The organism is Pseudanabaena sp. UWO311 (assembly GCF_006937785.1).
Taxonomy (GTDB): domain Bacteria; phylum Cyanobacteriota; class Cyanobacteriia; order Pseudanabaenales; family Pseudanabaenaceae; genus Pseudanabaena.
In genome coordinates this window covers 1-57671 of record NZ_SJEE01000023.1, presented here as the reverse complement: position 1 = coordinate 57671, position 57671 = coordinate 1, and the positions used below count along the sequence as shown (strand labels likewise).

The window sequence follows — 57671 nt, the reverse complement described above, 5'->3', positions numbered from 1 at the left end:
GTGCCGCGCTTCGCGCGGCACACCTCTTTTGGGTTTTAGGGAATGAGGGCGAAGCTATTAGCAAATTGATCGAATGCTGATGAATTTGGGCTATTGGCAGCATTTTGAGAATCAGGCTGGTAATAGCGAACTGTATAGATAAATTTATCGGCTTCTAAGGTTAATACTTTGACCTTCCAGCTTGTGGATTTATTAGAAGCATCACCATCAGCGATCGCAGTTGTAAATTCCTCTTTCGAGCCAGACTTTGCGCCTTTAACCTTGGGATCGAAAGGAATTTTTACGAGATCTTTTGCCTTTTCAGAATCATCGGAGGCGATCGCCTTGCCATCAATTGGTTGTCGCAACACCACCGTATAAACTTGTCGACTTTGTTGTAGCTTTTTAACTAGATCATTTTTATCTTCGCCCACTGGGATCTCACGACTAGGTGTAAAAATTACCGTACTCGCGCCCGAAGGCTCTAAACCGAGATCGATCGCTTTCCAGTCCGCAGGATAGCGCAGCATATAGCCCGCACCCGTATACTTACCTGTAGTTTCAGGCTTGGCATCCTCAGATCGACAAATCTCGATTTTGCTAGCATCTTGATTAGTTTGTAAGGTATAGCGCATATCTTCAGCAACCAGTGCGATTTCAAACCCTGCTTGCGTCGGAGCCGTCGTTTGACATAAGTCGCGAATATTAGCTAGCTGTGGCTTTTGCGACTCCGCCACGATCACCACAGTTGGCGGTAGCTTGAGCTGCGATCGCAAATAACTAATTGCTTTTTCGGTAGCAAGGTTATTAGCTGGCGCTGTGGCGTTATTTGGTGGAGTCTGCTGACAGCTAACTAATGCGATCGCAGCAATTCCGATATAGGTGTGAAACTTTGGCATAACATAAAACGAGATATAGCAATCATCATAATGCTTAGTAACAAGGGGGACGAATTACGAATTACGAATTATCAACTCGTAATTCGTAATTCGTAATTCATAATTATCCAATCACCAATTACCAGTTACCAAATGGACATCAAAACACTCGTATTTCCTGCGATCGTCACTATCTGCGCATTGCTTGTTTACTTTGGCTTAGGTATCGGTGTGGCTGTAGCTCGTGTTAAGTATAAAGTCATGCCACCACAAATCACTGGCGACGAAAATTTTGAGAGAGTCTTTCGTGCTCATCAAAACACCCTTGAACAAATCGTGATCTTTTTGCCTTGCTTATGGCTGTTCAGTATTTTTGTTAGCCCAAATGTGGGCGCGATCTTAGGCTCAGCCTGGGTTGTGGGGCGCATTGCCTATGCTTGGGGATATTATGTCGAAGCGAGTAAACGCGCCGCAGGTAATGCGATCGCTTCTTTGGCAACTCTTGCTCTTATGTTTGGCACACTTTTTAACTTAGTCCGTGGATTGTTTTTTGCGGGTTAAGCTTGCGATCAAAAAAGCGATATCAAACAAGGAGTGAAAGCCCCTTCCATTGATGGATAGATGGAAAGAGAATATAAATGCCATAATCAATTGCGTATAAATACTCAGAGAAACTAGCTATATCAATATGTCAAAACTTGTCGCGATCGCTGCGAGCTTATATTTTGTTACGCTTGCTTATTTCGGATTTGCTCCTGCCGCTTCTGCTCATTCCCTTAACTATTCACTAAATTCTGCGATCGCAACACCTATGGCACTTTTTTCTTTTTCGGGCACACGCCCCGCTAATATCGGCGTAACCAATGGCAAGCTCCTCGATTGCCCCGATTCTCCTAACTGTGTCTCTAGTCAAAGCAATGACGCTGAGCATAAAATCGCACCTTTGACCTATACAGGCGATCCCGCCAAAGCCTTAGAAGATCTTAAAGCGGTGATTTCTAGTATGCCTCGCACCAAAATCATTACCGCTGAAGGCAACTATCTCTATGCCGAGTTTACCAGCGCTCTAATGGGTTATGTCGATGACGTTGAGTTTTATCTCAATGCGGACAAGGGCCTCATTGAGGTGCGCTCGGCTTCTCGTTTAGGTAAGTCCGATCTCGGCGTTAACCGCGATCGCGTTGAAGCCATCCGCGCTCAACTTGCTTAAATCAAGTATGGCGGCGCAAAGTGCCGCCATAAAACCAAGAAATCCGTTAAAAGTGTTGCTTTGCAAAACTTTTAACGGATTTCTTGATTCGGGTTTGAGTGCAAAGCGCTTTAAAACACTTTGTATTTGTTTATGACACAAATAAACGATGCGTATCAATCAATCGATACCATTGAGATTTATGATTGAGTTTGATAAAAAACCGTTATTTGATTAATTAGCTTAAATTTACAAGCTCAAGGAAATTTTATGGGAATCGCAGTTGGTTTGGTTGAGGTGCTGGGGCATCCTCCTGCACTGTCCGTCGCTGACACAATGGTCAAAGCTGCAAATGTAACTTTTGTGGGCTATGAGAAAGTAAGCGGTGCACGCCTAACCATTATCATCCGTGGACCAGTTGGTGATGTCCAAAAAGCTGTTGCCGCTGGTGTCGAAGCTGCTAAAAAAATTGAAGTCTTGAGTTCTAAGGACAAGGCTCTATTTCTATCGGCAACAGTGATTCCTCGTCCTCATGCCAATCTCGAAGTGATTACTAAGACCATGCAATTTAGTGAAGCCCTTGGACAATTCCGTTAATCAAGGAAAAAGGAAAAAGGAAAAATATAGTTTAAAGAATGAAAATTCTGGTTTTGCATGGGCCAAACCTCAATATGCTTGGCTTACGAGAGCCAGAGGTTTATGGCAGCACTACATTAGCGCAAATTAACGATCGCCTAGCTCAAGATGCAATGGAGTTAGGCGCAGAATTAAGCTTTTTACAATCAAATCATGAGGGTGTATTGATTGATGCGATTCATGCTGCTTTTCAGGTACAGCAAGGAATTTTGATCAATCCCGCCGCTTTTACGCATACCAGTGTGGCGCTGAGAGATGCGATCGCTTCTGTAAATATACCTACTGTAGAAGTACATCTGAGTAATGTGTATAAACGCGAAGAATTTCGTCATCATTCGTTTATTGCACCAATTGCGATCGGGCAAATTAGCGGTTTTGGCGCTGAGAGCTATCGTTTAGGCTTACGTGCATTAGTTAATCATTTACTCCGAACTCAACAGGGAAATTGAGATCAAGTGGCAATTTTTTGGTTAGTCTTGTAAAGATCGCAGATCTTCCAGAGTTAGCCCTGTCATAACGGCGATCGCTTGTTCATCAAAATTACCTAACATTTTTTTTGCAATCTCATAGGCTTTTTGCCGTTGACCTTCTTGTCTTCCTTGTTCTAAGCTTTCCTTAGTCGCTTTTGTAATTGCCCCACGCTGATCTTGAATGAAAATCTCGCTCTTTTCTTGATCTTCTAACTCATCAAGAGTAAGGTTTGCTTGATTGGCGATATAAAAAGCTTTTTTAATTTCAGGTATAGTATCCATCGTTGCAGGAATATTTTGCAGTTTACGAGCGTTGTTTAAGAAAAATAGCCATTTATCGATAATGGTTTTTAGTTCTGGCAAATTCTTTTTGAACTTTGGCAATTCTACAAAGATTAATTCAATGTCATAGATAGGATAGTCAATTAGAAAATCTTTTTCTTTTAGGACAAAACGAGAGGTGACATTAGGTAGATCCGCAAACATCACAAAATCAGTAATTGTTAAGGCAATGACTGGATTGAGAAGGTTATAGCCCTGTCCAGTAGGCAGTTGGACAGAATAGGATTTTGCCGCATTGTATAAAATTCTTTTTTCAAATCCTTCTATATTCAGGACTTGCATCTCAATGATGACGGTGCGCTGTTCACCTGTTTCACTATCAGTAATTTTTGCTTTGATATCGAAATAAGTATCTTTAACACCGCGAATTTTGGGCGCAAGGTAGGGATTGAGAATTTCTAAGTCATAAATAACTGGCTGTGCTTCATAAATTAGAGCATTTAGGAAGCTAATCAAGATATCTTTGCTATCTTCAGAGCCAAAAATCTTTTTGAAAGCAAAGTCGATTTTGGGATTGATGAAGATCATATATTTATATTATCTGGTGGTACTAATAACATTTTAGTTATTCTAAGAGCGATCGCATATTCCTTTATCTAAGGTGATCGCTGAATATTTTTTGGATAATGCGATCGCCTCTGTAAATATACCTACTGTAGAAGTACATCTCAGTAATGTATATAAACGCGAAGAGTTTCGCCATCATTCATTTATTGCACCAATTGCGATCGGGCAAATTAGTGGTTTTGGTGCTGAGAGCTATCGTTTAGGATTACGCGCATTAGTCGCTCATTTAACTGCCTCAAGATAATCTGAATTCTTGTCAATATGTAAAAAGTCGGGGATCTGGTGATATCTAGTTCAGCGATGGAAGATGAACTTCGCCATGTCCACGTTCTAAGTCCTGTAAATGCAATACCACCCATTTCACTTGGATGTCGCTATATTGTGAAACAGGATAAATCGCCTAACCCATTGCACATAAGACTTTTCAGCTTGATAGGAGTAATGCTTGACCCGAACTGCATCACTAACGCGATCGAGCAGCTTTCTAGGCGGTGGCTCAACTTGATCGGTTGTGGTGGGGATAGGCGCATTATTTTTCAGCACAGGTTTAGGAATGTTATGCTGCATTTTGATCGATAAAACTCTATTAGGGTATATTACCCTGCAAAAATCTTGTTATTACACCTATTGGTTGCTTTATATAACAAGTTGTGTGATATTCATCTTGTATAGGTAGTTATCCTGTAATCTACAAGATAATATATAGTTGGGCGGCTTAAGTTATCGATGAGGCAGTACTTTGAAGGTATCGGTTGGGATTTTGAAGTCTGAATGGTTTAGATTGGGCGATCGCGCAATGAAACAACTTGATCGAATTGTCAGTCTGCGATTCCTAGACAGTTGGGTGGGTCAAGATTCCGATGATGATAAGAGAAGCAACTCAGAGCGACGTTCCCGCCATTTCCAGGGTTCATGTGGATACTTGGAGAACGACCTATCGCGGCATCGTGCCAGATGAACATCTAGCAAATCTATCGTATGAGCGGCGGGCAAACGGTTGGTATCAGATTTTGAACCGTGCCCCGGACGATGGCAATTTTACTTATATTGCAGAGGATAAATCTGGTGAGATTGTCGGATTTGCGAATGGAGGGGTAGAGCGCATAGGTGATCCGATATATAGAGGTGAGTTGATGGCAATCTATATCCGACAAAGCTATCAAGGAAAAGGCATTGGACGCGGACTCTTACAGGTCGTCGCGGAAAGGCTAGGTCGATTGGGTATTAATTCCATGTTGGTGTGGGTGTTGGTCGATAATCCTGCGTGTCAATTTTATGCTGCCCTTGGAGGCAAGATTGTTCATGAAAAGGAGCTTACGATTGGTGGAAAGCCGCTAATCGAGGTGGCTTATGGATGGGTGGATACAGGAAATCTCAGAACCAGTTGAGCCGCCCAACAATTCCGTTGCACGCCGACCGTTAAAAGATGGTTGGTTGAGTCCGAGAGGTAGTTCGCGGCGGGTGAACGGACTCGTTGGGCGGCTGGAGTTATTAGTGAAATCACAATCCGCAAATTCTGAGTTCAATGCTGCTGGATATGTGCGATCGCTACCATCAACGCCTCTAACATGACCTCAAAACTCCGATCCGCAGAACGCTCTAACGTCATTAGTCCTGCTTGTTCGATCGTGATAAACCCATAAATTGCGGCATTAATCATCCGCATCACATCAATGAGTCGATCGTCCGCAAGGTCGCAAGCACCCAGCATCTGACGCAGAAACATGATAAATTGCTGGATAATCTCTGCGGCTTCTGGATCGCTGGTCTGAAGTCGAGTTTGCATCATGATCTGAGCGCGAGCAGGATAGGTGCGGGCAAAGTGACGGGCGAAATGTCCCATCTGTTTTAACGATTCTGAGGGGATAGAAGTTTCAATAATCTTCTCTTGACATTCCTGTAAGTAATATCCCCAAAGCTTACATACTACGCTCTTTTGTAATGCTAATCCGCTCTCTAAATGCTTGTAAATGGCAGGAGGCTTAATGCCAAGTTCTCGTGCCACACGACTCACGCTTAGTGCCGACGCTCCTTCTCGATCGATACAGGCGATCGCCGCAGCAACGACATCTTGCCTCGACAGCGAATTTTCTTTGGTGGGACGACCCATGTTTAGTTACAACTATTAACTTACTTCTGATATACTTCACTCTATCAAGATTTAGTAGAGAATTGAGATGCTCCCCATTCTTCCTGGTGCGCCTTGGCTCGTTGCCCATCGCTCAATGCTGGGCGTAAATCAGCCTTATAAAGTGACCTTAAATTGTCAGGATTATGTTCTTTGGCAAAATACCCAGAGGAATATTTTTGCATTAGAAAACACCTGTCCTCACATGCAAGCACCTCTATCTAATGGATGGATTTGCGAGTCTCATGACACGATTACTTGCCCATTTCATGCTCTTGAATTCGATCGGGAAGGTCGGTTGTGCAAAGATGGTTTGGCGCAGGGACAGGCAGTCGTACAGCCTCTAGAGTTGCATATTAAGGACGATCTAATCTGGACTTATGGGGGATTTGAACCGCGCTTGCCCATTCCCGATCTGATTCCCAGAAGAACCGCAGGGTTAACCTTTGTGGGTGTTGCTGGCGAAAAAAGTATTCATGCAGATTTTCTAAGCTGCATCAAAATCAACTATGACTTTAACCATCAAAATGGAAGTCATCGCAAAAGCTTTAAAATCAAAGATAATCCTGTCCACAGGTTTGAATCAGATGGCTACTTCGCCAAGGTAGAGCAGACTTTTATCCGGGAGCGGAATACCCTCAAAGAAATTCTGGCAAATCCTGGGCTTATCAGTATGCCTCAATCCTATAACAGCAATTTGGAGTATACGTTTCCCTCCACCACAATGTTCGATGGAGACGTTGATTTCGGTCAGATTCCTCAATTTTATATTCTCTATCCCGAAACCGATCGACGCACCAAAACATTCGTTCTTTGCTATGGAGAATGGAAAAATCCGTTGTTCCAATTACCAGGATTGAATGTTCTGGCTAAAAATGCTTTGCTCAAAGCAACAGCTATGGTGGTAGAACAAGATTCAGCAACTTTAGAAAGCCTCTATCCCCAGCAAAAGCCCAAGATTCGTCTGCCCAAAGAGGAAATCATGCTCTATGTGGAGAAACTTTATCGTGAATGGCAACCTCATGAATAATCTAGAGGTAGGAGCATGAGTCAAATAGTTGTTACCTCTCTCGGAACGCTAGGCAATTTGCATTCAATTATTGCGATTGTGCTGAAAATCCAGCATCTTAGTGAGTAAATTAAGCAGCCCAACACTGCGTTGGTGCGGACGGTATAGAGGTTTTCAGTGGGTGTTCAAGGCTACTTACCGCCGCACAACTTCACCGTTATGCACAATCGCGAAGTTCGTTGAAGTGAGTGGCTTCTAGCCAAGATTGAGCAAGCAAAAATCTTCGACTTCGATGTTTAGTTCCGAGAGATTAATTGCGATCACAAAGTCAAATAATTGATAGGCGATCGGTGCGATCGCGGTTTGGTTTGGATATGTGAGAGGCAATCTATTCATAGCGATTTCTGGTCAGCTATAATGCTAGACAAGTCAATGATCTAGGAAAATTCGCAATCATGGCAGTCCGTCAACCCCGCTATAGCAAAGAAGAATTTGCCCAACGAGGCGATCTAATTTATCAGACTCAAATACGCCCACAAGTCGAAGCAGGTAATCAGGGCAAAATAGTTGCCATTGATATTGAAACTGGAGACTTTGAAGTTGATGCTCGTGAAATAGCTGCTTGCAATAGGCTCGAAGCCCGTCACCCAGATGCTCAAATCTGGATTGTTCGAGTCGGTTCCCGCCACGTTCGCCGATTTGGTGGACGAACAAAAAGAGCAGTATGATCTCAGGAATTGTTAACACAGATTTTGAGGCAATTATCTCGCTATCGATATGTGTCTCTGAAGGAAAGATTTATACGCAAGATGCGATTGTCGATACTGGTTTTAATGGTTGGCTTTCATTGCCTCCAGACCTGATTGAACGGTTAAATCTGAAATGGAAAAGACGAGGACGCGCTATTCTTGGCGATGGAAGTGCGATCGCCGATCTTGCAGGGTGCGTTAATGGTATGTAACGAACCTTTTTTATTGCCAAATGTAGGGTTTCATTGTTGCTCAAAGCTATAATGACATTATAAACTAACAACACAAAAGCTATGTCAGTTCGTCAACGGCGTTACAGCAAAGAAGAATTAGCTCGACGTGGGCAAGAACTCTATGAATCGAGCATTCGGCAGGAAGTAGAATTTGGCAATACAGGCAAAATAGTAGCGATCGATATTGAAACTGGAGCTTTTGAAGTTGCAGATCATGTTTTGCCAGCAACTAACCAATTGTTCAAGCGACATCCTGATGCTCAACCTTGGGTTATCCGCATTGGACATCGTGCTGTTTATCACTTTGGCTCGCGGAGTTTGGTGAAGCCCAAATGATGCAGGGAATTGTGAATCGGCGCTGTGAGGCAACACTTCCATTGGTTGTGGGTAATGCGAACGGGCAAAGGCAAGTTATCGATGCTGTCATTGACACAGGTTTCAATGGGTTCCTCACTTTGCCATCCTCAATCATTACTGCTCTTGATTTACCGTGGAACGCTTCCGACATCGTGACCTTGGGTGACGGTAGCGAAACTTTCTTTGATCTGTATTCAGTAACAGTTATCTGGGATGGACAGTTTCGTGAAATTGATGTTGCTGAATCAGAGACTGACCCTTTAATTGGAATGTCGCTACTCTACAAGTATGGATTGCGAATAGATGCAGTTGAAGGAGGTATCGTGAGAGTTGAAGCGCTATGACTCAGTAAAAAGTTATCAGTGAAAGCTGTCTAACACTGCGTTGGAGCCGCCCCTTCAAAAGTGATCTATAAAAGTCAAAAATTGTTTGCGGCGGCTCAAATAGACCGTTATACCGAACCGATGCGCCCGTTAAAGCTATCTGTTTCGAGCAAAGATTAGGCAGTCAAAAATGGTTCGCTTCGTTGTTTAGTTCCGAGAAGTTATCGGCGATTCCTTTCAGAATGCGTCCCGACGAGAAGACAAATAGTTATTAAGCGATCATTGCGATCGCAGTTTAGTAAGGAATTACTTACAGCTAGAAATAGTTGCACATCGCGGTATATTAAGCTAAATATACATTAGTCCTATGCTAGAACCTTTGCATTATTGGATTGTCAATGTTCGGATACCAAATTGTTTTATCGATAGTGAAATTATTGGGCAAAATCTAGAAGCTCACCTCTCGCCGACATTGCAGCGCGATCGCCTATTTCCTTGCCATCTCGAAATCCGTAATGGTCAAATAAGTGAAATTTTGCCTAGTTCTCGGATTGCAGAAATTCCTACAGAAAGTTTACCAATCATCGATGGCAAACAGGGGATCATGATTCCTTGCTTTGCTGACTCACATACCCATCTTGACAAAGGACATATTTGGGAACGCAATCCGAATTTAGATGGCACATTTCAAGGTGCACTCACAGGCATTTATCGCGATTGCACAGAGCAAGGCAATTGGAACTATGACGACCTCTATCGCCGTATGGAATTTGGACTGAAGTGCAGCTATGCCCACGGCACAAAAGCAATAAGGACTCATTTAGATTGCCCACCGCATCAAGTGGAGACTACATTTAAAGTATTTAAAGAACTGCGGGAAAAATGGAAGGAGAAAATCACCCTTCAAGCTGTGTCACTAGTGCAGCTACCTTATTTCTCAACTCACGAAGGAGAACTATTTGCTGATGCGATCGCTGATTTAGGTGGCATTATTGGCGGCATTGCCCATATGGTCACAGGACTAGATCAATACTTAGATCGGATTTTCATCTTAGCTGCCGAACGCAATCTCAGTGCTGATTTCCATGCAGATGAGAATAATGATCCGCAATCGCGCACATTGCATTATATTGCCGAAGCCAGTTTACGAAATAATTTTAGTTCGCAAGTAGTCTGCGGTCATTGCTGTAGTTTGGCAGTACAAGATGAAGATATCGCCAATACGACGATCGCCCTTGTTAAAGAAGCAAATATTGGCATCGTTAGTTTACCAATGTGCAATCTGTATTTACAAGATCGGGTTGCGGAGCGAACACCTCGCTGGCGGGGTGTTACCTTAGTTCGTGAGCTAGATGCAGCCGATGTCTGTGTAGCACTATCCAGCGACAATTGCCGCGATCCTTTCTATGGGTTTGGGGATCATGATTTATTAGAAGTTTTCAGCATGGGGACAAAGATTTCGCATTTAGATACTCCCTATGACAACTGGATCGAGGCTGTGACTTCTCGACCTGCAAAACTGATGGGCTTACCTGATGTTGGTAAAATTGGAATTGGACAGATCGCCGACTTAGTTCTATTTAAGGCGCGTAGCTATAATGAATTGCTATCTCGTCCGCAAAGCGATCGCACTGTGTTTAGAAATGGTATGGCGATCGATACGACTTTGCCCGATTATGCAGAGCTTGATGATTTGATATAGTCGGCGCTTCGCGCCGACTATGCTAACGATAAATTAAAAACCATGAAAGATCTCACTAGTAGCCAATTTAACTACCGCCTATCGATCCCAGAGCCAGAAAGTCATCTATTAGAGGTCGAACTAGCGATCGCTAATTGGCAAGATGAATTTATCGATCTGAAGATGCCAGTCTGGACACCTGGTTCCTATTTGGTGCGTGAATATGCCAAACATCTGCAAGACTTTGAGGCAGCAAATGAAACGGGGCAACCTCTGTCATGGCAAAAAATCAGTAAAAATCATTGGCAGATAAAATGTGGAAGCAATAATTCGATTATTAAAATTCGTTATAGGATTTTCTGTAATGAACTGACTGTGCGTACCAATCATATCGATCGCACCCACGCCTTTTTGACAGGTGCGGCAGTATTTATGTATGTTCCTGAATATCAGCAGCAGCCTTATACTGTCGAGATTGGCGAAATCAAAGAGAATTGGCAAATTGCAACGCCTTTGCCCAAAGTTGCGAATACAGAAGATAATCTTTTCTATGCCAAGGACTTTGACACTTTAGTTGATAGTCCTTTTGAGATTGGAATTCATAATCGCTATGAATTTACAGTTCAGGACAAACCCCATAGCTTTGTGGTGTGGGGCGAGCATAATGCGGATATGCAGCGCATTGTCAAAGATACGGCGGAGATCGTCGCCGTGGAAGCGGAAATGTTTGGCGGGTTGCCTTACGATCGCTATGACTTTATCCTCCATGCTAGTAACGGATTTGGAGGATTAGAGCATAAAAATAGTACAGTCCTTCTCTACAACCGTTTAGGGTTTCGCAAAGAAGAGAGCTATCTCCAATTTATGAATCTGGTTGCCCATGAATTTTTCCATACTTGGAATGTAAAACGAATTCGCCCCAAGGCATTGGAAAAATTTGATTATGACCAAGAAAACTACACTAGTTCGCTTTGGTTTAGTGAAGGAACTACTAGTTACTATGACCAAATCTTTCCACTTCGGGCTGGACTCTATGATGCAAAGCATTATCTCAAACTAGTAAGTAAGGCGATTACTCGTCTGCAAACGACCTTTGGGCGCAATGTCCAATCTCTCTATGAATCTAGCTTTGATACATGGATCAAGCTCTATCGCCCCGATCCAAATACCCATAACAACCAGATTTCCTACTATCTCAAGGGGGAAATGGTATCGATGCTGCTGGATTTACTAATTCGAGTTAAGACCAATAATCTGCGATCGCTTGATCGAGTCATGCAGATTATGTGGGAACGTTTTGGTAAAGATGAGGTTGGCTTTAGTGAAGCGGAATTGCATGAAGTAATCGAGACTGTGGCAGGTTTTGACCTATCAACATTCTGGAATGATTATCTCTATGGCAATAAAGAACTAGACTATAATTACTATCTGGAACCCTTTGGAATCGAATTACGGACTTCAAGGCAAGATATTCCATTTATCGGGATGACGCTCAAATCTAAAAATGGAATTCCTGAAGTTGAGAAAGTCGAGTTTGGCTCACCTGCTCAAAAAGCTGGCATCAGTACAGGTGACATGGTAATCGCGATCGCAGGAATTCGTGTTACTGCCGAAAACTTTAATGAGCGCCTCCGAGATTTTGCGGCTGGCGATGCGATCACAGTGACTATCTTCCATCAGGACTTATTACATACGGTAGAAGTGACTTTACAAGAGCCTATCTATAATCAATTTGAACTAGTCCAAATTGATAATGCGTCACCAAACCAAGAGCTAAACCTTAGATTATGGCTCATTATCTAGGGCTATCGCCAATCCTAACGATAAAAAAATTTAAAAGTGTTGCTTCGCAACACTTTTAAATTTTTTTATCGTTAGAGATGATTTGGTCTAGTTACTCCTTGAGCCCTTAACAAAGTTTCGATGTCATCTGCGGGTAGTGCCTTGTAATAAAAATAACCTTGAATCTGATCGCAGCCTAGCGATCGCAACACATCAACTTGCTCTTGGGTCTCGACACCTTCAGCAATTACATTCAGATCTAGACTATGGGACAAACTAATAATCGAAGCCACAATTGCGCGATCGTGGGCATTGTGAGCAATATATTCAATAAAAATACGGTCTATCTTCAGCGTATCAATTGGCAAGTTTTTCAGATAGCTCAGAGCTGAGTAACCAGTGCCAAAATCATCAATTGACAACTGAATTCCCATCTGACGGAATTCATTTAACAAGACAATCTTCTCCTCAACATTGTCCATCATAATTCCTTCAGTAATTTCTAACTCTAGGAAATGAGGATCAAGATTTGTTTCTTCAAGAATTTGTTGTAAACAAGATAGAAAATCTTTTTGTTGAAGTTGTTTGATCGATAAATTCACGCCAATCTGAATCGGTGGCAATCCCATATTTAGCCATGCGATCGCCTGTAAACAGGTTTGCCGTAAAACCCAAGTCCCAATCGCCGTGATTAGTCCTGTTTCCTCAGCTAAAGGAATAAATTGGCTTGGGGGAATTGAACCTAAAGAGACATGTTTCCATCGTAGCAAGACTTCTAATCCAACAATTTTACCTGTGATTAAATCGATTTGAGGTTGGTAGTATGTCAGCAGTTCATTGTTCTCTAGCGCTCTTCGCAGATTGTTTTCCATGGATAATCGTTGAAAACTTTGCTCTTGCATATTCGGAATATAAAACTGAAAGCTATTCTGCCCTTCTGCTTTAGCCCGATACATTGCCATATCTGCATTCCGAATTAGTGCATCGACTTCAGTATTATGAGATGGATAAATACTTGCACCAATACAGGTTGTGATATGAAGTTCATGTCCATCACAATTAAAAGGTAAAGTCAAAGCTTGAATCATAGCTTCAGCAATTTGGACAACGGCATCAGCACAATTGATATCCTTAGCGACGATCGCAAACTCATCTGCACCCCAACGCACCATCACATCACCCTGCTTGAGCAAACTTTTTAAGCGATCGCTCACAGCCTTTAGTAATAGATCACCAACGTTATGCCCTAGAGAATCATTAATTAACTTAAATCGATCAATATCTAGAAATAAAACGGCAAATAACTTTTCTTTATCTTCTAATTTTTCGATTACTTCAACTAGATGCTCATGTAAATATTTTCGATTTGGGAGTCCTGTCAATGCATCGTGATGAATTTGATAGGAGATTATCGCTTCTGCTTGCTTTTGATTTGTAACATCAGCTATATGTATCCGAATTACTTCATTCCAAGTCATGAAATGGATGATTTCTTCAAATACCTTGTCACTGATTGACACCTCTCGCATAAAAAATTTGCGCACAGGATTGACTAATGGCAGCAATTGAACCAATAGCTCTTGAAGTAGAGGATGATTGATTCTCAGCTCTTCAAGATTAGGGAATTGAGATAACGCCGCAGGATTAAGATATAAGATTTTACCAACGAGATTTAACTCGATAATTGGTTGGGGGTTTAGCTCTGGTGACGCAATGAATTGATTGATAGTTTTATGGACATGCGTAGATAAATCTTGTTCGGGAATAGCCTGTAAAGGAGAAAATCGAAAAGGCTTTGTCTCATCAAAGGATTGATTATTGAACTTAGGATAGCTGCTTTCAGAAATCTGATTTTGAGGGCTATTAATTTTGGGTATATTGGTAATCGCACTGATCACCTGATAGACCGCCTTAGTATCTTTGCTAAAGAGAATTTCATCACCATGAGACAATATATGCGAAAATCGCTTTTTGCCGTTAATTAAAATTCCATTTGTGCTACGCTTACCTTCTGCACTGCCATCAATTATTCGGAAGAAACAAGAAGATTTCTTTGAAGCTACGGCTAACAAAGTTGCGTGTTGTCGAGATACAAGATTAGAACGCAGAATTATCGAATTCCCCAAACTGCGTCCTAGAGAATAAGTCATATTATTCAAGAGAAAATTACGAAAACCTTGTGGATCTTCAACCGTAAGTACGTGATGAAGCATCTCTTTGATCTCAAGAGTGGATGACTCTTCTGGTCTCACCTGAATAATGTCCCTTTAAAACGAGCTTTAGAAAGATTTTACGATTATATAAACTATTAGATCCTTGTTAAAAGTAGCACTAAGCGATGGCTTTAACAAAAGTTCGTGATTCCCTTGGTCGAAAACTGATGTAGGCACCTGATTTCTAGTATAGAGAGTTCTTTTGCTTTCGAGAATTATTTACTTTAACTATATAGCAATCCTAAATGGTTTGAGAGAGCTTACTCTCGAAGAGTTACTTTCTCACAGATCATTTAATATCACAGATGAATTAGGATTGCTATTTAATCTTAATTATATAAATTTATTAGGAGAAAACAGTCGTCTAACTTACGGTTATAAAACTATATCTAGCGTTTGCCAAATAAATACTAGTAAGTTTGCAGCTTTTTAAGTGATTTTTTCGAGATTTTAGTTGAATCATTAGATTTTCATTAAAAATCTCATCAAAATAAGACTTTTAATAAAAAATATTTTTCTTGATCACATCGCCATCTCCAAATGGATCTAGGCATAAATCAAAAAACTAGTGACAGGGCGAAACACTGTCACTAGTTTTTTGATTTATGTTTGGGAGCGTCATAATTCAGCGAACCACAAACCCTTAAGGGTTTGCATTTTCTGCACAGTTACTTAAATGCCTAAAATGGTTATATTAATGACTCATTAATATAACAAATGTCAAAAACATGTAAGGAATGGTCAGCAGTTCAGCAAACATTTCAGAAAATTTGGGGATACAAAGATTTACGTCCATCTCAGCGAGAGGTAGTTACGAGCTTGTTGCAAGGGCAAGATAGCCTAGCGATTATGGCTACAGGTGGTGGGAAGTCTATTTGCTTTCAGTTACCAGCAATCCTTAATGAAGGCTTAACGTTGGTAGTTTCTCCTTTACTCGCGCTAATGGAAGATCAAGTCCGAGATTGTAAATCTCGGAATCTCCCCGCCGCTTGTTTGCATAGTAATTTATCGCAAATAGAACGACGCGAAGTCTTACGGAATTTACCAAACACTCGCTTGCTTTACGTTTCTCCAGAGACCCTCTTGAGTCAGCCAGTCTGGGAAAAGCTCAGCGATCGCAACTTAAAAATCACAGGTTTAATGCTTGATGAAGCCCATTGCCTAGTGCAATGGGGCGACTCATTCCGTCCCAGTTACCGCCGATTAGGAGCAGTGAGATCAGCTTTGATGGCACAAAAGCCTGATCATCATCCACGCATTGCTCTAGCCGCCTTTACTGCGACTGCCGATCGCGATACAACGGCTGAATTGCAAGCTTGTTTACAGCTAGAAAATCCTCAAGTTGTTCGCACTAGTCCCTATCGCCCACATCTGAGTCTCAAAGTGGCGATCGCATGGACACCCGCAGGACGTAAATCACGCACCCTCAAATTTATCCGCGATCGCAAAGGGCAATCTGGCTTAATCTATGTCCGCAGCCGTAATGATGCTGAGGTGCTTGCTACTTGGCTACAAGAGAATTCTTTTAAAACCGCCGCTTATCATGCAGGCTTGCCACCGCAAGAGCGTCGCCATATCGAGCAACAATGGCTGACGAATCAATATCCTTTTGTGATCTGCACTTCAGCTTTTGGTCTCGGCATTAATAAACCTGACACCCGTTGGGTATTGCATTTTCATCCGCCTTTGACACTCTCGGAATATATCCAAGAAATTGGTCGAGCAGGACGCGATGACAAACCTGCGGAGGCTTTGATGTTAGTCAGTGAACCGACTGGGCTACTTGATGATAGCGATCGCCAAAGAGTAGATTTTTTCTTGCAGCAACAACAAAAACTACAACAACAATCTCTAGCTATTTTGCCAAAACTCCCCCGACAAGGTAATTTCGCCGAAGTTGCCAGACATCCCGATGCAGCACTTGCGTTGGGGTTACTACATCGTTTGGGCGATCTCACATGGCATACGCCATTTACTTATGAGATTCATCGCTTGCCTACCGAACAACAACTCAAACAACAATCTGGGGATCAGCGTGCGATCGCTCAAATGCAAGCTTTCATTAATACGAGAGGCGATCGCTGGAAATTTTTACTCAATACCTTTGGTTTTGAAGAATAAGCTAAGTCCCTGCTAATATTTAAGTATTAACTTAATTTTTCTTAACAACAGGGAAATAATACGTGTCGTCTACGACTATTCATCGGATCAATCTCGACAACCCACTTACCGATACATCTTCAACATCTCAAACCGAGCTTCCGTTTACTTTTCAAGATGTAAAAGCTGCTATTCCTACCGAATGTTTTGCTCCTAACGTATGGCGATCCCTCGCCTATTTTTTTGCCGATACGGCGATTATTGTGGGATTGTACGCCACTGCCGCTTACCTTGATGCTTGGTGGTTTTATCCAATTTTTTGGTTTGCAACAGGAACCATGTTTTGGGCTTTCTTTGTAGTTGGTCATGACTGCGGACATGGGTCTTTTTCACGGATTAAATGGCTCAATAACTTAGTCGGACATCTCACCCATATCCCCATTCTTGTTCCATATCACGGCTGGCGCATCAGTCACCGCACCCACCACCAAAACACAGGAAATATTGACACCGATGAAAGTTGGTATCCTGTCACCGAAAGCCAATACAAGTCTATGGACTGGCTTGGGAAATTCATCCGCTTTGATGCCTTGTTGTTTGCTTATCCTTTGTACTTGTTTAAGCGATCGCCTGCTCGTCCTACCGCTTCCCATTTCGTTCCCAATAACGATCTATTTCGCGAATCGGAAACTACTGATATTCTCACCAGCAGCATCCTTTTTACAGCGATGGTTGGCTTTTTAGGATGGTTGGGTTTTACCTATGGTTTCCTATTTCTATTTAAGTTTTATATCGTTCCTTACCTAATCTTTGTAGTATGGCTTGATCTCGTCACCTATCTGCACCATACCGAAGCTGATATCCCTTGGTATCGTGGTAAAGATTGGTATTTCTTAAAGGGAGCGCTTTCTACCATTGATCGCGACTATGGAATCTTCAATAATATCCATCATAATATTGGTACTCACGTTGCTCACCATATCTTTATTGGTATCCCTCACTATCACCTCAAGACTGCTACTGAAGCAATCAAACCAGTTTTAGGCTCATATTACCGAGTCTCCAAAGTTCCCATCTGGAAATCGTTCTTTACTTCTCAAAAAGCCTGTCAATTTGTCCCTGACTCAGGCAGTGAAGTTTATTATCGCGATTAGTCCATTGTAAAAAAAAACGATTAAAGAGAGAGACGTAGTACGTCCCTCTCTTTTTTATGTAAAAGTAGCAATTCTCATTATGAAACCTGTTTTGGGTTATCTAGAGCCTATGGCTCTGGGTAACCCAAAACAGGTTTTTTGAAAGTCTGTCTACGACAGACTTTCAAAAAACCTGTTTTTAAAATGAGAATTGCTGGGGCAAAAGCCACCTACTTCACATTTTTTGAGTTCATACTTATAATGTAAGTGAGTCTTAAGTATTATTACTGTCTTATCTATGACGCAGATCTGTAAGCACTTTAATTCTGCTTAATGCAACAAACTCATACCGCCATTATCTAACGCCATAAAATTTTTCTCTAAATTTTCCCCTTATTGCAAACCCTTATTGGAGGAAACCTCAATATATGTCTACTGAAACTATTAAAAGACCCGAAACCATACGCAAAATTGCACCAAGATATCGAGTTTTGTTACATAACGACGATTACAACTCAATGGAATATGTCGTCGAAACCTTAATGCAAGTTGTAAATGGGCTTACGCAGCCGCAAGCAGTGGATATTATGATGGCGGCTCATGCTAGCGGCTGTGCCTTGGTAATTACCTGCGTGCAAGAACATGCCGAATTTTATTGTGAAGGTCTCCAAAGCAAGGGTTTAACCAGCACAATGGAGCCAGAGTCATAAGTCAAAAGTGATCGCTTTTGATGATCGCAGTGCCAAGCGCTTGATCTAGAGAACAGGTAGGATTGTTATTAATAAAATCCTACCTGTTCTCTATTGTGAATCTCGATCGCTTAAATTCTTATCCAGCTCCAGTCCGCATCATTCTTTTTTTAATAGCTTTATTGTTATTATGGCTACCGATCGCAGCACCAATGCATCTAATTTGGGGAGAGAAGGTTGGAGTTGTCCTCACAATTTTGCTGTATTGCGGATTTTTGGGATTGATTTGGGTCTGGGGTCGCAAAATTGCTAAATACTCGTATCCTTATCGCTATTACGGGTTATTATTTACCCGCAAAAATGGGATCGATTTTTTATTGGGTTTAGCGCTTGGCTGTATAACACTACTTATCTTTTTTAGCACACAGGTGATTCTAGGTTGGCTAACTGTGCAAACGGTCACTTGGCAGCAACCTTTACCAGACAACCTATTGCCAGCAATCGGTGTATATTTTGTCGATTGGCAAGGTGCAATATTCCCAGGACTATTAACTTCCATTGGCGTTGGATTTGCCGAGGAAATGTTGTTTCGCGGCTGGATACTCTCAGAACTAGAACGCGATTACTCAAAAACAACAGCTTTACTAGGTTGCAGTTTAGTATTTGCAATTTTGCATTTCATCAAACCCCTAAATTTAATTATCGAAACATGGAGCCAATTTCTCGGTTTGGTGATGCTTAGTGTAGCCCTAGTAATGGCAAGGCGTAGATGTGATGGCAGATTGGGCATATCGATTGGCTTACATAGTGGTTTGGTTTGGTGCTATTACATCGTCAATACTACTCATTGGCTCAAACCAACAGGTGCTGTGCCCGACTGGGTGACAGGTATTAATGGAAATCCGATCGCAGGTGTGATGGGAATTATTTTTTTAAGTGCGATCTCGCTCGGCTTCCATAAAAAATAAAAAGAGGCTAAGCCTCTTTTTATTTTTTATGGAAATTTCTATTGCAAGTAGTGCAATAAGTGTATATGATTAGATTCGCTTGGAAAACAGCCAAGCAAAGGGTCGATGCCCGAGTGGTTAATGGGGGCGGACTGTAAATCCGCTGGCTACGCCTACGCTGGTTCAAATCCAGCTCGGCCCATCTAAAAAAAAGAGAGTGAACTAAGTTCACTCTCTTTTTTTATTAACTGGTGTTACGTGGAACTCAGGGCATGAATTTCTTACTGCTAGCGCAGCAGGGCAACCACGGGGGGATAGCCCCTACCTGAATAATTTAAATTTTTTGTAGGGGCTGTGCCCCCGTGCCAGCCCAGATCCTTCAACATTGCAGGAATTCCTTCCACGTAACATCAGTTATTAAGCAAAGATTTGCGCTAGAGCTGAATCAATATCTGGATATTGGAACGTAAACTTATTAATTGCGGCTTTGTGCGGCAAAACTCGCTGACCATCTAGCAATACCGTTGCACCCTCACCAAATATCAAAATCAACGCCGCCGCAGGTACAGGCAAAAAAGCAGGACGTTTAATTGCTTTTGCAAAAGCAACGGTGAAATCTTCATTGGTGACAGGTTGGGGAGCCGTAGCATTAAGAGCACCAGAGATCTGATCATTTTTCAAAGCATAGATGATTAGTTCCACGAGATCATCGCGATGAATCCAAGAAAACCATTGCTTGCCTGTGCCAATTTTACCGCCGCCGCCAACTTGAAATATCGGTAACATTTTGCCGATCGCCCCACCCATTCCTAACACAATTCCAGTTCTCAACTTGACTAGACGCAAACCTAAACTTGTAACTGCTTCAGCAGCAGCTTCCCAGTCTTTGCAAACATTAGCCAAGAAGTCATCACCCGCATTACTATATTCATCAAAGGATTTATCAAGACTGGTGCTGTAATAACCGATCGCTGAGCCGTTAATTAAGACCTGTGGTTTAACGTCAGCCTTCGCGATCGCTTCAACCAACACTTTTGTAGTTAAAATACGACTATCGCGGATCTCCTGCTTGCGCTTATTAGTCCAGCGCACACCAGCAAGAGGTTCACCAGCCAGATTAATTACCGCATCACTACCTGATATCGCCTTAGCCCAATCTCCTAATTCAAGAGGTGTATAACCAATTACTTCAACATTGGGAAAAGTATCTTGGGGAAATTGACGGGTTGCTTTTTGGGGATTACGGGCTAAGACGACAATGCGATCGCCCAAAGCATGTAATCGCTCAACTAATTTTTCACCAACAAACCCAGTAGCACCCGTCACTACAATTTTCATAATATATTTTTGCTTAAATTATCTAGAGACATCAGGACAAGACATAAGTACCTTGGCATATTTGAAAACCAGAGCCGAAACTTATACCGCCCGCTACGCAGGAGGTATAAGTTTTGAGAGTTTGGACCAAGCTACTTAATCGCCTATTTTAATGCGAAAACTCATTTGTAACCACATCCATGCGTAGCTCACCAGAAAATAGACTCAAAAGTAAATTATTGATCGTTGATGATGAAGAAGATAATCTGGATCTACTTCAGCGTATTTTCTATCGAAGTCATCACATTCTGCGAGCTAAAAATGGATTTGAGGCATTGGCACTTTTAGCGACGGAGCCAGATGTTGCAGTGATTGTCTCCGATCAGCGAATGCCGATGATGTCTGGCACTGAGTTTTTGAGCCAAGTAGCGGAAAGTTATCCTGACACGTTGCGGATTATTTTGACTGCCCATACCGATGTGCGTGATTTGGTGGAAGCAATTAATCAATCACAAGTTTTTAAATACATTACGAAACCCTACAAGGTAGAAGAGCTCGTAGAAATCGTACAACAAGCGACCGAAATCCATAAACTATTACAATTAAGAACTTCTAAACTTCGTAACGATCTCGAAAGTGCAGAAGCTAGGTATAAAAGTATTTTCGAGAATGCGATCGAGGGCATTTTTCAAACGACGATTGATGGGCGTTATCTAATTGCCAATTCGATGCTAGCCCAGATTTATGGCTATCCTTCTGCCGAATCTCTAATTAGTACTGTTACCAATATTGCCAATCAGATTTATATCAATCCTTTACGTCGCCAAGAATTCATTAATATTTTGCTTACCCATGACACGGTCTCTAATTTTGAGTCTCAGGTCTATCGACGTGATGGCACGAAAATCTGGATTTCGGAAAATGTGCGTGCAATACGTGAGATTGATGGAACCCTAGCTGGATTTGAAGGTACTGTACAGGATATTTCCCAACGCAAAAGAGCTGAGGCAGAATCGCAATTATTGCAATGTTTGACCTTAGAAATTAGTGCTGCCAATGATTTTCAAGCAGCTTTAGAAATAACTCTCACTAAGATTTGTCAATTTACAGGATGGGACTACGGCGAAGCATGGATACCGTCCGGGAACGGTCAGATTTTGATATGTAGCCCTGCATGGTACAGCAGCATTGAGGGATTAGAAGAGTTTCGTCAATTTAGTGAAAGAATCTCATTCCCCGCAGGAATTGGTTTTCCAGGGAGAGTTTGGGAGAATCAGCGACCAGAATGGATTTGGGATATTTCTCTTGAAACTGAGTCACACTTCTTACGCAAATATCCTGCCTTAGAATGTGGTTTGCGCTCTGGGTTAGCGATTCCTGTCAGTGCCGATACCAATGTTGTGGCGATCATGGCTTTTTTCACCAGATCTCCCAACGATCGCGATCAGCAATTAGTGGGATTAATCGGCGCGATCGCTATGCAGCTAGGTATATTGATGCGTCGCAAACGAGACGAAGAAACCCTTCGCTTGATGAATGATGAATTAGCACTAGCACGCGATCGCGCCTTAGAAGCAAATCATACTAAAAGCACCTTTGTTGCGAATATGAGTCATGAATTACGTACACCGCTTAATGCGATTATCGGCTATAGCGAGATGTTGCAAGAAGATGCAGCTTTGCTAGGATTGGATGATTTTGAAGATGATCTCCAAAAAATTTATCGCTCTGGCAAGCATCTACTGGATTTGATTAACGACATTTTAGATATGACCAAAATTGAAGCGGGTAAATTAGAAATTTATTACGATGATTTTGATGTGCCAATGCTGGTATGGGATGCCTGTCAAACAATTCAACCCTTGTTACTCAAGAACAATAATCATCTAGAGCTAGAATGCGATCAGCAACTTGGGGGAATTCGGGCAGATATGACGCGAGTCAGACAAGTTCTCTTAAATGTTTTAAGTAATGCCTGTAAATTCACGAAATCAGGTGTAATTAAAATTCAAGTAAACCTTACAAAATCGTCTATCGGAGAAATTTTTTGCTTCACGATTAGCGATACAGGCATAGGGATTAGTCCAGAAAATCTGCAAAAACTGTTTCAGCCATTTAATCAAGCCGATAGTTCCACGACGAGACAATATGGTGGAACGGGTTTAGGGCTTGCCATTAGTCATCGTCTTTGCCAAATGATGAGTGGTGATATTACCGTAATTAGTGAATTGGGAATAGGCTCAACTTTCACGATCTGTTTACCAATTGACTGCGAAAGCGCGTCTAAAACCACGCCAAAACAAGGACAAACTTCTTCACCTAGTTTATCGACATCGACTAAACATCCACCACAGCAAATAGATAATCCACAGCAAGAACATCCTTCTATTTTAGTGATTGCTAGTGATTCGATGCTCCATCAATCTACTCAGTCTTATCTCAATCATCTTGGAGTTTCGATCTACTCATCCTCAAATGCAGAAGAGGGAATGCAATTAGTCTATCAAATTTTACCCGATGCCATTATCTTAGATATGCAAACGCCCTCAATGAGTGAATGGGAAGTACTTAAAGAATTAAAGGCACAGCCTTTAACTTCTGGAATTCCAATTATTTTGCTAACTATTAATGATGAAAAGCATGAGAACTACGAGGTTGGGGCAAATGACTATTTATTTAAGCCAATTGATCGCGATCGCCTTGTTACGATCATTGAGAAATATCGTGCTGAGCAACAGTCAGAGCTTTCAGTGTTGGTGATCGAAGATGATTCTAACATTAGAGCAATGTTGAAACGGATGCTAGAAAAGGAGAATTGTATTGTCTCTGAGGCTCAAGACGGACATGATGCTTTGGAGGTGATGACGCAGAAAATTCCGCAATTAATTTTGCTCGATTTGATGATGCCTAATGTCGATGGCTTTGAGTTTATACATTTGCTGAGGTTGAGGCAAGATACTCCATCAATTCCAATTATTATCATTACAGCAAAAGATTTGACGAATGAAGACTGCACCCGACTCAGTGGCTCGGTACAAAAAATTCTACAAAAACCAAATTATAGTTACCCGCAACTACTAGAAGAAATTGTCCGCCGACTCTATAAATTAGGTGTCTTGGCAACCAATCAAATCCCACAATAAAAGTGGCGGTGCGAAGCACCGCCACTTTTATTGTGGGATTTATTTCTTACAGCAATTGTCGATCAAACGAGCCACAAGAAAAATTTTGAAAGCGTTGCTTTGCAATGCTTTCAAAATTTTTCTTGGTTTGTTTTTGAGCGCAAAGCGCTGTAAATAACCCTTGCTTTGCTATAAAAACTAAAAAAGCTAACTCATGATTGCGATAAACTATTGGTTGTTTTCTAGCGCCCAGAGACTATAGACCGCTATTTCCATGCCAAACACCAATCCAAATACTAATATCACGATTCATCCTCGCGCTATCGTGCATCCCAACGCCAAAATTGGCGAAGGCACATCCATTGGAGCAGATGTCATTGTTGACGAGTTTGTAGAAATCGGCGATCGCTGCGAGATTAGGGCAAGAGCCATCATCACGGGGCATACCAAGATTGGCAATGACAACCAAATTGGCTATGGGGCAATCGTTGGCTCTGAGCCTCAGGATACTTCATACAAGGGCGCAATTAGTTTTGTGGAAATTGGCGATCGCAATGTATTGCGCGAGTACGTAACGGTCAATCGTGGCACAAAGGAAGGCTCGGCAACTAAAATTGGTAATGATAATCTATTGTTTACTGGTGCACATGTGGCTCACAACTGCACGATCGGCGATCGCGTAATTTTAGTAAATAATGTGTTGTTGGCGGGCTATGTAGAAGTGCATGACCATGCCTTTATGGGTGGCGACTCAGTCGTGCATCAATTCACGCGCATCGGTTCCTATGCGATGATTCGCGGACAAACTCGCCTTGGGATGGATGTGCCGCCCTATTGCATGGCTGTTGACACAAATATGGTGTGTGGTCTAAATCGTCTTGGGCTACGTCGCAATGGTTTCGGACACGAGCGCCGACGGACAATTCTTTCGGCATATGAAGTAATCTATAATTCCGCTCGCAATCGTACTCAGGCGATCGAATTTCTAGAGTCAGATCCCGAATTTGCTAACAATCCTGATATTCAATTATTCTGTAATTTTATTAAGAACAGCCGTCGCGGTATTTGTAAACTCTATGAGAAAGGCGCAAGCCGCATCGAAGAAGATCGAGATTAGATGCACAATCATCTTAAAACAACGGTTCTAAGAATTGTCGTAGATACTTGCGATCGCATTCTCTATCCACAAATTAAGATTGCGATCGCACAGCGTTGTTTTTTGCCCAATAGCTCTTATCTACACAAATACTATGCACAAAGAGAAACAACGGCTTTCTTTTCATCAAGATTACCTAAATCAATGGGTTGCCTGTTTTCAAATACACCAGTTTCAATAATTGCTTTACATAAATTATCAATTACTGGAACTGAAACGCTATTACCGATTAACTTCATCCATTTTGCTCTTGATTCTGGCAACTTAAAATCTTTGGGGAATCCCTGTATTAAACAAGCTTCACTTTTAGTAATCCTTCTAAATGCTTTAGGTTTATAAATTTCTTGTATAAATCTATTTTTAAATTCCTCATGATTTGAGGCTTCTATGGTCTTTAAAGTTATGAAATCATTTGTGTCACTTGCCACCAAAGTTGGGAAAATATCCGAACTTGGTAAGAATATGCGATTCACTCCAAATAATCCTGTGCTTATCTTAGTATTTTTAAAATCATAACGAACCTCATGACATTCAATAATGCCTTTTTCTTTAAGGGATTCAATTGTTTTTTCAATCGATATTTTCTCGGTTTTAAATATCCTTTGAGTATTTAAATTATCAATAATAATTTTGTGGTCATTTGCAAATGAAAGTAGTATTTCTTCTTCTTTTGTTAAATTACTAATACTATAGTCTTTTATAGTAAAACTGTAATCCTCAGACTTTAAGATTTCTAATTCAATTAGTTGATCAATTTCATCTTGATTAATAGATGAGTCTAGATTTTGAAAGTGTTCTAATGACAAGGGATTACCATCAAGTTCTCCATAAGCACTTTTACGCCTGTTTTTAAGTAATAACAAACAAATATCTTTTTGACGTTGAGTGGTGTCAATAATATCCCATGAATGGATTGTTGTATGACCATTTCTAAGATCATTAAACAAAAAATAGTCGTTAAACCCATTTGTGTTTGAAAGACTCATTGTTTTTGATTCAATAACATCTCCAAATAAGTCCATTTGGATAGTTCTTTTATCTATTGAATTTTTTATTTCAATACCTAATATGTCGCCAAGTTTTAGCTTCTTATCAATACATTGAGGCAGCATAAATCTTTGAAAGTACTTCTTTTCTTTAAACCCAATTATGTATATGCGAATTCTATTTTGTGGTACGCCATAATCAAATGAGTTAATCACAAAGTAATTAGCATAATATCCCGCTTTTTGGATTCTTTCTAAAATATACGATAAAGCTTTTTTATTGCGCGGATCGACTAAGCCCTTCACGTTTTCAAAAATAAAGGCTTTTGGCTGAGATTGTTGAAGTAGATAAATTGTATCGTTCCATAACTGTCCCCTATCATCATCAAAACCTAAATTTTTACCCGCAATAGACCAACTTTGACAAGGAACTCCAGCAGTTAACAAGTCATGATCAGGTAACTCTTTGATTTGAGTAATATCTCCTAAGTTGTATCCCGATTCAACTTGAAAGTTGTCACAATATGTGTTTATTGCATCTTTATCTATTTCACTAAATCCAAGGCAATGACCACCATTATTACTTAATGCCATTTTAAAGCCGCCAATTCCAGCAAAAAGATCAATAAAGGTAAATTTAGCGTTATTCATTTGATATCTCTTCTTACATTTTTCTACTTCAACAAATACTCGTCAAAATCTGGAGGTGGCTCTATTCCTAAGAATTCACGATAGATGCGTTCTCTGTAATCTTTTCCTAATGAATTGACTTCCTGAATAAAATTGTTGTAAGTGCCTTGCCCTCCAATCAGATCCCAAAATTCATCGCCTATCAATACAGATTCATCTTCGTGCATATTGAACCACCTCATAGGAAAGTCCCATTTATAGTTTTCTTTCTTCCCGTAAGGGTTGTATGGCAAAGCATAGTATGCGTAATCAACTAATTTGGGTTCCATTGCTAAAAGTTTAAATAGCTTCTCTTTGCTTACTTTTGTTTGATCACTGTTTGGTAATGGAGCTTTAAGCTCAAATGCATACCGCTTTCCATTTTCTTCGTTCTGGATAAAAATATCACAAACTACGCTTACTGGAATTGGATTACCACCACCTCCCTTAATATAGTGCAGTTCTTCATTCCAATTAGGTTTGACTTTGTTTTTTCCTTTACTATGTTCTAGTTTATTTAATACTTCTTGAATTCTTCTCAAACTCTCTTGCCCAACTGTACCACTAATTGTATGCCCCATTTGGCAATTGCCATAAGCTTCTAGGGCAACAACTTGAGCTAATTTTTCCCATACAAGACCAAATGGAGTTACAAATCTTCTCTCAAAATGTGAACCTTTAAAAATCTCATCAGGCACTAATGCTGCATAAAGTGGTTTGTTTGCTCGATGATTTTCTTTGATAAAAGGATCGGTAATTAGAACTCGATCCATTACTCGATCCATCATTTTAGATATAACATCCTTTATAGCTTGAGCAATTCTTTGTTGTTTATCCATGCGAATATCAATAGTTTTTTAAAGCCTTGTCCCAAAATTTAAGTTTAATACTTTTTTAGCGATCGCCTCTTCTAACCACAAATTAAGATCGCGATCGCACAGCGTAGTTTTTTGGTCGATAGTCTGGGGCATAGATTTAGGCGATGCGATACAGCATTTATCAAGTATATCCCAAAGAAAAAGGGGCTTAAGCCCCTTGTCTGACTTTAATTACTCGATACCATCAAGAGGTGCAAAGCCTTGACGCTGAGTGTTTTCGGTGATTGACCTTGGCTCTAGGAACTGCAATAGATAATCGCGTCCGCCAGCTTTGGAACCGATACCGCTTAGCTTGAAACCACCGAAGGGATGGCGATCTACCAATGCGCCTGTGATGCCGCGATTGATGTAGAGATTGCCCACTTCAAACTCGCGATAGGCACGTTCGATATGGGAAGGAGTGCGCGAATATAAGCCGCCTGTGAGCGCGAAGTTTGTGCCATTAGCGATCGCCAATGCCTCATCAAAACTCTGCGCCTTGATTACCGCCAGTACGGGACCAAAGATTTCCTCTTGAGCGATCGCACTATCAGGATCGACATCGCCAAAGATAGTCGGTGGCACATAGAAACCATGATTGGGAACTTCACCTTCAAAGGCGAGAGTCGCGGTTTCTTTGCCTTTGACGATATAGTTGAGAATGTTCTGCTGGGCGGCTTCATCGATAACAGCGCTGAATTTGGTATCAGGGAGATGTGCTTCACCGACCTTTAGCGATCGCGTTGCTTCCACAAGGCGTTCCATGAAGTTATCGTAAACAGGCGCAAGGACGATCGCTCTGGAACAGGCGGAACATTTCTGACCAGCGAAACCAAAGGCGGAATTCATCACGCCGACAACGGCTTGATCGAGGTCGGCGCTCTCATCGATGATGATGCCATTTTTGCCACCCATTTCAGCGATGACACGCTTCATGTGTTTTTGTTTAGGACGCAAAATGGAAGCTTCGGTGACGATTTGACAGCCGACTTGTTGGGAACCTGTGAAGGCGATCAGATGCACATCGGGATGTTTGACGAGGTGTGCGCCAACAGTAGAACCGATCGCAGGTAAGAAGTTAAATACACCTGTGGGCAAGCCTGCGGCTTGGAGAACTTCCGCGATTTTTGCGCCAATTACGGAAGACTGTTCGGCGGGTTTGAGAATGACCGTATTACCTGCGGCGATCGCAGCCACACTCATACCTAATGCGATCGCAAAGGGAAAGTTCCAAGGCGAAATCACGACTACTACGCCGCGAGGTTGATAGATGTAAGTGTTATCTTCCCCAGGGAGATTGCGCTGTACGCCCGACTCAAGGCGTTCCATTTCTTTGGCATAGTAGCGGCAGAAATCGATCGCTTCGGAAACCTCGCCATCACCTTCGCGGATCGGTTTAGCAACTTCCCAACAAATCCACGCAATCAATTCTTCGCGATTCTCTTCCATGATGTCCGCAGCTTTACGGAGAATATCACCCCGTTCCTTAGCGCTGAGTTTCTTCCATGACGCAAAGGCGGATTTTGCTGACTTCACGGCTACTTCGGCTTGGTCGATGCTGGCTAGACCGATCTTGCCGACTACTTGCGAAGAGTTGGCGGGATTAACCGATTCGATATAGGTTTCCGTTTCTACCGCTTGACCATTGATGATCGGCAAATAGGTTTTACCGAGTTGGCGGCGAACCTGTTGTAAAGCAGTTTGGGCAGCTTCTCTCTCTTCATTAATCGCATAGTCGCGATCGCTAGAATTCACGAAGTTGTCAAACACATTCTGAACAGGTGCGCCGTTGTAACTCAAATCGCGATCGGTTTTGATGGGAGCAGCAATCAATTTACTGATATCGCTACTTTCACCACTGATTCTCAAAAATGAACTGTTAGCCGTATTCTCTAACAGACGGCGAATAAGATAAGACATCCCTGGGATGAGATCACCAAATGGACAATAAACTCTTACGCGATAACCCATATCGGCGATCGCTTTGGCAAATTTGTCACCCATGCCATAGAGACATTGGGCTTCAAAGGCGCGACTAGGAATATTGAGGGTTTGGACGATCGCGATCGCCTTTGCCAAAGAACGGGCATTATGGCTGCCGATCGCGGCATAGAGATATTGATGATTTTCGAGCAAAATCTGAATCAAGCGCTCATAGTTGGCATCAGTGGAAACCTTGTCCGAGAATACTGGCAAACTCCAACCCTGTTGATAAGAACGAATGGTTTCGCGATCCCAATAGGCTCCTTTAACCAAGCGCACGGTGACAGGCTTACCGCGTTGTTTTGCCCATTCGACTAGTTCGAGTAAATCCTGTTCACTATCGCGGAGATAGCCTTGGATGGTGATACCAACATCAGTGCGATCGCGAAATTCTGGTTCCGTTAGAACTTGTTTGAGAATTTGCAATGTGAGCGACTTGAACTCATACTGCTCCATATCAAAATGGATGCCACAGCCTAAAGCCTGCGCCTTACGCAATAGAACTCTAGCAGGTTCGCTAACTTTCTCAGTAGTTTTAATCGGATCAAGCGGATCGAATTGGGAATAGAAAGCACTAAGCTTTACGGAAACCTGAACCCGCTTCAGTTCTTCCTTATCAGCTTTATCAATCTGATCGATCAAGCCCCAATTCTTTGCCTTATTCGACAAGTCTTCCATCATGCCAATGTAGCGATTGAGATAGCCCTCAGCTTCTACTTCACTAATCACTGCCTCACCGAGCAAATCCATCGTAAAGCCAAAGCGATCGCGCCTCAGTTTCTCAATTGATTTGGTTGCTTCACCTAAGTTCTCACCGCAAATATAGCGCTTCGCCAGAGTTCCTACAGCGGTCGATAGCGTAGTTGCAGCAGCGATCGCGGTAATCGAGTTGGGATTGTCGGTACTGAAGTTTAACAAAGCGCGTAAAGCGGGAACTTCGACGGCATCGCTGGCGAGATATTCTTGCATATGCCTTGCAATCTCAGCTTTGCTCTGTAATGCTGGCAAGCAGTCAATCAATCGAAACAATTGCACCCGCAAGCCTTCATTTTCCATCGTCCAAGCCATGAGCTTGTCATCAAGGCGCAAATCATCTTTTAGTTGCGATAGTTTTGCCCAAAGTGAACTTTTTTCAGTTCCACTCAAAATCTTCTTGGCTATCTCCTGCGTTTTCGCCTCATACCTAGAGATATCTAGAGAACTTTCAAACTTGCTATTTGCTTGCTGCGTTTGGCTAACCACGACTTTAACTCATAATCCTTTCCATTATTTAGTATAACTAGTAACTATCTTGTAATTATTTGGGGATTTTTGAATTGTAGACAAGTCATGACAAAAGTAGGTAGATATAAGCCCTGCACTCAAGTGCGGGCTGAAAGCTCAAACCCGTTCTAACGGGTTACGGAGAGATGCTCTTTAGTCTGCTTTAGCAGACTTTAGCTTTTAGCCATGAACTTGAGTTCATGGCTTGTTTGCCTAAGCCCTGAAATAATTGCGATCGCTGCAAATTAGTGTCTCTAACTTTAGTGTCTCTAACTAATGTTACTGATGCGGCGATTGCTACCAGATTGTTTCGACAAGTGGGTAATTTAAGATTTTGGCATCGCAGGTTACAAGCGGAATTTGATATCGTCTAGAGATCGCTACTAAAATCCTATCTGCTGGATCTTTATGAAATGGTTCAGGTAAGAGGCTACTAGCGATCGCATCGAGCGGATCTAAAGGCTCAATGATGATACCTGAATGGCTTTTGGCTAATTGATACCATTCATCGATAGGGAGGGGAATGTCTAATTTTCCAAGACTGACTTTAACGGCAACTTCCCATACAGAAATAGCTGAAACTAATAAGCCATCCCGATCTTCTTCGGTAGAAATTGCTACTCGTGCTTTTTCTGATAGTTGACTGGGATTGTGCAGTAACCATAGCCAAACATGGCTATCGAGTAAAATCATTCGCTTAGCGCTTCCCAAAGGTCGGACATTGGTTCGTCAAAGTCAGCAGAAATTGTAATCGGCATTCCTCGAAGCGGGTAATGTTTGATCCGAGGTATAGTATAGGGAACGATTTTGGCTAAGGGGATTCCATTGCGAGTGATCACAATTTCAGATTGGTTGACTGAAACTTCGTTAACAATAGCAGCAAGGGAAGGGTTAACTTCTTGGACGTTTAGATATTTCATACCTGTTTTGGGGCGAACCCGATTGGGTAGATTTGCTAAGTTGAGGTTTAGTTTAAGTCTAGCTTGTCTCTAGTGTTTGATGTTGATGCGATCGCTATTTATTAGTTCACGTTGGCGGGTAAGTTTGAGCTTCAGATTTTCTGTTTTATCGAATTTGCGATCGCGACTCATTTGATGTGATTTTTCTATACCAAAACTGGCAGATTTAGGGACGAAGAGATAGAATAGGATATATGTTTACCATGTCTTAACCTAAATGTCAGACACACTCACAGTGGAAGCATTGCCGATTTTAGCGATCGCACCAGCACAACTCTTACGGGGAAAAGGGATTTTATCGCAACTCCCACAATATTTATTGCGCTATGGGAATAAAGCTCTCGTAATTGCTGGGAAGACCGCAAACCAAGTCACAGCCAGTTATTTGTGCAATCCTGACCTAGAAATCATTAACACGCCTGCGATCGCTGATTGCAGCGATCAAAATCTGGCGATGTTGCACCAAATCGTTCAACAAGAAAAGCCTCACGTAGTCGTTGGCGTTGGTGGCGGAAAAGTTTTAGATACTGCCAAACTGATCGCACATCAGAGCAAGCTCCCAATTGTCACCGTCCCCACAACAGGCGCAACCTGTGCCGCATGGACAGCCCTAAGCAATGTCTATGATGCTGATGGCGCATTTAGTTATGATGTGACCCTCGATCGCTGTCCTGACATGATGTTTGTGGACTATGACGTAATCGCCACTGCTCCTAAACGCACACTCGTTTCGGGAATTGGGGATGCGATCGCCAAGTGGTACGAGTCCTCTGTCAGCAGTGGCAGCAGCGAGAAAACGATGGTCATCGCGGCGGTACAAGAGGCTAGAATCCTGCGTGATATTTTGTTCCAAAAATCGGCTGAAGCGATCGCAAATCCCAACAGCCCAGTATGGCGTGAAGTGGTAGATGCCACTGTCTGTCTAGCGGGTGCGATCGGTGGTATCGGTGGAGCAAATTGTCGCACCGTTGCTGCTCATGCGATTCACAATGCTCTGACGCATTCTCACCACACTCATGGCATTCTTCATGGTGAGAAAGTTGCTTATGGAATCCTAGTCCAACTACGTTTAGAGGAATTTCAAGGCAATCAACTAGCTGCCTCATCACGCCATCAATTGCTTAAGTTTTATCAAGAGATTGGTTTGCCGACCTCTCTTGCCGCCCTTGGTTTAAGTCAAGTCACACTCTCAGAATTAGAGCATATTGCAGAAATAGCCTGTCAGCCCAATTCTGATATCCATCGTTTACCCTTTATCGTCTCGCCGAGTCAAGTTCTCGCGGCGATGGTTTCCACAACTAGCCCAATTCTCGCCACAGTCTAAACAAAAAAGCCTCGCGATGCGAGGCTTCTTTGTTTAGATTGACTTAGTGGGGGCTTCGCCCGTACTAAGTCAGTAAAGTCTATTCTTGCAAAAGATAGCTTTGCTATCTTTTGCAAGATTTTTAACGTACGCTGGGCAATTCAATTTCCATTGCTTGCTGTTGCATTTTCTTGAAAACGTTATAAAAACCATTTGCCCTTGAAGGTGTAAGGCTCGCCACTAAACCAGTGTCCTTGATAAAATCAGGCGTGAGCAACTCAATCTCTTTTTGAGTCAAACCACCCATACAGATAGACAATAAACCGACAAAGCCTTTGCTAATTAAAGCATCAGAGTCACCAGCAAACACAACATGCTCATTCTCGTCTAACTCTGCGACGACAAACACCTGTGAGACACATCCCATCACTTTGTTCTCAGGTGTTTTGAGCGCTTCAGGAAACTCTGCTAGCTTCTTGCCGTACAAAATCAATTGCTCGTAACGTTGTTTGGGATCAGTAAGCCTTTGAAATCGCTGGACAATGCGATCAATAGCTTCGGGTAAATGGGTCGAACTTGGCATTAGCTTTGAAAATATTTGAAGAACAGACAGAAAATTTTACAGTTATTCCAGTCTAAAGGATCTTAGAACATCTTGTGGGGCAATCTCCTTAAACCCCAAGAGAGTTGTGATGCTTTGCTTTACGACTCTCTTGGGGTTTTTGATTTTTTTGAACCTTTTGACTAGGAGTAAATGTCTAAACCAGCGTCAATCGTTAAACACTTAATCTAAGCGATCACCAAAGGTAACATTATGAAAAGTTTGATTTTGCCCATTCTTGCTATTACTTCTGTTGTCGGAACCTTCAGTCTAGTCAATCCCAGTTCTGCATCAGCAGGTACGATTTATAATCGCGAATTGAATCAACAGCAACGCATTTACAATGGTGTGAAGCAAGGCACGATCAACCCAAGCGAATTCAGGAATTTAGAAAGACGCGAAGCTCACATCGATGACCAACGTCGCTATTATCTCAGCAGGGACGGCTATTTAAACCGTCAAGAAGAAGGACGTCTTAATAGCGAACTAAACCGAGTCTCTAATGCAATTTATCGAGATCGGCACGACTAAATTACAAAGCCAAGCGCTGTAATAAGAATCAATAAAGTATTTGTAAACGTTGCTAAGCAACGTTTACAAATACTTTATTGGTTTGATTGGGTACAAAGTGTGATAGCTACGGGGTGAAATCCGAATAGAGACAGAGGTTAGCTGGGATTACATATCAGTACAATAGACTGAGAGTAAACCGTAAAGATAAACTATGATCCCCACCGTAATCGAACAGTCTGGTCGTGGCGAAAGAGCCTTTGACATTTTTTCGCGTCTACTGCGGGAGCGGATCGTATTTTTAGGGCAACAAGTTGACGACAGTATTTCTAATATCATCGTTGCTCAGTTGCTTTTTCTCGAAGCCGATGACCCCGAAAAAGATATTTTCTTGTATATCAATTCCCCTGGTGGTTCTGTAACCGCAGGTATGGCAATTTACGATACGATGCAGCACATTCGCCCTGATGTTTCCACCATTTGTGTGGGCTTAGCGGCAAGTATGGGTGCTTTTTTGCTCACAGGTGGCGCTAAGGGTAAAAGACTTTCTTTGCCCCATACACGCATCATGATTCACCAACCTCTTGGGGGCGCACAAGGTCAAGCGACGGATATCGAAATCCAAGCGAAGGAGATTCTGTATCATAAAAATCGACTGAATGAGTTGATGGCTTTTCATACGGGTCAACCAATTGAGCGCATTGCTGAGGATACCGATCGCGATTTCTTCATGGCTCCTGATGAAGCTAAAAATTATGGGTTAATCGATGAAGTTGTAGCCCAACGCCCAAAATTTGCAGTCACCGCGTAATTTTTCTAATAAGATGGCTCACTATGTGAGCCATCTTATTTTTTATACCAATTCACAAAGGAGTAAGGGGTGACAACACTTCTGTGAATTAAAAAACTAACCCTATAAGGGTTTTAAAAACACAAAATGGTGTAGCCATTTTATGTTTTGGTATTAGATACTTTTTGGTGTGTGGAGTTTAAGTTATGAAATTGTTTGGTACAGATGGTATTCGGGGTCATGTTGGGAGTTTTTTAACAGCCCCACTAGCCTTAGAGGTTGGGATTAGCGCAGGAAAAATTTTAAAAGAGCGGATTGAGCTTGATCGATCTAATAGAGCAAATGTAATTGCGATCGGGCAAGATTCTCGGACATCAGGAGATATGCTCTCGTCAGCTATTTCTGCGGGTTTGACGGCGGCAGGTTGGGATGTTTGGCATATTGGGTTGTGTCCTACACCTGCGGTCGCCTACCTGACTGCGAATTCCTCTGAAATCTTTGGCGGTGTGATGATTTCCGCTAGCCATAATCCACCTGAAGATAACGGAATTAAATTCTTTGGGGCAAATGGAACCAAACTCTGTGGTGAAACTCAGCAGAAGATCGAGAAACTTTTAGAATCGCGCCTCCATGCTGATCTAGTCAACTCCTCTACGGATTGGGGTAAATATCACGAAAAATCACACTTAATTGCTGATTACCAAGAGTCCCTACAATCCTCGATCGCTACAGATTTAAGCGGTTTAAAAGTAGTTTTGGATCTCGCATGGGGTTCGGCTACCCGTGTATCCCTAGAAGTATTTCGCAACTTGGGCGCAGAAGTAATCTGTTTACACCAAGAGCCTGACGGCGATCGCATTAATGTCAATTGCGGCTCCACTCATCTCGAGCCATTACGAGCAGCCGTGAAAGAACATAAAGCAGACATAGGCTTTGCCTTTGATGGTGATGCCGATCGAGTCTTAGCTGTTGATAGTAATGGTCGCGTGGTTGATGGCGATTACATTCTGTACCTGTGGGGACAGGAGCTAATGGAAAATAATCAACTACCCGACAGTGCGATCGTTACAACTGTGATGGCAAATCTAGGATTTGAACGCGCATGGCAAAAACTGGGCGGGAATTTTGTGCGTACGGCTGTTGGCGATCAATATGTCCATGCCGAAATGGTGCGATCGGGCGCAATGCTCGGTGGTGAGCAGTCAGGACATGTTCTCTGTCGCCACTATGCGGTGAGTGGTGATGGGCTATTGGCAGCACTACATCTAGCTGCTCTTGCTAAGCAAAAAGCTCCTTTATCCGAATTAATGGATCAAAGCTTTCATCCTTATCCGCAGTTGCTCAAAAATGTACGGGTGGAAGATCGCGAACTTCGCCGTAATTGGCAAACCTGCGATGCTCTCGTTCAGGCGATCGCTTTAGCCGAACAGGATTTAGGCGATCGGGGGCGGATTCTAGTCCGAGCATCGGGTACGGAGCCATTGATGCGGGTAATGGTAGAAGCAGAAACCCTTGATTTAGCTCAACATTGGACTAATAGTTTGACAGGATTAATTGAGAAACAATTTGTCAACAACTAAAAAAAAGATGCGGTGCAAAGCACTGCATCTTTTTTTTGGCTATGCTAATAGCAAATCAAGAAATGGCATAGCCATTTCTTGATTTAAAAAACCTTACTGGGTTCGGTTTTCAATTGACAAAAGTGTTGTCACACTTTTGTCAATTAGTATAACTGGATGACTCAGCCAGCTTGCATGGTCTAAACATGGATAATCTCGATGAAACCAAACTCAACGAAGCAATTCTGAGATTGTTCTACGATTTGCCATTTATTGGCATGGCAATTACTTCACCAGAAACTAAGTGTTGGGTAAAGTTTAACGATCGCCTCTGCGAAATTTTAGGCTACTCGCGCGAAGAATTACCTCATATCACTTGGACAGAAATAACTCATCCTGACGATCTCGAACTCGATGTTGTCGAATTTGAACGGGTAATGCGGGGAGAGACTGAAGGCTATGTCATGGATAAGCGGTTTATTCGTAAAGATCGCAGCGTCATTCATGCTTCCATTGATGTCAAATGTGTCCGCAAAGAAGATCTCACCATTGATTTTTTTATCGCCACTGTTCAAGATATTAGCGATCGAAAGCTTGCCGAAGCTAGACAAAAACAAGCCGAACAAGCATTAGCCAAAAGTGAAGAGCGCTATCGACAAGTTGTGCAAACTCAAATAGATTTTGTACTGCGATCGCAACCTGACACCACGATCACTTTTGCCAATGAGTCCTTATGTCGAGCATTGGGAAAGACGCTCGATCAGGTCATCGGTCTAAAATGGATCGACTTAGCTCCTGCCGATGAGCTGCAAAGCACATTACAAAAAATATCGACACTTAGCCCATTAAATCCTAGCTTTTTAGCAGAAAATCAAGACAAACGGGCAGATGGGCAGATTGGTTATACACAGTGGATTAATCAGGGTGTTTTTGATGATCAAGGACAACTAATTGGCATTCAGTCTACTGGAAGAGATGTCACAGCGATAAAACATGCTGAAATGGCTCTCAAGAAGCTAAATGACGAACTAGAAATCAGAATTGAGCAGCGGACTGCTGATTTACAACAGAGTGAAGCCCGCAACCTAGCTATTATCAAGGCTCTTCCAGATCTGCTACTACTCTTAAAACCTGATGGTACTTGTATCCAGTGTATTCTCCCTTCCACCGATGACAAGTCAAAATACATCCCTATCAAACATCATATTTCTGAAGTTTTATCCCCTGAGGATCTGCAAGTTCAGATAAAAATAGCCGAAACTGCGATCGCTACTGGAGAGGTGCAGATCTATGAGCATCAGCTAACTAAGTTTGGTAAAACTGTATACGAAGAGGTAAGAATTACGCCCTACGGCGCAGATGAGCTATTAGTAATTGTGCGTGATATCACCAATCATAAATTGGCAGAAGAACAGCTAATCAAGAGTGATGCTCACTTAAAAGTAGCTCAGCGCATTAGTAAACTCGGAAGTTGGGAATTTGATCTCCGCACAGGAGATGTGATCTGGTCAGAAGAAGTATTTCGCATTTTTGGACGTGCCCCCGCATTCGGGACACCGACTTATCCAGAACTACAAAAATCTTTGCATTCCGATGACTGGGAATATTTTGATCAAGTCGTCCAGAATGCGATCGCCACTTGTCAATCTTACGAAGTTGAATATCGGATTTGCTGGGCTGATGGCACATTAATTTATGTTTTAGCAAGAGGCGAAATTATTTGCGATCTGATGGGAAATGCAATTCAAATCGTGGGGACATTGTTAGACATCTCTGATCGCAAAGAAATTGAACAGCAACTCCAAAATCTCACCGATCGCCTGACTCTAGCCATAAAATCAGCATCGATCGGTATTTGGGAATGGGATATTGCTCACAATTGTCTTGTCTGGGATGAGCGCACTTACGAGCTTTATGGCATTAACCCCGATCAATCTTCCGATGCTTATTTAGCTTGGGTAAGTCGTGTTCATCCTAGCGATCGCGCGATTGCAGAAACGGCAGTACAGCTAGCTCTCAACGGCGAAAAAGAATACGAACCCGAATTTCGGATCGTCCTACCCGATGGTAACATTCGCTATCTTAAAGCCTATGCTTTGGTGCAACGTAATACTGACGGCGAACCTCAACGCTTGATCGGTATTAACTTTGATATTACCGATCGCAAATTAGCCGAAGAACTTTTATTAAAGAGTGATACTCATCTTAAAACTGCCCAACGAATTGGTAAACTAGGCAGTTGGGAATTTGAAGTAAACACAGGCAAACTAACTTGGTCAGATGAAGTCTTTCGTATTTACGGATTGGAACCTAGCGGCAATCCACCAGACTATGATCAATTGCAACTATATATTCACCCAGAGGATTGGCAAAATTTTGATCAGACCGTCCAAGCTGCAATGAGCCTAGAGCAATCCTACGATCTTGAACATCGCATAATTCAGCCCAATGGCACATTGATCTATGTGATGGCGAGGGGAGAAATGATTTATAACGTCTCAGGTCAGTTGACTCATATCATTGGCACTGCAATAGATATTACTGATCGCAAACTCGCTGAAGCCAAAATTTTACATGCGGCAAATCAGTTAGCCAATACCAATCGTGAATTAGAATCTTTTAGTTATTCTGTCTCCCATGATTTACGAGCCCCATTGCGCCACATGAATGGCTTTGTGAATGCTTTACAACAACGACTGAAAAACCATGAAGCTTTGCAAGATCCTAAAGTGACTCACTATTTGCAGGTGATTGAAAAGAGTAGCCAAAAGATGGGTCATCTCATCGATGGGCTGCTCACCCTCTCTCGTTTTGGGCGGAGACCGCTAGAATCCAAACAGATATCAATTCGAGATTTGGTCGATGAGGCGATCGAGATTATTCGTACTGACCCAAGCCATAACCCGCTAATTGAATTTGCGATCGGCGACTTACCAACTACAGTTGGCGATCGCACCCTTTTGCAACAAGTTTTTCATAACCTGATCGGCAATGCCGTTAAATTTAGCCGCAACCAACCCCAACCCTACATTGAAATTGATAGTTTGCCAGATCAAACCATTAGAATCAGAGATAATGGCGTAGGCTTTCAAATGGAATATGCAGACAAACTTTTTGGTGCTTTTCAAAGATTGCATAATGACAGTGAGTTTGAAGGTACTGGCATTGGCTTAGCGATCGTCCAACGGATTGTCCAACGTCACGGAGGCTCGATTTGGGCAGAAGGGTATCCCGATCAAGGTGCTACTTTCTTTATCAAACTTTAAACCTAGACAGCGCAAAGCGCCACCTAGTTCTAGTAATTTCTACAGGCTCAACAATATGGAACCCACCCAAATCCTACTTATTGAAGATGATCCTAATGATGTTGAGTTAATCCAAATTGCTTTGGATAGCTATAATTTTGTCAATAAAATAGACGTAGTATCAGACGGTGAGCAAGCAATTCATTATCTATTTGGTCGAGATGGTGAACTACCGATTCACCCACTCCCACGCCTAATACTTTTAGACTTAAAACTACCCAAAATAGATGGAATTCAAGTATTAGAGATGATTCGTAGTTCGCCTCGCACTCGCAATCTTGTTGTTGTCGTCATGACTTCCTCGGCTGAAAACCGAGACTTAAAAGCTTGTTATGACTTAGGTGTCAACAGTTATATTGTTAAGCCTTTAGACTTTCAGCAGTTTGTAGAGATGTCGCAACAGGTCGGTTTTTACTGGATGATGTTGAATCAGTTACCTGCTATTGATTAATTACTCCCTTCCCAGTGAATGTTAAGTGGTGGACGGCAAATCCGCGCACCACTTAACATTCACTTTAATAATGCCTATTTTTTGTGCTTGTCACTCACCTTTATACCAAAGCACAAAATGGCTACGCCATTTTGTGCTTTGGTATTAAGAGAGGATGGGGGTATCTAGACAATTCTTAAATGGTTTCTAAATGGGTTTTTAGTATAAAAAGTGGCAGTAATTCTCATTAAAAAAACGATGTTTATAGTGAAAATTGCTGATAAAGTGGCGGTCGCTATAGTTTATGTATTTTTTTTAGATATACTTTAGTAAATAGAGTGCACTAACGCCCCAAGTGATTAATTTCAGACAGATGGGAATAACTGTAAGCAAAAACTCGAAACCTATATCTGTGCATCTGTAAACCATGAGAAACTTGATGTCAGAGTTAAGAGAAGCCGAAAAGCCCGAGAAGCAGCGATCGCTGCATATTTTGATTATTGAAGATGTTGAAGCCGATGTAGAGCTGACACTATTAGCTCTAGAATCAGCAGGCTTAGATTTTACCTATGACATTACGGCTACAGCGATCGGATGCCAAAAACATTTACAAGATGATATTTACGATGTAGTTTTGTCAGACTATCGTCTGCCCAGTTTTAATGGGTTACAAGCTTTTAATTTTCTAAAACAATCAGGGCAAGATATTCCGTTTATTTTAATTACAGGTAGCTTAGGGGAAGAAGCCGCAGTTGAATGTATCAAGGCAGGGATGACCGATTATGTATTGAAGGATCGATTATTTCGGTTACCAAGTGTTTTACAACGCGCTCTGCAAGAGTTTGAATTGCGTCAGCAACAGAAAAATGCGATCGCACAAATCGAGCAACAAGCATGGAGAGAGACAATTATTAATCGCATTGTCCAAGCCATGAGAGAAACTCTAGTTTTAGAAGATGTACTGCAAACAACTATAGATCTATTACATGAAGCTTTACATGTTAGTCATTGTCTGATCTTTCAGCCAGATACTTTGAAGAGAATGCGAGTTTGTTATACCAGTAAAAACAATTTTGATTATAGAGAATCAATAATTGGTCTATCTTGTGATTTTTATGAGCATTACCATGATGATTTGGTTCAAGGAAAGCAAATCTCAGTCCATCGAGTTAGCAAAGATTTGCCAGAAGAACTAAGAGAATTAGCAGAGAAATATAGTATCCATTCTCTTTTGATGACCTCTCTTGTTTATCAACAAACTTATTTAGGTGGGATTAGCTTATATCAGTGCGATCGCGATCGCAAATGGTCTGAGAATGAACTATCGCTAGTTAAGGCGATCGCCGATCAATGTGCGATCGCGATCCATCAGTCAGATCTCTATCAAAATGCTCAATCAGAGCTATTAGAGCGTAAAAAGATGGAGGCTCAACTGCGTCATGATGCTCTGCATGACTCTTTAACAGGCTTGCCAAACCGTGCTTTATTTCTAGATCGACTCAAACATGCTTTACAGCTATCTAATCGGAGATTATATCTAAATCCAACCGATCTCCCAGAGCTGTTTGCGGTTCTCTTTTTGGATTTAGATCGATTTAAGATTATCAACGATAGTCTCGGACATTTAGCAGGTGATCAGTTATTAAAAATTGTGGCAAAACGTTTGGTCGGCTGTATACGTGGTGGCGATACGGTTGCAAGGCTAGGTGGAGATGAATTTGTGATGCTCCTTGAAGAAATCGAACATCTTAATGATGTAATTGAGGTCGTGCACAGAATTAAAGATTCCTTGCAAGTGCCAGTCATGCTTGATGGTAATGAAATATTTATTAGTACAAGTATTGGAATAGCTCTAAATTCTGCTGATTATACTCAACCAGACCAGCTGCTACGGGATGCTGATACTGCCATGTATCGAGCTAAGGAACAGGGACGCGATCGCTATGAAATATTTAATTTTGCGATGCATACAGAAGCTCTCAAGAAACTACGGATAGAAAATGAGTTGCGTCGAGCTATTGAGCGGAACGAATTGCGAGTGCATTACCAGCCAATTGTTTGCTTGCAATCCCGCCAAATATTGGGATTTGAAGCTCTTGTCCGTTGGCAACATCCTGAGCAGGGATTGATATATCCAGCAGAATTTATTGCTATAGCGGAAGATGTAGGACTAATCGTAGCAATTGACTTTTGGGTGTTACAGGAGGCTTGCACTCGTCTACGCACATGGCAAGAGAAGTTCCCGAGCGCGATGAATCTAACCATGAATGTTAATTTATCTGCAAAACAGTTTACTAAACCTAACTTGACTAGCCAAATTGAGAATATCCTCAAAAAAACGCATCTAAATAATCACAATTTGAAGATAGAAATTACTGAAAGTATATTAATCGAAAAAACTTCTTTGGCAACAAGAATTTTAGGTGAATTAAGTGAACGGAATATTCAAACTTGTATTGATGATTTTGGGACGGGATATTCTTCGTTAAGCTATTTACATCGATTTCCAATTCATACGCTTAAGATAGATCAATCATTTATCAATCAGCTTGACCATAATCCAGAAGATGGTGAAATCGTGAAAGCGATTATTGTTTTGGGAATAAATTTGGGTTTAAATGTAGTTGCAGAAGGTGTAGAAACTGCTGAGCAGTTAGATCGACTAAAAAATTATAATTGTCAAGCAGGGCAGGGATATTATCTGTTTAAGCCGTTAGAAACTGAGGAGATCGCGACATTACTGACAGATATCGCAATATAGACGGGGCGCTTTGCGCTCCGTCTATATTGCGGCTGATTGGCGGCGTGGAGCGCCGCCAATCTATTCTTGGATTTTGATTTGTTCTAAATTGCTTTAATTATCTAAAAAGCGATCGCCTGTTCTAATGTACTAACATTCACGAGGGTCAGACTTGGTGCTGATTTTCTAACGAGTCCAGTCAAAACTTTGCCTGAACCAACTTCGATCGCTTTCTCATAGCCTTGAGATGCTAAATATAGGCAGATTTCGCGCCAACGAACTGGAGAAGTCATTTGTTGAGCAAGATGCTCGCGGATAACTTGCCCTGATGTTGTAGCATCATCTGGCGCTACATTAGAGATAACTGGCATCTCCGCATCATTAAAAATTGTCTTTCCCAAAGTGATAGCAAATTGCGTAGCCGCTTCAGCCATCAGTGGCGAATGGAATGCTCCACTGACTTTCAAAGGGATAGCCTTTCTAGACTTGACTTGTTCACAGATCGACTTGATTGCGGCTTCCGTACCTGAAATTACTACTTGATCGTTGCTATTATCATTAGCCAAAATGACATCTGCGGTTTGGGCGATCGCTTCTTCTAGTTGAAGCCGATCAAATCCAAGTAGAGCCGTCATCGCGCCACCACTTGCTTCAGACATCAAGAGCGATCGCTGCTTCACTAGTTCTAAACCTGTGGCAAAATCGACAACACCAGCACAATAAAGCGCACTATATTCACCCAAACTATGCCCTGTCACCGCGTCAGGCTTTGCTCCTTTAGCCTTTAATACATCAGAAAGAATGGCTGAAATCACATACAGGCAAGGCTGGGTAAACTCGGTTTTGGCTAGTTCTGTGGCATCAGTCTGCGATTTATCTAAAATCGACCAACCTAAAACTTTCTCCGCCTTGTCAAACTTATCCTTGCCTATTTCCGCAAGGTCTAAACCCATACCCACTGCCTGAGAGCCTTGCCCAGGAAATATCCATACATTTTTGGTCATTATTTATAAAATGTTATTTAAGTAACTTTATATTTTCTAAAGTTTACAGCGCTTTGGACTGCAAACAAAAGCAAAAAACTAGTCCCAAAGGCATACTAATCAAGCTTTTATAGCTATTAACCCCAAAAAGAGAGTTTCGGCGCTTAGCGCCGAAACTCTCTTTTTGGGGTTTTGATAGGCATAATTAATTACAAATCAAGCCCCGTAAAGTTGCTCCCCTGCGAGGCGCAACTTTACGGGGCTTGGTAATTTATTTTGTACAAGTACTTATAAAACTAATTAATAATATATTTCTGCCATTCGTCATGATTTCCTGATCTCAAGTATTTTGTTACCTCGAAATGCAAGCCACTGTGGGGGCGGCGTGGTTGCTTCTTTAATGGCATAGAAGCTTCTTTGGGTGTGCGGTTACCTTTTTTGACGTTGCAGCGTACACAGGCGGTAATAATATTGTCCCAACTATCACCACCACCACGCGATCGCGGCAACACATGATCAAGCGTCAGATCATCGCCCGTATGCCCACAGTACTGACAGGAATGAGCATCACGGTGCAGGATATTACGACGGGTAAGCGGAATTTCTTTGTAGGGAATGCTGATATATTGCAGCATTCGGATCACGGTGGGCAATGGCATCCCTGGATAGATCATCTTGCCATTATGTTCTACTTGCTCAGCCTTGCCTTTTATAACCAACACAATAGCTCGCTGCCAATTTGTAATGTTCAGCGGTTCATAGGATGCATTTAGTACAAGGACTTTTGCCATTACCATCAAGCGAACTTACAAGAGATGCTACCACAGGTAGCCAAAAATCAGCTAGATAATTCTATATAGATCAGCAATTCTCATTATAAATATTGGTTTTGATGAAAGTCAGCCAATGGCTGACTTTCATCAAAACCAATATTGCTACAGCAACAATGCATTGAAAATGTAACCGATGCTGATAATACCAATCGTCATCAACCCAACAAATACAGCTAACAGTTGAGGGCGCAGTACTTTTTTAAGAATTACTATTTCAGGAAGAGAGAGCGCGGTAACTGCCATCGTGAAAGCTAACACTGTACCCATTGGCATTCCTTTATTAACCAAGGCTTCGGTAATCGGCATCACTCCTGCGATGTTGGCATAGAGTGGCACTCCCAAGATCACAGCAAGGGGGACTGCTAAAGGATTATGAACTCCTGCATATTTGACAATAAAATCGGTCGGTACGTAACCATGAATTCCTGCACCGATCGCAATGCCAAGTACCACATAAAGCCAAACCGATCTCACAATTTCGCTAGATTGAAATCTGCCCTGCTCAAATCTTTGATTCCAAGTCATGGCAAGTTCGAGGCTGTCTTCATCTTCGATCGCTACACCTTGACGGGATCTTTGCAGTTCCCATACAAATGGTTCTACCCATTTTTCGAGTTTAAGCAGTCCGATGATATATCCTGATGCGATCGCTAAGCCCACACCAAAACCGATATACAACAAAGTTACTTTCAGTCCAAATAGTCCCCACAGCAGAATTATCGCGACTTCATTCACCATGGGCGCAGCCATCAGATAGGAGAAAGTCACGCCTAAAGGAACGCCTGCTTCTAAAAATCCAATAAACAAGGGAACGGCTGAACAAGAACAAAACGGTGTGACAATGCCGACCATCGCCGCCATGACATTTCCTGCAAATGTACGCTTTCCTTCTAATAAAGAACGAACTCTCTCTGGTTCTAAAAAGCTCTGAAATGTGCCAACGATAAAGCTAATCACAATTAGCAATGTTAAAACTTTCGGCACATCGTAGAGGAAGAAGTGCAGACTAGATCCTAAATGGGAGACGATTTCTAACCCCAAAAGTTTTGTAACAATCTGCGTCGCTAACCAATCAAAGGGATAGAAAGGATCAAACATAGCTTTATCTCTCTAACTCTGTAATAGCGGTTGGATTTGTTCGGGACTAATTACTTGACCTTTACAGACAACCTTGCCATTGATAGTCATTGCGGGAGTAGACATCACCCCACGCATAGCAATTTCCACAGGATCGGTAATATGCAAAACTTCCGCAGTGAGATTCAGATTTGCCACAGCTTGTTTGGCATTAGATTCTAACTGTTGGCACTTTTTACAACCCGTGCCCAAAATTTCAATCTTGATCGTATTCATAACGTGCTCCTAATTCCATGACTCATCGACCTTGAAAATCTTGCCGACAAACCCTATATATTGATATATATCAATATATAGATTATAGAAGCAATAAATATGTAAGAGCTATTTCGTTATGATTTCTACACATGACTATCTTGATCGCCTCTACTCACCATCAGATTTCCATGCGAACGCCTTACTGACCTGCGGATCGGGTAACTTGCGCGTAATTATTGCGGCGGCAAGAACTAAAGCAGTTGATACCCAGAGACATCCCACTAAACCAGAAAACTGATAAACTAATCCCGACAACACCGTCCCTGCTAAGCGTCCGCCTGAATTAGCCATGTAGTAGAAGCCGACATTTAGAGCAACTTTGTCATCATCTGTGAAGGCAAGAACTAGGTAAGAATGCACCGATGAGTTAAAGGCAAAGACTACACCAAAGACGAATAAACCGCCGATGATTACCAAATTTGCTGTGAGATTTAATTGCAGAGCGATCGCAATAATTGCAGGAATGCCAATTAGGGAAGTTGTCCAAAATCGCACGGTTTGCGATCGGGGTGGTTGTCCCGAACCAAAGCGCTTGATCAATGTCGGTGCAAGGGATTGAATCAAACCATAGCCAATTACCCAACAAGCTAAGAAGCCACCAACTTGATAAAATGACCAGCCTAAGACGCTTCGCAAAAATACAGGCAATCCCACCACAAACCACACGTCTCTGGAACCAAATAGAAAGAATCTAGCTGCTGATAGAAGATTGATTTCAGGGCTTTTAGAAAAGAGTTGCTTGAACTTGACTTTCGCCTTGATTTTACCCATGCCCTTGGGCAGAAATAAACCTGTGAACAGCAGCAGAAATAAGCATCCTGCCATAATCCAAAGGGAATTTACAAAGTCACATAGCCCCAATAATGCACTGCCAATAAAAAAGCCAACTCCTTTCAAGGCATTTTTGGAACCCGTAAGAATTGCTACCCATTTAAACAAAGCCGATTGAGCATCTTGTGGCACGACAAGGCGAATTGCACTTTTGGTACTCATCTTCGTCAAGTCTTTCGCAATTCCTGAAAAAGCCTGCGCGATCATCACATAGAGAACTGCGAACCACTGTGCCCATTCAGGATTGAGAAACGATAACAATACTAAGGAGAAAATCTGTAAGCCTATCCCTGCATAGAGCGTAACTTTTAGTCCTAATTGTGAACCAATCCATCCGCCTAAAAAGTTGGTAACGACTCCAAAGACTTCGTAGAATAGAAACAGAGAAGCGATTTGAATAGGTGTATAGCCAATGTTATTGAAATACAGCAATACCAATAGCCGTAGAGCACCATCGGTAATCGTGAATCCCCAGTAGGTGAGGGTAACAAGCACATAGTTCTTGAAGTTTGCTTGAGATGCAGAAGAGGAATTCATAGGTTTTCTTAAAGAATATTTGCAGCAAAATTGAGCGTGCGAAGCACACTCAATTTTGCTTTTAGAGAGCGATCGCAACTTTTCTCGCCAATTCCGCCATGCGGCAGGAATAACCCCATTCGTTGTCATACCAAGCCAATATCTTGACCTGAGTTCCATCCACAACCATTGTTGAGAGGGCATCAATAATGGATGATCGTGGATCGTCTTTATAGTCAATAGAAACTAAGGGACGTTCTTCATAGCCCAAAATCCCTTGAAGTTCACCTTCGGCGGCAGTTTTTAATAATTGATTGACTTCCTCAATGGTGGTTTCTCTTTCTACTTCAAACACACAATCCGTAAGCGAAGCATTCAGCAAAGGTACTCGCACCGCTAATCCATTTAACTTGCCCTTGAGTTCGGGATAGATCATTGCGATCGCAGTTGCCGATCCCGTGGTTGTGGGAATTAGAGACAAAGCCGAAGCCCTTGCACGGCGCAGATCTTTGTGCGGTGCATCAACGAGGGTTTGCGTATTCGTATTGTCATGAATGGTGGTAATTACGCCATGCTTAATTCCTAAACCTTCATGGATAACTTTCACCACAGGCGCGAGGCAGTTAGTAGTGCAAGACGCTGCTGTTAATAGATGATGCTGTGCGGGATCGTAAAGATAATCGTTAATTCCCATCACGATATTCAGCGCTTCTTCTTTGACAGGAGCCGCAACGATGACTTTCTTTACGCCTTTGCTGAAATAGGGATTTAGGGTTTCGGGGGTGCGGAATTTGCCCGAACATTCGAGAACAATATCTACGCCTAACTCTTGCCAGTTAACTAATTCGGGTTTGGCATATTCACTAAAACTGAGGGATTTACGATCAATTTGGATGCGATCGCCTTCTAATCGCACATCCTGTTGCCAGCGTCCATGTACCGAGTCAAACTCAAGTAAATGCGCGGCAGCTTCCACGCCACCCTTGATTTCATTAATATGCACAAATTCTAATTCGGGAAAGCCCCAAGCAGCACGTAGAACCAATCTTCCAATTCTGCCAAAGCCGTTAATACCAACTCGCACTGCCATGATTTAACCTATAACCCTAGTATTGATTTATATCAATATTTGTATTTGTCGATATTTTGGCGGTTTTGATGGGGATATGTCAAGATTAAAGCTATGAAAATTTCTCAACCGATGATTGCCCAACCCAAGGAAGATGAGATCGCAACGAGATGTTGTCCGCCACTTATGGCTGGGCGATTGCAACCAGAGGACACAGCTTTATTAGCGAGTATCTTTCGTGTATTGGGCGAACCTGTGCGATTACAAATTTTGAGTTTGATTGCGGCTCAGCCCACTAAAGAGGTCTATGCCTGTGAATTGGTGGAAACTTTGGGTATATCACAGCCAACCGTCAGCCATCATCTCAAGGTTCTTTATGGGGCAGGGTTACTCACCAAAGAACGGCGTGGAACTTCGATTTACTATCGCATTTTGCCTAAAAAGTTAGCGATGTTAAGGGATGCTCTTTCGTAAACAGAGTGGACGCTTAGCGTCCCCTCTGTTTTATAAGCCTAACGTAATTCCTCTTGCCATCATGGAAGCAAGGAGAGGAATGAGACTAAATCCAACAAGCTCAATGTGAATGATGGTTCTTAAGGTTTTGACTTTCTCTGGGCTTACTTCTGGAGGCTTTTCCGCACGAAGGTTTTTAATCCACATCAAGAACGAAACTGTGGGATATAGCGAAAATAAGCCAACCGCAATAAATACAGATATTTTCATCCAGAAAACTGGTTGATGGGAATAGTAATCTGCGCCTTTTTCAAAATATAAATATCTTAAAATCCCCGTTACTAAGACTGTAATTCCTGCAATTCCATAAATAGTATCGGCTATCAGAATTCGCCATCCATCACGATTGGTTAGGTCTTGCTTTAGGGTAAATAGTTCTGTAGATAAAGCCGCAAAAATAAGCCCTAAGCTCAAATAATGTAAATAAGCAGCGATCGCATTAGCCCACATAAGATTCTCCTAAATTAATAATTTCTAATGTAAAGCGCTCTAATCTCTCTTGAGGTTCTTAGAGTTGCGCGTTCTCAAGGTTATCATCAAAGGTCAATGCCACAATTTCGTTAGAGGCGATCGCAAAATGACCACATCAATGACCAACATTCTCGATATTGTGCAAGCTGATTACGCAAAATTTCCTGAAGCGCAGACCTATAGCATCTATAGCGAAGATGTCTATTTTAAAGATCCTGTCTATAACTTTCGCGGCATCAAGCAATATCAAAAGATGATTGGCTTTATTACCTTTTGGTTTAAAAATCTCAAGCTAGATCTCCACGCAATTAATCGTACGGATAATCTGATCAAAACTCGCTGGACAATGAGTTGGGATGCGCCTTTACCTTGGAAGCCGAGAATTGCAGTTACTGGCTGGAGTGATCTCACCCTTGATGATAAAGGTGAATTAATTATTTCCCATATTGACTATTGGGAATGCACCAAATTTGACGTAATCAAGCAGCATTTCATCTTTTCTCATTTCGGAAGTTAGTCTGAGAAATGGTGATAGCATTTTAAGACAAGATAATTGAAGCCCAGTCTGAAGAATAGTTTCAGTCGGTTTAATAGTTATTACCAAGTAGGGTTAATTATCATTTAAATACTAAGATATGGGTGACTGCCTCTAGCTTCCTTATCTATAAATTTATGCATAAGCTACCCAAATCTAAATATGATCCTATAAAAAAATTAAAAGTCATATTTTCAGGACTTCATTTTGCAGTCTCTGATTTTAGTGTTGCTTATAAACTTGTTTTATCAGTTCCTGTCTTTATCTTGTCGTTTATTCTTCAGCAATGGATTGATTTTACTTTGATTTTACTAGCTACAGGAATGATGCTAGTTGCAGAGTTATTAAATAGCGCGATCGAAATTTTGTGTGATTTTGTTCAACCCCGAAAGGATATGCAAATTGGTATTATTAAGGATATTGCAGCAGCAGCGGCTGGCATCAGTATCTTTGTATGGGCTGCAACACTGATCCTTGAGGTGAGTCATCTCTGGCAGAAGATAATCTGATTACAACTCACTAGACAATGAATTGAGATGCTTCTTTAAATTGGAAGCCAAGAATTGATGTCATTAAGCAGCATTTTGCTTTCTCTAAGTAAAGAGTTAGCCTTATAAACTATTTAATTTACATAAATTTTGTACAATGAAAATTAGGGATAAGTGATCAAAAACTTTAGAATAGCGAGAAAATCAATGTTTGCAGAAACGAGGGAATTTTCGGCTACGCAGTTCGTCAAAACCAGATGTACAACTGATGGCACACCGTCATTTTTGGCTTGGAGTGGTTATCTCTATTCATTTATGCCAAATGAGCCAAAGCGCAAACTGTTCCAAATTGTCGGTATGAGTGTGGGGCGATGTATCGATAAGGGGGATGGGGCTTGGGACTTTACCTCTCGCGAAGTGCTGCTATATCTCGATCCTGAAACTGGCGAAATGATCCGTCATTGGCAAAATCCTTGGACTGGTGAGATGTTGCCTGTAGTGCATGTGGCGAATAGCCCTATTCAAGGTACATTTCGCCGCAATATTCCCGCCGAGGTGGAGGGCGATACGGCAACTTTTATTTTCGATTTATTTGGTCACTATCCTAATCCTCTGGCTGATGATCCTAAGTTCGCGGAATATTGCGATCGCCCAATGTACAACTCCGTAGAATTATTTAAGCTCGCGGTTCCCATTGCCGATCTTGAAGACCCTAAAGCCACAACTGTCTCGAAATTAGTTTTATCTTGGAATCGGGTGGGACCATGGCTGCCTTGGATGAAAATGGGACAGCGCGAAGGCAATCTGATTTACAGTGCCTCTGGTAAAAAAGTCAAAGATTTTAATGAGCTACCAGCGATTCTCAAAAAAGAAATCGAAACTCGTGTGCCGATGTTTAAAGATGCACCATCTGAAAAGATTGAAGGTGAGGAAATGACTTCGTGGCAATATTTCAAGCTACATTTTGACGCTTATCAGCAAGGTGCTACTTTCCCTATTCCCACATTAATCCAATAAAGTCTAGGAATAACTGGAGTATTTCTGTATCAGCCAAGCCTTAGAAATAGAATATAATAGCTTCAAAGATATTTTTTGTGATATGCACTTTAAATTTTCGCCCAGTATTTTAAGTCGATTAGGAGAAGAGCTAGTTCCAAATCCCGATCAAGGTATTTTAGAACTAGTCAAAAACTCTTATGATGCTGATGCGACAATATGTGAAGTAATTCTCAACAATACTGAAGCATCTGGCGGCTCGGTCACTATCTCTGACAACGGCGATGGCATGGATATAGAAGCACTTAGAGATAGTTGGTTGGTGCTTGGCAAGTCAAAAAAAGCATCTCGCAGTCTTACTCGTTTAAAGAGAATACCCGTAGGTGACAAAGGACTAGGAAGGCTTGCCGCACTTAGACAAGGTACGCAAGTAAAAATATTTACTAGACCCAAAGATCAACCTAACGTAGAGTACTCGTTGGGAATTAATTGGGAGGATTTTGATCGAGTTGATTTCGTAGAAGACGTGATTTTGGAAGTTGACAGGAGTGAAACCCTAAAAGATCACGGAACTGAAATTATCGTTGGCAATCTAAAGGCAAAATTTGGCAGAAAAGAAACGAAAAGACTTGCTAGAGAGCTATTACTATTAGCAGATCCCTTTAGTACCGCCATATCATTTCGCCCGAAATTAATTGCGTCTGGATTTGATGATTTAGAAAAACAGGTCAACGAAGCTTTTTTTGATGATGCTGAGTACCATATTAAAGCATCTTTAAATGTAGATGGCAAGGCTCAAGTTTCTCTTTGGGATTGGAAAAGGGAATTGATTAACTCCATAGACAATATAGATATTTATCAAGAAGATAAAGAAGAAGATGATAGTTTTGACACAAGCGCTAAAGCAGTGCCAGCAGAATTCGAGATGTGGATATTTGAGCTAAATCCACAAAGCTTTAATACAAAAGGTCGAAAAGGTAATCTTGTAGAAATTAGAGATTGGCTTAATGCAGTAGGTGGAGTACACATGTATTATCGGGGTTTGAGAGTCGCTCCCTATGGAGATAGAGATGATGACTGGTTGAAAATAAATTATCAACGCACTAAAAATCCAGAAGCACGACCATCAACCAGTACAGTTATTGGTAGGGTAATTACAGAAGACCCTGATAATCAGTTAGTTCAAAAGACGGATAGATTAGGATTTATGGAAAATGATGCTTACCTAGATTTAAGGAATTTTGCAATTAAAACTTTAGATTGGGTAGCTAGTGAGAGATTAAAAATAATTGAAAGTAAAAGATCGCAGTCTAAACAAGAAGCAAAACGGGATGTCATAGCAATTAAAGAAGAAGTGCGTCAAGTTATAGCGGCTGCAAATATGCCCACAGCTGTCCAAAGCATGGTTATTAAAGTTGTTGAGGAATACGAAAAAGCTAAAGATCAAGAAGAAAAGACATTACGTGACGATTTGCAATTGTATCGAAGTCTAGCAACGGCTGGAACAACAGCAGCAGTTTTTGCTCATGAGTCCTCTAAAAAGATTACTCTGATTAGGCAATTAGTTGAAGTTGTAGATAAGAGAATAAAGGAAATCACAAGTAATGATACATATCAAAAATTATTTGGTAAACCTCTCGGAAAAATGTATCAAATTGCGGATTCGTTAGAGAATTTTGCTAAATATCCAATTTATCTTTTAAGAAAAGACAAACGCAAATCAATTAATGTAGATGTCAATTTAATCATTGACAACCTAATTGAACTATTTAAAACATTTTTCGAGAATGCTAAAATTGAAATTGAATTTCATGCATATCCCGATAAAATTTACATAAAAGGAACTATTGCTCTTTTAGAATCTATCGTTACTAACTTGTTAACTAATACTCTCAATGCTTTCGCTGTACAGGGAGCAAATCTAAGAGAACGTAAGGTAATACTTAAGACCGAGGTATCTGATGGATTTGCGTTTCTTAGAGTAATGGATAGTGCTTCAGGCATTAAGGGGCTTGGCTTAGATGAAATATGGCTGCCAGGGAAAAGTACAACCCCAGGTGGGACAGGTTTAGGTTTAACTATTGTGAAAGACTCAGTAGGAGATTTAGGTGGTAAAATAACTGTTATTCCTAATGGTCAATTAGGCGGAGCAGAATTTATTGTGCAGTTGAAACTCAAATACATATAAATTGTGAATTAAATATGCAAACCATAGAACTTCCGCGCTCAATACAACCTCTGCCGAGTAGTACCAGAAAAATAGCGATCATAGACGATGATGAACAGGCTCTTGAGGTTATATCTTTACAGATTGAGGATATGAAAGGCTTTGAGCCTGTACCAATCGATAGAAGTGATGAATACTATTCTGATGTTAACAAGCTTGCTTCTTACATTGCTTCAAAAAATGTATATGGTGTCATCTGTGATCTACGACTCCAAACCTATAATTTTGCTGAATTCTATGGTTCGGAACTAGTTTCTATACTCTATGACAGAGGTATACCCTCTATTCTAATAGCTCAGGATTTCTCCACGGACTTCAATGTTTCTATTCGGAAATTTAGAGATAAAATACCTGTTCTAATTAAGAGAGAACATATAAGTGATAGCGAAGTGGTTAGAGGAATTGAATACTGTCTTTCTGAAATTAACGGAGCTTTTTCTTCATCAAGGAAGTCTTATAATACCCTAGTCAGAATTGAGTCAATGAGTAATGAAGATGGAGAATCTGTTGTTGATGCAGTTATTCCAAGTTGGAACTATGACACAGTTGTTCGTTTCCCTAAATCGATTATCCCAGAATATTTGCAAGAACATCTAAGAATAGGTGATCGTCTGTTTGCTGATGTCAACATTGGTGCTGAAACATACGATCAAATCTATCTGAAAAACTTTGAAATAGCGCCTGATCCAAGAGGTATTGATATAGATGACCTTACCACCTGATTTGTTGATTTTAGATGTAGGGCAAGGAAATTGTACACTATTAAGAAATACTGAAGGGACAATAGTAATTGACTGCCCTTCAGGAACGACATTAATTGAGACTATTGAAGAACTTAAAATACAAGAGATTTCTCATCTACTAATTTCTCATGCTGATGAAGATCACATTGGTGGCATTTCTACTTTATTACGTAGTAAACAGGTAATAGTTCAAAATGTTCACATAAATTCAGAATTTAATAGAAAAACCAAAGCATGGGAAGATCTTCTAAGTTCGTTGAGTGATGCTAAAGAAAGATACGGATTAAAGATTTTTGCTCAATTAACAACTTCAACGACAGACTTGCTTCAAACTGGCGATGTAGAAATTACAGTTTTAGCTCCAAATTCTGTATTAGCCTTAAAAGGTGGCGCAGGTTCTGTAGATAATTCTGGAAATCGATTAAATTCTAATTCTATGTCTGCTGTAGTGGCATTTTCTCATAATGAACATAGAGTGGCTATAGCTGCTGGTGATCTAGATGAGGTTGGATTACATAATCTTCTGCAAGAAAATACTAATTTGGAGGCTGATATTCTCATTTTTCCGCATCATGGAGGCAACCCAAGCAGAAAGAATAATGGAAGTGAGTTTACAGAAAGGTTATGTAACTTAGTAAAACCAAAACTAGTAATATTTTCAAATGGGAGAGGGCATTATGGTCATCCATTTAAAGAAATAGTAGATACAGTAATTAAAACTATTCCCAATGTGCATATTTTATGTACACAGTTATCTAGAAGCTGCTCACAGACTGATTTAACAGATGTATCCGATCATTTGCATAGCCTTCCAGCAAAAGGGAAAGCCACAAAAACTTGTTGTGGAGGTACTTTAGCTGTAGAGATAAATGGTAAAAAAACAACTTATACACCTGGAGCAAAAATTCACAAGAATTTCATCAACGCTAAAGTTGCTACGCCGCTTTGCTCAGCCATCCTCACCAAACAAGCATCCGCAAACGACATCGGCACAGACTCATAACGATTCATCAGCACCCGCACATTACTCGCCTCCTCTTGCAGATTGAATGCGATCGCGATCGCCCCCACCTCGATCATCTCAAAAACAGCCTCAATCAAATATCCCCTTTTCAGAAAAAAACAAGTTTCAGAAATCACCGCATCACAAGTTAGTGCAGGTGGATTGACTTGCGCCCATTGCCCGACAGCCCAAAGATGATTGCGATCGCTTTTGCGAAATAAGGAAACCAACACACTCGTATCCAAAATCACACGCTGCTCAATCACGCTCCATAACCCTCCATATACTTCTGATTCACAGACAGATCGTCAGGTAAATCATCAGCAATACCAATCCATTTTTTTGTAAGGTCATAGCAAGATACAACAGGCTTATCATCTACTAATGGAATTTGAGCCACTTTTTTAATTTGGCGATCGCCCATCTTAAAAGCAATAAACTCAATGAAACTTAAGATTTCTTGCTGCTTCTCAATTGGCAACTGCTGCATCGTACTCACAGCCTTTTCTAAAATCGTCATGATTTGAATCCTCTTAGTATCGAGCAAAATCTTGAGACATTTATTAATCTAAATTAGCATGACGATTAAATTTTGGCTGATTAGTTAGGCGATCGCATGTATGCGAGTAAATAAAAAATTGCGATCGCAGTCCCTCTGCTTTGGAATTGACCACAGGCGCAATCATGACAAAATTACTGCGATCGCCTCATCTCGTTTTAACTACTTAGGGCTTACTGAAAAAGCAAGAAAAGCATACAAGCAATGGTTTCCAAGGAGATCGAAAACTGATAAAATGCAAGAAAAAGCAGGAAAAGCAAGTAAAACCCTTGCACAAATAAAATTTCATGTACCGACAATCTCCCACGGGACAGCTATCATTCGAGAATTTCTACTTACCATTTGGTGGGAAATTGTCAGGAGAAAATCGATGGGTAAGATTAGCGGAACTAGTACCGTGGGAACAATTTGAAAGTGAATATGCAGAACAATTTAGCGAAGGACAAGGAGCGCCAGCAAAGCCATTTCGGATGGCACTTGGGGCACTGATAATCAAAGAGAAGCTAGGAACAAGCGACGAAGAGACAGTGGAACAGATTCGCGAGAACCCATATTTACAATACTTCCTAGGCTTATCAGAGTACAGCGACAAAGCACCATTTGAAGCAAGCATGATGGTACATTTCCGCAAACGATTGAATCTAGAGATCGTTTGCGGAATCAACGAACGGATTGTGAAGCCTTCCAAAGAATCGGGACAAAAAGAGATAGAAGAAAAGCAGCAAAAGAAAGAAGAGAAGTTAGAAGAAAAGAATGTAGAAAAGGAACAGAAAGAAACAGAACCAGCAAACCAAGGAAAATTGCTGCTAGATGCAACAGTCGCGCCATCTGACATCCGTTATCCCACTGACATCAAACTGTTGAACGAAGCAAGGGAACAAACGGAAATTGTGATAGATGCTCTTTACAAACAAGTGAAAGAACAATTACCGAAGAAACCACGCACCTATCGCCGTGAAGCGAGGACAGCTTATCTACAAATTGCAAAACAACGCAAACCCAATTCTAAAAAGATTCGCAAAGCATTACGCCAACAGTTGGGATATGTCCGTCGCAATCTTGCCCATATTGATACTCTAATTGCCGCAGGGGCAAAGCTATCGGAATTGAAGAAGAATCTCTATCGGAACTTGCTGGTCGTTAGTGAAGTATATCGGCAACAACAATTGATGTACGAGCAAGGTTGTCATCGCATAGACGACCGCATCGTCAGTATTACTCAACCTCATGTACGTCCGATTGTCAGAGGTAAGTCAGGAACACCCGTAGAGTTTGGCGCTAAACTCTCGGTTAGTTGTGTGGATGGTCATGCATTTCTTGACCATCTCAGTTGGCATAACTTCAATGAATCGGGGGATTTGCCGCAGCAAGTAGAATGGTTTAAATCTCGCTTTGGACATTATCCTGAAGCGGTTTACGTTGACCAGATCTACCGCACTCGCAGCAATCGCGCCTATTGTCGAAATCTGGGTATTCGGATTACGGCTCCGCCTTTGGGCAGCCCTGTACTTGATGATTTGGCGGCTATTCGCAAGCAAACTCTCGAAGATGCTA

Annotated in this window: 55 protein-coding genes, 1 tRNA gene and 2 pseudogenes; 35 read left to right on the top strand and 23 right to left on the bottom strand. The window is 41.5% G+C overall.

The genetic code is table 11. The features are described from left to right. Positions 1-35: 35 nt before the first annotated feature. The gene (locus PseudUWO311_RS16730; protein WP_142656380.1) at positions 36-878 is read right to left on the bottom strand and encodes a hypothetical protein; all 843 of its coding nucleotides are present in this window, start codon (positions 876-878) and stop codon (positions 36-38) included. Positions 879-1010: 132 nt separating this feature from the next. Here PseudUWO311_RS16730 and PseudUWO311_RS16725 point away from each other — a divergent pair, with 132 nt between their 5' ends. From PseudUWO311_RS16725 to aroQ, 4 genes are all read left to right on the top strand, one after another. Then, a complete protein-coding gene (locus PseudUWO311_RS16725; RefSeq protein ID WP_142656379.1) occupies positions 1011-1418 on the top strand; it encodes an MAPEG family protein in 408 nt (135 codons plus the stop codon). Positions 1419-1545: 127 nt separating this feature from the next. Next, entirely contained in the window at positions 1546-2067 is a 522-nt protein-coding gene (locus PseudUWO311_RS16720; RefSeq protein ID WP_142656378.1) for a DUF1499 domain-containing protein, read from the top strand. A 249-nt stretch (positions 2068-2316) separates the two neighbouring features. Beyond that, the gene (locus PseudUWO311_RS16715; RefSeq protein ID WP_103670807.1) at positions 2317-2643 is read left to right on the top strand and encodes a carbon dioxide-concentrating mechanism protein CcmK; all 327 of its coding nucleotides are present in this window, start codon (positions 2317-2319) and stop codon (positions 2641-2643) included. 38 nt (positions 2644-2681) lie between these two features. After that, complete coding sequence (gene aroQ, locus PseudUWO311_RS16710) at positions 2682-3131, top strand: type II 3-dehydroquinate dehydratase (protein ID WP_142656377.1); 450 nt, start codon at positions 2682-2684, stop codon at positions 3129-3131. 21 nt (positions 3132-3152) lie between these two features. On the opposite strand, the gene PseudUWO311_RS16705 is transcribed toward aroQ, so the two are convergent. After that, positions 3153-4022, bottom strand: a complete 870-nt coding sequence (locus PseudUWO311_RS16705) for an Rpn family recombination-promoting nuclease/putative transposase (RefSeq protein WP_142656376.1) — start codon at positions 4020-4022, stop codon at positions 3153-3155. A 91-nt stretch (positions 4023-4113) separates the two neighbouring features. Between PseudUWO311_RS16705 and PseudUWO311_RS16700 the strand changes: the two are divergent. Next, a pseudogene (locus PseudUWO311_RS16700) lies at positions 4114-4305 on the top strand (type II 3-dehydroquinate dehydratase); the annotation flags it as partial. 116 nt (positions 4306-4421) lie between these two features. On the opposite strand, the gene PseudUWO311_RS24105 reads toward PseudUWO311_RS16700, so the two are convergent. Further along, positions 4422-4628 (bottom strand): phage integrase N-terminal SAM-like domain-containing protein, encoded by a 207-nt coding sequence (locus PseudUWO311_RS24105; RefSeq protein WP_190303538.1) that lies wholly within the window; start codon positions 4626-4628, stop codon positions 4422-4424. 293 nt (positions 4629-4921) lie between these two features. Between PseudUWO311_RS24105 and PseudUWO311_RS16690 the strand changes: the two genes are divergently transcribed. Continuing rightward, positions 4922-5449 carry a GNAT family N-acetyltransferase gene (locus PseudUWO311_RS16690; RefSeq protein ID WP_142656375.1) on the top strand — a complete coding sequence of 176 codons (528 nt, stop codon included), beginning with the start codon at positions 4922-4924 and terminating at the stop codon, positions 5447-5449. A 134-nt stretch (positions 5450-5583) separates the two neighbouring features. Here PseudUWO311_RS16690 and PseudUWO311_RS16680 read toward each other — a convergent pair whose 3' ends face one another. Next, positions 5584-6171, bottom strand: a complete 588-nt coding sequence (locus PseudUWO311_RS16680) for a TetR/AcrR family transcriptional regulator (protein ID WP_142656373.1) — start codon at positions 6169-6171, stop codon at positions 5584-5586. Positions 6172-6238: 67 nt separating this feature from the next. Here PseudUWO311_RS16680 and PseudUWO311_RS16675 point away from each other — a divergent pair, with 67 nt between their 5' ends. Then, the gene (locus PseudUWO311_RS16675; protein ID WP_142656372.1) at positions 6239-7219 is read left to right on the top strand and encodes a Rieske 2Fe-2S domain-containing protein; all 981 of its coding nucleotides are present in this window, start codon (positions 6239-6241) and stop codon (positions 7217-7219) included. Between the two features lie 234 nt (positions 7220-7453). Here the strand turns inward: PseudUWO311_RS16675 and PseudUWO311_RS24100 are convergent, their stop codons facing one another. Continuing rightward, the gene (locus PseudUWO311_RS24100) at positions 7454-7594 is read right to left on the bottom strand and encodes a hypothetical protein (RefSeq protein ID WP_190303537.1); all 141 of its coding nucleotides are present in this window, start codon (positions 7592-7594) and stop codon (positions 7454-7456) included. Between the two features lie 59 nt (positions 7595-7653). Between PseudUWO311_RS24100 and PseudUWO311_RS16670 the strand changes: the two genes are divergently transcribed. From PseudUWO311_RS16670 to PseudUWO311_RS16645, 6 genes and pseudogenes are all read left to right on the top strand, one after another. Continuing rightward, a complete protein-coding gene (locus PseudUWO311_RS16670) occupies positions 7654-7926 on the top strand; it encodes a hypothetical protein (RefSeq protein WP_142656371.1) in 273 nt (90 codons plus the stop codon). Further along, positions 7923-8120: pseudogene (locus PseudUWO311_RS16665) on the top strand (clan AA aspartic protease); the annotation flags it as partial. The gene PseudUWO311_RS16670 and the pseudogene PseudUWO311_RS16665, both read left to right, overlap by 4 nt. Positions 8121-8240: 120 nt before the next feature. Beyond that, positions 8241-8516, top strand: coding sequence for a hypothetical protein (locus PseudUWO311_RS16660; protein ID WP_142656370.1), 276 nt, complete (start codon positions 8241-8243; stop codon positions 8514-8516). Then, positions 8513-8881, top strand: a complete 369-nt coding sequence (locus tag PseudUWO311_RS16655; RefSeq protein ID WP_142656369.1) for a clan AA aspartic protease — start codon at positions 8513-8515, stop codon at positions 8879-8881. The genes PseudUWO311_RS16660 and PseudUWO311_RS16655 overlap by 4 nt, the downstream gene beginning before the upstream one ends. Positions 8882-9227: 346 nt before the next feature. After that, complete coding sequence (locus tag PseudUWO311_RS16650; protein ID WP_142656368.1) at positions 9228-10562, top strand: cytosine deaminase; 1335 nt, start codon at positions 9228-9230, stop codon at positions 10560-10562. A 42-nt stretch (positions 10563-10604) separates the two neighbouring features. Next, on the top strand, positions 10605-12344 hold the full coding sequence (locus PseudUWO311_RS16645; RefSeq protein WP_142656367.1) for a M61 family metallopeptidase: 1740 nt from the start codon (positions 10605-10607) through the stop codon (positions 12342-12344). Positions 12345-12415: 71 nt separating this feature from the next. On the opposite strand, the gene PseudUWO311_RS16640 is transcribed toward PseudUWO311_RS16645, so the two are convergent. Next, a complete protein-coding gene (locus tag PseudUWO311_RS16640; RefSeq protein ID WP_142656366.1) occupies positions 12416-14536 on the bottom strand; it encodes an EAL domain-containing protein in 2121 nt (706 codons plus the stop codon). Positions 14537-15253: 717 nt separating this feature from the next. Between PseudUWO311_RS16640 and PseudUWO311_RS16635 the strand changes: the two genes are divergently transcribed. From PseudUWO311_RS16635 to PseudUWO311_RS16615, 5 genes are all read left to right on the top strand, one after another. Further along, positions 15254-16657: a RecQ family ATP-dependent DNA helicase gene (locus PseudUWO311_RS16635; protein WP_142656365.1), complete on the top strand. Its 1404-nt coding sequence runs from the start codon at positions 15254-15256 to the stop codon at positions 16655-16657. Positions 16658-16719: 62 nt separating this feature from the next. Continuing rightward, positions 16720-17790 (top strand): DUF3474 domain-containing protein, encoded by a 1071-nt coding sequence (locus PseudUWO311_RS16630; RefSeq protein WP_142656364.1) that lies wholly within the window; start codon positions 16720-16722, stop codon positions 17788-17790. A gap of 407 nt (positions 17791-18197) precedes the next feature. Continuing rightward, entirely contained in the window at positions 18198-18479 is a 282-nt protein-coding gene (gene clpS, locus PseudUWO311_RS16625; protein ID WP_103670032.1) for an ATP-dependent Clp protease adapter ClpS, read from the top strand. A 62-nt stretch (positions 18480-18541) separates the two neighbouring features. Continuing rightward, on the top strand, positions 18542-19426 hold the full coding sequence (locus tag PseudUWO311_RS16620; protein ID WP_223807615.1) for a CPBP family intramembrane glutamic endopeptidase: 885 nt from the start codon (positions 18542-18544) through the stop codon (positions 19424-19426). Between the two features lie 99 nt (positions 19427-19525). After that, positions 19526-19607: transfer RNA gene (locus PseudUWO311_RS16615), tRNA-Tyr, on the top strand. Positions 19608-19822: 215 nt separating this feature from the next. On the opposite strand, the gene PseudUWO311_RS16610 is transcribed toward PseudUWO311_RS16615, so the two are convergent. Next, entirely contained in the window at positions 19823-20743 is a 921-nt protein-coding gene (locus PseudUWO311_RS16610; RefSeq protein WP_142656363.1) for a TIGR01777 family oxidoreductase, read from the bottom strand. Between the two features lie 179 nt (positions 20744-20922). On the opposite strand from PseudUWO311_RS16610, the gene PseudUWO311_RS16605 reads away from it, so the two are divergent. Further along, a complete protein-coding gene (locus PseudUWO311_RS16605) occupies positions 20923-23865 on the top strand; it encodes a response regulator (RefSeq protein WP_142656362.1) in 2943 nt (980 codons plus the stop codon). 253 nt (positions 23866-24118) lie between these two features. Further along, positions 24119-24961: an acyl-ACP--UDP-N-acetylglucosamine O-acyltransferase gene (lpxA, locus tag PseudUWO311_RS16600; RefSeq protein WP_142656361.1), complete on the top strand. Its 843-nt coding sequence runs from the start codon at positions 24119-24121 to the stop codon at positions 24959-24961. Positions 24962-25092: 131 nt separating this feature from the next. Here the strand turns inward: lpxA and PseudUWO311_RS16595 are convergent, their stop codons facing one another. The 5 genes from PseudUWO311_RS16595 to PseudUWO311_RS16570 form a co-directional block, all read right to left on the bottom strand. Further along, positions 25093-26637, bottom strand: a complete 1545-nt coding sequence (locus PseudUWO311_RS16595; protein WP_142656360.1) for a DNA cytosine methyltransferase — start codon at positions 26635-26637, stop codon at positions 25093-25095. Between the two features lie 23 nt (positions 26638-26660). After that, positions 26661-27494 (bottom strand): TdeIII family type II restriction endonuclease, encoded by an 834-nt coding sequence (locus PseudUWO311_RS16590; RefSeq protein WP_142656359.1) that lies wholly within the window; start codon positions 27492-27494, stop codon positions 26661-26663. A 210-nt stretch (positions 27495-27704) separates the two neighbouring features. Beyond that, the gene (gene pruA / locus PseudUWO311_RS16580) at positions 27705-30737 is read right to left on the bottom strand and encodes an L-glutamate gamma-semialdehyde dehydrogenase (protein ID WP_142656358.1); all 3033 of its coding nucleotides are present in this window, start codon (positions 30735-30737) and stop codon (positions 27705-27707) included. A gap of 318 nt (positions 30738-31055) precedes the next feature. Then, on the bottom strand, positions 31056-31451 hold the full coding sequence (locus PseudUWO311_RS16575; RefSeq protein WP_142656357.1) for a type II toxin-antitoxin system VapC family toxin: 396 nt from the start codon (positions 31449-31451) through the stop codon (positions 31056-31058). Continuing rightward, positions 31448-31678 (bottom strand): type II toxin-antitoxin system Phd/YefM family antitoxin, encoded by a 231-nt coding sequence (locus PseudUWO311_RS16570; RefSeq protein WP_142656356.1) that lies wholly within the window; start codon positions 31676-31678, stop codon positions 31448-31450. Before PseudUWO311_RS16570 ends, PseudUWO311_RS16575 begins: the two co-directional genes overlap by 4 nt. Before the next feature lie 256 nt (positions 31679-31934). Between PseudUWO311_RS16570 and PseudUWO311_RS16565 the strand changes: the two genes are divergently transcribed. After that, on the top strand, positions 31935-33041 hold the full coding sequence (locus tag PseudUWO311_RS16565; protein WP_142656355.1) for an iron-containing alcohol dehydrogenase family protein: 1107 nt from the start codon (positions 31935-31937) through the stop codon (positions 33039-33041). Positions 33042-33162: 121 nt separating this feature from the next. Here the strand turns inward: PseudUWO311_RS16565 and PseudUWO311_RS16560 are convergent, their stop codons facing one another. Then, positions 33163-33603 (bottom strand): SufE family protein, encoded by a 441-nt coding sequence (locus tag PseudUWO311_RS16560; protein WP_142656354.1) that lies wholly within the window; start codon positions 33601-33603, stop codon positions 33163-33165. A 231-nt stretch (positions 33604-33834) separates the two neighbouring features. On the opposite strand from PseudUWO311_RS16560, the gene PseudUWO311_RS16555 reads away from it, so the two are divergent. The 6 genes from PseudUWO311_RS16555 (at position 33835) to PseudUWO311_RS16530 (ending at position 42976) form a co-directional block, all read left to right on the top strand. Next, a complete protein-coding gene (locus PseudUWO311_RS16555) occupies positions 33835-34152 on the top strand; it encodes a hypothetical protein (protein ID WP_142656353.1) in 318 nt (105 codons plus the stop codon). A gap of 193 nt (positions 34153-34345) precedes the next feature. Continuing rightward, positions 34346-34942, top strand: a complete 597-nt coding sequence (gene clpP / locus PseudUWO311_RS16550) for an ATP-dependent Clp endopeptidase proteolytic subunit ClpP (protein ID WP_142656352.1) — start codon at positions 34346-34348, stop codon at positions 34940-34942. Positions 34943-35127: 185 nt separating this feature from the next. Next, the gene (gene glmM / locus PseudUWO311_RS16545; protein ID WP_142656351.1) at positions 35128-36501 is read left to right on the top strand and encodes a phosphoglucosamine mutase; all 1374 of its coding nucleotides are present in this window, start codon (positions 35128-35130) and stop codon (positions 36499-36501) included. Positions 36502-36686: 185 nt separating this feature from the next. Beyond that, on the top strand, positions 36687-39746 hold the full coding sequence (locus tag PseudUWO311_RS16540) for a PAS domain-containing sensor histidine kinase (protein ID WP_142656350.1): 3060 nt from the start codon (positions 36687-36689) through the stop codon (positions 39744-39746). Positions 39747-39801: 55 nt separating this feature from the next. Further along, positions 39802-40236, top strand: a complete 435-nt coding sequence (locus PseudUWO311_RS16535; RefSeq protein ID WP_142656349.1) for a response regulator — start codon at positions 39802-39804, stop codon at positions 40234-40236. 418 nt (positions 40237-40654) lie between these two features. Beyond that, the gene (locus tag PseudUWO311_RS16530) at positions 40655-42976 is read left to right on the top strand and encodes an EAL domain-containing protein (protein ID WP_142656348.1); all 2322 of its coding nucleotides are present in this window, start codon (positions 40655-40657) and stop codon (positions 42974-42976) included. Between the two features lie 101 nt (positions 42977-43077). Here the strand turns inward: PseudUWO311_RS16530 and fabD are convergent, their stop codons facing one another. From fabD to PseudUWO311_RS16500, 6 genes are all read right to left on the bottom strand, one after another. Then, positions 43078-43959, bottom strand: a complete 882-nt coding sequence (gene fabD, locus PseudUWO311_RS16525; protein WP_142656347.1) for an ACP S-malonyltransferase — start codon at positions 43957-43959, stop codon at positions 43078-43080. 275 nt (positions 43960-44234) lie between these two features. Continuing rightward, on the bottom strand, positions 44235-44729 hold the full coding sequence (locus PseudUWO311_RS16520) for an HNH endonuclease (protein ID WP_142656346.1): 495 nt from the start codon (positions 44727-44729) through the stop codon (positions 44235-44237). Positions 44730-44873: 144 nt separating this feature from the next. Further along, positions 44874-45869, bottom strand: coding sequence for a permease (locus PseudUWO311_RS16515; protein ID WP_142656345.1), 996 nt, complete (start codon positions 45867-45869; stop codon positions 44874-44876). Between the two features lie 12 nt (positions 45870-45881). After that, positions 45882-46124, bottom strand: a complete 243-nt coding sequence (locus PseudUWO311_RS16510; RefSeq protein WP_142656344.1) for a thioredoxin family protein — start codon at positions 46122-46124, stop codon at positions 45882-45884. 150 nt (positions 46125-46274) lie between these two features. After that, a complete protein-coding gene (gene arsJ / locus PseudUWO311_RS16505; RefSeq protein WP_142656343.1) occupies positions 46275-47534 on the bottom strand; it encodes an organoarsenical effux MFS transporter ArsJ in 1260 nt (419 codons plus the stop codon). A gap of 61 nt (positions 47535-47595) precedes the next feature. Further along, a complete protein-coding gene (locus tag PseudUWO311_RS16500) occupies positions 47596-48603 on the bottom strand; it encodes an ArsJ-associated glyceraldehyde-3-phosphate dehydrogenase (protein ID WP_142656342.1) in 1008 nt (335 codons plus the stop codon). 93 nt (positions 48604-48696) lie between these two features. Here PseudUWO311_RS16500 and PseudUWO311_RS16495 point away from each other — a divergent pair, with 93 nt between their 5' ends. Then, positions 48697-49056: an ArsR/SmtB family transcription factor gene (locus tag PseudUWO311_RS16495; protein ID WP_142656341.1), complete on the top strand. Its 360-nt coding sequence runs from the start codon at positions 48697-48699 to the stop codon at positions 49054-49056. A 30-nt stretch (positions 49057-49086) separates the two neighbouring features. On the opposite strand, the gene PseudUWO311_RS16490 is transcribed toward PseudUWO311_RS16495, so the two are convergent. Further along, the gene (locus PseudUWO311_RS16490; RefSeq protein WP_142656340.1) at positions 49087-49545 is read right to left on the bottom strand and encodes a DUF2214 family protein; all 459 of its coding nucleotides are present in this window, start codon (positions 49543-49545) and stop codon (positions 49087-49089) included. Positions 49546-49672: 127 nt separating this feature from the next. On the opposite strand from PseudUWO311_RS16490, the gene PseudUWO311_RS16485 reads away from it, so the two are divergent. The 6 genes from PseudUWO311_RS16485 to PseudUWO311_RS16460 all read left to right on the top strand — a co-directional run bounded on the left by PseudUWO311_RS16485 (position 49673) and on the right by PseudUWO311_RS16460 (position 55558). Next, positions 49673-50083: a DUF2358 domain-containing protein gene (locus tag PseudUWO311_RS16485; protein WP_223807614.1), complete on the top strand. Its 411-nt coding sequence runs from the start codon at positions 49673-49675 to the stop codon at positions 50081-50083. 122 nt (positions 50084-50205) lie between these two features. Next, complete coding sequence (locus PseudUWO311_RS16480) at positions 50206-50610, top strand: diacylglycerol kinase (RefSeq protein WP_223807613.1); 405 nt, start codon at positions 50206-50208, stop codon at positions 50608-50610. Positions 50611-50796: 186 nt separating this feature from the next. Continuing rightward, the gene (locus tag PseudUWO311_RS16475; RefSeq protein ID WP_142656339.1) at positions 50797-51606 is read left to right on the top strand and encodes a DUF1838 domain-containing protein; all 810 of its coding nucleotides are present in this window, start codon (positions 50797-50799) and stop codon (positions 51604-51606) included. Between the two features lie 82 nt (positions 51607-51688). Then, the gene (locus PseudUWO311_RS16470) at positions 51689-53773 is read left to right on the top strand and encodes an ATP-binding protein (protein ID WP_142656338.1); all 2085 of its coding nucleotides are present in this window, start codon (positions 51689-51691) and stop codon (positions 53771-53773) included. Positions 53774-53787: 14 nt separating this feature from the next. Continuing rightward, positions 53788-54534: a hypothetical protein gene (locus tag PseudUWO311_RS16465; RefSeq protein WP_142656337.1), complete on the top strand. Its 747-nt coding sequence runs from the start codon at positions 53788-53790 to the stop codon at positions 54532-54534. Beyond that, positions 54518-55558: a ComEC/Rec2 family competence protein gene (locus tag PseudUWO311_RS16460; RefSeq protein ID WP_142656336.1), complete on the top strand. Its 1041-nt coding sequence runs from the start codon at positions 54518-54520 to the stop codon at positions 55556-55558. The genes PseudUWO311_RS16465 and PseudUWO311_RS16460 overlap by 17 nt, the downstream gene beginning before the upstream one ends. On the opposite strand, the gene PseudUWO311_RS16455 is transcribed toward PseudUWO311_RS16460, so the two are convergent. The 3 genes from PseudUWO311_RS16455 to PseudUWO311_RS24650 are packed head-to-tail and all read right to left on the bottom strand — an operon-like array spanning position 55462 to position 56244. Further along, complete coding sequence (locus tag PseudUWO311_RS16455) at positions 55462-55824, bottom strand: type II toxin-antitoxin system VapC family toxin (protein ID WP_142656335.1); 363 nt, start codon at positions 55822-55824, stop codon at positions 55462-55464. The genes PseudUWO311_RS16460 and PseudUWO311_RS16455 overlap by 97 nt on opposite strands. Further along, entirely contained in the window at positions 55821-56078 is a 258-nt protein-coding gene (locus PseudUWO311_RS16450; RefSeq protein ID WP_142656334.1) for a hypothetical protein, read from the bottom strand. Before PseudUWO311_RS16450 ends, PseudUWO311_RS16455 begins: the two co-directional genes overlap by 4 nt. A 43-nt stretch (positions 56079-56121) precedes the next feature. Beyond that, complete coding sequence (locus PseudUWO311_RS24650; protein WP_263402968.1) at positions 56122-56244, bottom strand: hypothetical protein; 123 nt, start codon at positions 56242-56244, stop codon at positions 56122-56124. A 160-nt stretch (positions 56245-56404) separates the two neighbouring features. Here PseudUWO311_RS24650 and PseudUWO311_RS16445 point away from each other — a divergent pair. Then, positions 56405-57671 (top strand): IS5 family transposase (locus PseudUWO311_RS16445; protein WP_142656333.1); only part of this gene is annotated, 1267 nt, incomplete at its 3' end.

Coding starts and splice junctions, on each gene's coding strand:
- PseudUWO311_RS16450 (WP_142656334.1), bottom strand. CDS start 56,078: ATGACGATTTTAGAAAAGGCTGTGAGTACGATGCAGCAGTTGCCAATT.
- PseudUWO311_RS16460 (WP_142656336.1), top strand. CDS start 54,518: ATGACCTTACCACCTGATTTGTTGATTTTAGATGTAGGGCAAGGAAAT.
- PseudUWO311_RS16650 (WP_142656368.1), top strand. CDS start 9,228: ATGCTAGAACCTTTGCATTATTGGATTGTCAATGTTCGGATACCAAAT.
- lpxA (WP_142656361.1), top strand. CDS start 24,119: ATGCCAAACACCAATCCAAATACTAATATCACGATTCATCCTCGCGCT.
- glmM (WP_142656351.1), top strand. CDS start 35,128: ATGAAATTGTTTGGTACAGATGGTATTCGGGGTCATGTTGGGAGTTTT.
- PseudUWO311_RS16645 (WP_142656367.1), top strand. CDS start 10,605: ATGAAAGATCTCACTAGTAGCCAATTTAACTACCGCCTATCGATCCCA.
- PseudUWO311_RS16590 (WP_142656359.1), bottom strand. CDS start 27,494: ATGGATAAACAACAAAGAATTGCTCAAGCTATAAAGGATGTTATATCT.
- PseudUWO311_RS16555 (WP_142656353.1), top strand. CDS start 33,835: ATGAAAAGTTTGATTTTGCCCATTCTTGCTATTACTTCTGTTGTCGGA.
- PseudUWO311_RS16465 (WP_142656337.1), top strand. CDS start 53,788: ATGCAAACCATAGAACTTCCGCGCTCAATACAACCTCTGCCGAGTAGT.
- PseudUWO311_RS16560 (WP_142656354.1), bottom strand. CDS start 33,603: ATGCCAAGTTCGACCCATTTACCCGAAGCTATTGATCGCATTGTCCAG.
- PseudUWO311_RS16475 (WP_142656339.1), top strand. CDS start 50,797: ATGTTTGCAGAAACGAGGGAATTTTCGGCTACGCAGTTCGTCAAAACC.
- PseudUWO311_RS16670 (WP_142656371.1), top strand. CDS start 7,654: ATGGCAGTCCGTCAACCCCGCTATAGCAAAGAAGAATTTGCCCAACGA.
- PseudUWO311_RS16490 (WP_142656340.1), bottom strand. CDS start 49,545: ATGTGGGCTAATGCGATCGCTGCTTATTTACATTATTTGAGCTTAGGG.
- PseudUWO311_RS16500 (WP_142656342.1), bottom strand. CDS start 48,603: ATGGCAGTGCGAGTTGGTATTAACGGCTTTGGCAGAATTGGAAGATTG.
- fabD (WP_142656347.1), bottom strand. CDS start 43,959: ATGACCAAAAATGTATGGATATTTCCTGGGCAAGGCTCTCAGGCAGTG.
- PseudUWO311_RS16595 (WP_142656360.1), bottom strand. CDS start 26,637: ATGAATAACGCTAAATTTACCTTTATTGATCTTTTTGCTGGAATTGGC.
- PseudUWO311_RS16660 (WP_142656370.1), top strand. CDS start 8,241: ATGTCAGTTCGTCAACGGCGTTACAGCAAAGAAGAATTAGCTCGACGT.
- PseudUWO311_RS16485 (WP_223807614.1), top strand. CDS start 49,673: ATGACCACATCAATGACCAACATTCTCGATATTGTGCAAGCTGATTAC.
- PseudUWO311_RS16495 (WP_142656341.1), top strand. CDS start 48,697: ATGAAAATTTCTCAACCGATGATTGCCCAACCCAAGGAAGATGAGATC.
- PseudUWO311_RS24650 (WP_263402968.1), bottom strand. CDS start 56,244: ATGATTGCGCCTGTGGTCAATTCCAAAGCAGAGGGACTGCGATCGCAA.
- arsJ (WP_142656343.1), bottom strand. CDS start 47,534: ATGAATTCCTCTTCTGCATCTCAAGCAAACTTCAAGAACTATGTGCTT.
- PseudUWO311_RS16520 (WP_142656346.1), bottom strand. CDS start 44,729: ATGGCAAAAGTCCTTGTACTAAATGCATCCTATGAACCGCTGAACATT.
- clpP (WP_142656352.1), top strand. CDS start 34,346: ATGATCCCCACCGTAATCGAACAGTCTGGTCGTGGCGAAAGAGCCTTT.
- PseudUWO311_RS16470 (WP_142656338.1), top strand. CDS start 51,689: ATGCACTTTAAATTTTCGCCCAGTATTTTAAGTCGATTAGGAGAAGAG.
- PseudUWO311_RS16675 (WP_142656372.1), top strand. CDS start 6,239: ATGCTCCCCATTCTTCCTGGTGCGCCTTGGCTCGTTGCCCATCGCTCA.
- PseudUWO311_RS16530 (WP_142656348.1), top strand. CDS start 40,655: ATGTCAGAGTTAAGAGAAGCCGAAAAGCCCGAGAAGCAGCGATCGCTG.
- PseudUWO311_RS16725 (WP_142656379.1), top strand. CDS start 1,011: ATGGACATCAAAACACTCGTATTTCCTGCGATCGTCACTATCTGCGCA.
- PseudUWO311_RS16575 (WP_142656357.1), bottom strand. CDS start 31,451: ATGATTTTACTCGATAGCCATGTTTGGCTATGGTTACTGCACAATCCC.
- PseudUWO311_RS16730 (WP_142656380.1), bottom strand. CDS start 878: ATGCCAAAGTTTCACACCTATATCGGAATTGCTGCGATCGCATTAGTT.
- PseudUWO311_RS16690 (WP_142656375.1), top strand. CDS start 4,922: ATGATGATAAGAGAAGCAACTCAGAGCGACGTTCCCGCCATTTCCAGG.
- PseudUWO311_RS16605 (WP_142656362.1), top strand. CDS start 20,923: ATGCGTAGCTCACCAGAAAATAGACTCAAAAGTAAATTATTGATCGTT.
- PseudUWO311_RS16720 (WP_142656378.1), top strand. CDS start 1,546: ATGTCAAAACTTGTCGCGATCGCTGCGAGCTTATATTTTGTTACGCTT.
- PseudUWO311_RS16640 (WP_142656366.1), bottom strand. CDS start 14,536: ATGCTTCATCACGTACTTACGGTTGAAGATCCACAAGGTTTTCGTAAT.
- PseudUWO311_RS16635 (WP_142656365.1), top strand. CDS start 15,254: ATGTCAAAAACATGTAAGGAATGGTCAGCAGTTCAGCAAACATTTCAG.
- PseudUWO311_RS16515 (WP_142656345.1), bottom strand. CDS start 45,869: ATGTTTGATCCTTTCTATCCCTTTGATTGGTTAGCGACGCAGATTGTT.
- PseudUWO311_RS24100 (WP_190303537.1), bottom strand. CDS start 7,594: ATGAATAGATTGCCTCTCACATATCCAAACCAAACCGCGATCGCACCG.
- PseudUWO311_RS16655 (WP_142656369.1), top strand. CDS start 8,513: ATGATGCAGGGAATTGTGAATCGGCGCTGTGAGGCAACACTTCCATTG.
- PseudUWO311_RS16610 (WP_142656363.1), bottom strand. CDS start 20,743: ATGAAAATTGTAGTGACGGGTGCTACTGGGTTTGTTGGTGAAAAATTA.
- PseudUWO311_RS16540 (WP_142656350.1), top strand. CDS start 36,687: ATGGATAATCTCGATGAAACCAAACTCAACGAAGCAATTCTGAGATTG.
- PseudUWO311_RS16570 (WP_142656356.1), bottom strand. CDS start 31,678: ATGAAATATCTAAACGTCCAAGAAGTTAACCCTTCCCTTGCTGCTATT.
- PseudUWO311_RS16510 (WP_142656344.1), bottom strand. CDS start 46,124: ATGAATACGATCAAGATTGAAATTTTGGGCACGGGTTGTAAAAAGTGC.
- PseudUWO311_RS16535 (WP_142656349.1), top strand. CDS start 39,802: ATGGAACCCACCCAAATCCTACTTATTGAAGATGATCCTAATGATGTT.
- PseudUWO311_RS16705 (WP_142656376.1), bottom strand. CDS start 4,022: ATGATCTTCATCAATCCCAAAATCGACTTTGCTTTCAAAAAGATTTTT.
- PseudUWO311_RS24105 (WP_190303538.1), bottom strand. CDS start 4,628: ATGCAGCATAACATTCCTAAACCTGTGCTGAAAAATAATGCGCCTATC.
- PseudUWO311_RS16565 (WP_142656355.1), top strand. CDS start 31,935: ATGTCAGACACACTCACAGTGGAAGCATTGCCGATTTTAGCGATCGCA.
- PseudUWO311_RS16715 (WP_103670807.1), top strand. CDS start 2,317: ATGGGAATCGCAGTTGGTTTGGTTGAGGTGCTGGGGCATCCTCCTGCA.
- clpS (WP_103670032.1), top strand. CDS start 18,198: ATGTCTACTGAAACTATTAAAAGACCCGAAACCATACGCAAAATTGCA.
- aroQ (WP_142656377.1), top strand. CDS start 2,682: ATGAAAATTCTGGTTTTGCATGGGCCAAACCTCAATATGCTTGGCTTA.
- PseudUWO311_RS16680 (WP_142656373.1), bottom strand. CDS start 6,171: ATGGGTCGTCCCACCAAAGAAAATTCGCTGTCGAGGCAAGATGTCGTT.